At 32.3% G+C, this 56680-nt stretch carries 54 protein-coding genes, 1 pseudogene, 2 riboswitches and 1 other annotated feature (1 of these 58 only partly in view); of the genes and pseudogenes, 17 read left to right on the forward strand and 38 right to left on the reverse strand.

From position 1 onward, the window contains the following. Positions 1-75: riboswitch (TPP riboswitch) on the reverse strand (it extends 35 nt beyond the left edge of the window). A gap of 232 nt (positions 76-307) precedes the next feature. After that, a complete protein-coding gene (gene racE / locus COE53_RS05770; RefSeq protein ID WP_069035215.1) occupies positions 308-1099 on the forward strand; it encodes a glutamate racemase in 792 nt (263 codons plus the stop codon). A 96-nt stretch (positions 1100-1195) separates the two neighbouring features. Here racE and COE53_RS05775 read toward each other — a convergent pair whose 3' ends face one another. Beyond that, entirely contained in the window at positions 1196-1639 is a 444-nt protein-coding gene (locus tag COE53_RS05775; RefSeq protein ID WP_069035216.1) for an RrF2 family transcriptional regulator, read from the reverse strand. A 186-nt stretch (positions 1640-1825) separates the two neighbouring features. On the opposite strand from COE53_RS05775, the gene hmpA reads away from it, so the two are divergent. Beyond that, the gene (gene hmpA / locus COE53_RS05780; RefSeq protein WP_098947557.1) at positions 1826-3070 is read left to right on the forward strand and encodes an NO-inducible flavohemoprotein; all 1245 of its coding nucleotides are present in this window, start codon (positions 1826-1828) and stop codon (positions 3068-3070) included. A gap of 297 nt (positions 3071-3367) precedes the next feature. On the opposite strand, the gene COE53_RS05785 is transcribed toward hmpA, so the two are convergent. The 8 genes from COE53_RS05785 to COE53_RS05820 form a co-directional block, all read right to left on the reverse strand. Then, positions 3368-3874 (reverse strand): GNAT family N-acetyltransferase, encoded by a 507-nt coding sequence (locus COE53_RS05785; RefSeq protein WP_098947558.1) that lies wholly within the window; start codon positions 3872-3874, stop codon positions 3368-3370. 173 nt (positions 3875-4047) lie between these two features. Beyond that, positions 4048-5571, reverse strand: a complete 1524-nt coding sequence (locus tag COE53_RS05790; RefSeq protein WP_180242391.1) for a DUF2339 domain-containing protein — start codon at positions 5569-5571, stop codon at positions 4048-4050. A 248-nt stretch (positions 5572-5819) separates the two neighbouring features. Further along, the gene (gene thrS, locus COE53_RS05795; protein WP_069034545.1) at positions 5820-7736 is read right to left on the reverse strand and encodes a threonine--tRNA ligase; all 1917 of its coding nucleotides are present in this window, start codon (positions 7734-7736) and stop codon (positions 5820-5822) included. A gap of 408 nt (positions 7737-8144) precedes the next feature. Beyond that, positions 8145-8618, reverse strand: coding sequence for an acyl-CoA thioesterase (locus COE53_RS05800; RefSeq protein ID WP_069034546.1), 474 nt, complete (start codon positions 8616-8618; stop codon positions 8145-8147). Between the two features lie 147 nt (positions 8619-8765). Then, the gene (locus tag COE53_RS05805) at positions 8766-9473 is read right to left on the reverse strand and encodes a hypothetical protein (RefSeq protein ID WP_091022793.1); all 708 of its coding nucleotides are present in this window, start codon (positions 9471-9473) and stop codon (positions 8766-8768) included. Between the two features lie 150 nt (positions 9474-9623). Then, positions 9624-10385 carry a succinate dehydrogenase iron-sulfur subunit gene (gene sdhB, locus COE53_RS05810; protein ID WP_056473098.1) on the reverse strand — a complete coding sequence of 254 codons (762 nt, stop codon included), beginning with the start codon at positions 10383-10385 and terminating at the stop codon, positions 9624-9626. A gap of 7 nt (positions 10386-10392) precedes the next feature. Then, entirely contained in the window at positions 10393-12159 is a 1767-nt protein-coding gene (gene sdhA / locus COE53_RS05815; RefSeq protein WP_069034548.1) for a succinate dehydrogenase flavoprotein subunit, read from the reverse strand. A 12-nt stretch (positions 12160-12171) separates the two neighbouring features. After that, entirely contained in the window at positions 12172-12807 is a 636-nt protein-coding gene (locus COE53_RS05820) for a succinate dehydrogenase cytochrome b558 subunit (RefSeq protein ID WP_069034549.1), read from the reverse strand. Between the two features lie 300 nt (positions 12808-13107). Here COE53_RS05820 and COE53_RS05825 point away from each other — a divergent pair, with 300 nt between their 5' ends. Then, the gene (locus COE53_RS05825; protein WP_069034550.1) at positions 13108-13554 is read left to right on the forward strand and encodes a YslB family protein; all 447 of its coding nucleotides are present in this window, start codon (positions 13108-13110) and stop codon (positions 13552-13554) included. Between the two features lie 585 nt (positions 13555-14139). Here the strand turns inward: COE53_RS05825 and COE53_RS05835 are convergent. Both COE53_RS05835 and uvrC read right to left on the reverse strand, forming a co-directional pair. Then, complete coding sequence (locus COE53_RS05835; protein ID WP_098947560.1) at positions 14140-15381, reverse strand: aspartate kinase; 1242 nt, start codon at positions 15379-15381, stop codon at positions 14140-14142. Between the two features lie 105 nt (positions 15382-15486). Continuing rightward, positions 15487-15662: riboswitch (Lysine riboswitch) on the reverse strand. Between the two features lie 74 nt (positions 15663-15736). Further along, positions 15737-17512, reverse strand: a complete 1776-nt coding sequence (gene uvrC / locus COE53_RS05840) for an excinuclease ABC subunit UvrC (protein ID WP_069034553.1) — start codon at positions 17510-17512, stop codon at positions 15737-15739. Positions 17513-17659: 147 nt separating this feature from the next. Here uvrC and COE53_RS05845 point away from each other — a divergent pair, with 147 nt between their 5' ends. Then, positions 17660-18091: a PepSY domain-containing protein gene (locus COE53_RS05845; RefSeq protein WP_069034554.1), complete on the forward strand. Its 432-nt coding sequence runs from the start codon at positions 17660-17662 to the stop codon at positions 18089-18091. A 205-nt stretch (positions 18092-18296) separates the two neighbouring features. On the opposite strand, the gene COE53_RS05850 is transcribed toward COE53_RS05845, so the two are convergent. From COE53_RS05850 to trxA, 3 genes are all read right to left on the reverse strand, one after another. Next, complete coding sequence (locus COE53_RS05850) at positions 18297-19925, reverse strand: MDR family MFS transporter (protein WP_286162539.1); 1629 nt, start codon at positions 19923-19925, stop codon at positions 18297-18299. A gap of 79 nt (positions 19926-20004) precedes the next feature. Then, on the reverse strand, positions 20005-20442 hold the full coding sequence (locus tag COE53_RS05855; RefSeq protein ID WP_069034555.1) for a MarR family winged helix-turn-helix transcriptional regulator: 438 nt from the start codon (positions 20440-20442) through the stop codon (positions 20005-20007). 278 nt (positions 20443-20720) lie between these two features. After that, positions 20721-21038 carry a thioredoxin gene (trxA, locus tag COE53_RS05860; protein WP_056472391.1) on the reverse strand — a complete coding sequence of 106 codons (318 nt, stop codon included), beginning with the start codon at positions 21036-21038 and terminating at the stop codon, positions 20721-20723. Positions 21039-21209: 171 nt separating this feature from the next. Between trxA and COE53_RS05865 the strand changes: the two genes are divergently transcribed. The 3 genes from COE53_RS05865 (at position 21210) to COE53_RS05875 (ending at position 22527) form a co-directional block, all read left to right on the forward strand. After that, positions 21210-21680, forward strand: a complete 471-nt coding sequence (locus tag COE53_RS05865; protein ID WP_069034556.1) for a GNAT family N-acetyltransferase — start codon at positions 21210-21212, stop codon at positions 21678-21680. A gap of 207 nt (positions 21681-21887) precedes the next feature. Continuing rightward, entirely contained in the window at positions 21888-22046 is a 159-nt protein-coding gene (locus tag COE53_RS05870; protein ID WP_069034557.1) for an FbpB family small basic protein, read from the forward strand. A gap of 241 nt (positions 22047-22287) precedes the next feature. After that, positions 22288-22527, forward strand: coding sequence for a hypothetical protein (locus COE53_RS05875; protein WP_084006963.1), 240 nt, complete (start codon positions 22288-22290; stop codon positions 22525-22527). A gap of 164 nt (positions 22528-22691) precedes the next feature. On the opposite strand, the gene COE53_RS05880 is transcribed toward COE53_RS05875, so the two are convergent. The 6 genes from COE53_RS05880 to COE53_RS05905 form a co-directional block, all read right to left on the reverse strand. Then, complete coding sequence (locus COE53_RS05880; RefSeq protein ID WP_069034558.1) at positions 22692-23669, reverse strand: electron transfer flavoprotein subunit alpha/FixB family protein; 978 nt, start codon at positions 23667-23669, stop codon at positions 22692-22694. 67 nt (positions 23670-23736) lie between these two features. Beyond that, positions 23737-24510 (reverse strand): electron transfer flavoprotein subunit beta/FixA family protein, encoded by a 774-nt coding sequence (locus COE53_RS05885; protein WP_069034559.1) that lies wholly within the window; start codon positions 24508-24510, stop codon positions 23737-23739. Positions 24511-24566: 56 nt separating this feature from the next. Beyond that, on the reverse strand, positions 24567-25337 hold the full coding sequence (locus COE53_RS05890; protein ID WP_069034560.1) for an enoyl-CoA hydratase: 771 nt from the start codon (positions 25335-25337) through the stop codon (positions 24567-24569). A 37-nt stretch (positions 25338-25374) separates the two neighbouring features. Next, positions 25375-25962: a fatty acid metabolism transcriptional regulator FadR gene (locus COE53_RS05895; RefSeq protein ID WP_069034561.1), complete on the reverse strand. Its 588-nt coding sequence runs from the start codon at positions 25960-25962 to the stop codon at positions 25375-25377. A gap of 265 nt (positions 25963-26227) precedes the next feature. Then, positions 26228-27934 carry an AMP-binding protein gene (locus tag COE53_RS05900; protein ID WP_069034562.1) on the reverse strand — a complete coding sequence of 569 codons (1707 nt, stop codon included), beginning with the start codon at positions 27932-27934 and terminating at the stop codon, positions 26228-26230. 126 nt (positions 27935-28060) lie between these two features. Continuing rightward, the gene (locus COE53_RS05905) at positions 28061-28870 is read right to left on the reverse strand and encodes a sugar nucleotide-binding protein (protein ID WP_069034563.1); all 810 of its coding nucleotides are present in this window, start codon (positions 28868-28870) and stop codon (positions 28061-28063) included. Positions 28871-29024: 154 nt separating this feature from the next. Between COE53_RS05905 and dat the strand changes: the two genes are divergently transcribed. The 3 genes from dat to COE53_RS05920 all read left to right on the forward strand — a co-directional run bounded on the left by dat (position 29025) and on the right by COE53_RS05920 (position 31379). After that, a complete protein-coding gene (gene dat, locus COE53_RS05910; protein WP_069034564.1) occupies positions 29025-29909 on the forward strand; it encodes a D-amino-acid transaminase in 885 nt (294 codons plus the stop codon). Positions 29910-29972: 63 nt separating this feature from the next. Continuing rightward, entirely contained in the window at positions 29973-30272 is a 300-nt protein-coding gene (locus tag COE53_RS05915; RefSeq protein ID WP_098947561.1) for a hypothetical protein, read from the forward strand. Positions 30273-30545: 273 nt separating this feature from the next. Further along, the gene (locus COE53_RS05920; RefSeq protein WP_069034566.1) at positions 30546-31379 is read left to right on the forward strand and encodes an SGNH/GDSL hydrolase family protein; all 834 of its coding nucleotides are present in this window, start codon (positions 30546-30548) and stop codon (positions 31377-31379) included. 56 nt (positions 31380-31435) lie between these two features. Here the strand turns inward: COE53_RS05920 and COE53_RS05925 are convergent, their stop codons facing one another. The 6 genes from COE53_RS05925 to COE53_RS05950 form a co-directional block, all read right to left on the reverse strand. Further along, positions 31436-32665 (reverse strand): ABC transporter permease, encoded by a 1230-nt coding sequence (locus COE53_RS05925; protein ID WP_069034567.1) that lies wholly within the window; start codon positions 32663-32665, stop codon positions 31436-31438. Further along, positions 32666-33550: an ABC transporter ATP-binding protein gene (locus tag COE53_RS05930; protein WP_069034568.1), complete on the reverse strand. Its 885-nt coding sequence runs from the start codon at positions 33548-33550 to the stop codon at positions 32666-32668. 733 nt (positions 33551-34283) lie between these two features. Further along, positions 34284-34685, reverse strand: a complete 402-nt coding sequence (locus COE53_RS05935; protein ID WP_286162540.1) for a DUF350 domain-containing protein — start codon at positions 34683-34685, stop codon at positions 34284-34286. Positions 34686-34708: 23 nt separating this feature from the next. After that, on the reverse strand, positions 34709-35953 hold the full coding sequence (locus COE53_RS05940) for a glutathionylspermidine synthase family protein (protein WP_069034570.1): 1245 nt from the start codon (positions 35951-35953) through the stop codon (positions 34709-34711). Positions 35954-35955: 2 nt separating this feature from the next. Next, positions 35956-36309, reverse strand: a complete 354-nt coding sequence (locus COE53_RS05945) for a hypothetical protein (protein ID WP_069034571.1) — start codon at positions 36307-36309, stop codon at positions 35956-35958. A gap of 103 nt (positions 36310-36412) precedes the next feature. After that, positions 36413-36928: a hypothetical protein gene (locus COE53_RS05950; protein WP_098947562.1), complete on the reverse strand. Its 516-nt coding sequence runs from the start codon at positions 36926-36928 to the stop codon at positions 36413-36415. Between the two features lie 94 nt (positions 36929-37022). Between COE53_RS05950 and COE53_RS05955 the strand changes: the two genes are divergently transcribed. Then, entirely contained in the window at positions 37023-37463 is a 441-nt protein-coding gene (locus tag COE53_RS05955) for a hypothetical protein (RefSeq protein ID WP_069034573.1), read from the forward strand. A 62-nt stretch (positions 37464-37525) separates the two neighbouring features. Here the strand turns inward: COE53_RS05955 and COE53_RS05960 are convergent, their stop codons facing one another. From COE53_RS05960 to zapA, 6 genes are all read right to left on the reverse strand, one after another. Beyond that, positions 37526-37981: a GNAT family N-acetyltransferase gene (locus COE53_RS05960; RefSeq protein WP_069034574.1), complete on the reverse strand. Its 456-nt coding sequence runs from the start codon at positions 37979-37981 to the stop codon at positions 37526-37528. A 9-nt stretch (positions 37982-37990) separates the two neighbouring features. Further along, the gene (locus COE53_RS05965; protein ID WP_069034575.1) at positions 37991-38860 is read right to left on the reverse strand and encodes an alpha/beta hydrolase; all 870 of its coding nucleotides are present in this window, start codon (positions 38858-38860) and stop codon (positions 37991-37993) included. 229 nt (positions 38861-39089) lie between these two features. Beyond that, complete coding sequence (locus tag COE53_RS05970) at positions 39090-41444, reverse strand: endonuclease MutS2 (protein ID WP_069034576.1); 2355 nt, start codon at positions 41442-41444, stop codon at positions 39090-39092. Positions 41445-41460: 16 nt separating this feature from the next. Next, positions 41461-43185 (reverse strand): DNA polymerase/3'-5' exonuclease PolX, encoded by a 1725-nt coding sequence (gene polX / locus COE53_RS05975; RefSeq protein WP_098947563.1) that lies wholly within the window; start codon positions 43183-43185, stop codon positions 41461-41463. Positions 43186-43234: 49 nt separating this feature from the next. Further along, positions 43235-43762: a CvpA family protein gene (locus tag COE53_RS05980; RefSeq protein ID WP_069034578.1), complete on the reverse strand. Its 528-nt coding sequence runs from the start codon at positions 43760-43762 to the stop codon at positions 43235-43237. Continuing rightward, positions 43755-44045, reverse strand: coding sequence for a cell division protein ZapA (zapA, locus tag COE53_RS05985; RefSeq protein ID WP_069034579.1), 291 nt, complete (start codon positions 44043-44045; stop codon positions 43755-43757). The genes COE53_RS05980 and zapA overlap by 8 nt, the downstream gene beginning before the upstream one ends. Before the next feature lie 97 nt (positions 44046-44142). On the opposite strand from zapA, the gene rnhC reads away from it, so the two are divergent. After that, positions 44143-45075: a ribonuclease HIII gene (rnhC, locus tag COE53_RS05990; RefSeq protein WP_069034580.1), complete on the forward strand. Its 933-nt coding sequence runs from the start codon at positions 44143-44145 to the stop codon at positions 45073-45075. A 34-nt stretch (positions 45076-45109) separates the two neighbouring features. Here rnhC and COE53_RS05995 read toward each other — a convergent pair whose 3' ends face one another. Further along, positions 45110-45382 (reverse strand): hypothetical protein, encoded by a 273-nt coding sequence (locus COE53_RS05995; protein WP_069034581.1) that lies wholly within the window; start codon positions 45380-45382, stop codon positions 45110-45112. Between the two features lie 119 nt (positions 45383-45501). Here COE53_RS05995 and COE53_RS06000 point away from each other — a divergent pair, with 119 nt between their 5' ends. After that, positions 45502-45942 carry a DinB family protein gene (locus COE53_RS06000; protein ID WP_069034582.1) on the forward strand — a complete coding sequence of 147 codons (441 nt, stop codon included), beginning with the start codon at positions 45502-45504 and terminating at the stop codon, positions 45940-45942. A 14-nt stretch (positions 45943-45956) separates the two neighbouring features. Beyond that, entirely contained in the window at positions 45957-46406 is a 450-nt protein-coding gene (locus tag COE53_RS06005; protein WP_069034583.1) for a PH domain-containing protein, read from the forward strand. Between the two features lie 367 nt (positions 46407-46773). Here the strand turns inward: COE53_RS06005 and COE53_RS06010 are convergent, their stop codons facing one another. Beyond that, positions 46774-47388 (reverse strand): PH domain-containing protein, encoded by a 615-nt coding sequence (locus COE53_RS06010; RefSeq protein WP_069034584.1) that lies wholly within the window; start codon positions 47386-47388, stop codon positions 46774-46776. Positions 47389-47701: 313 nt separating this feature from the next. Here COE53_RS06010 and COE53_RS06015 point away from each other — a divergent pair, with 313 nt between their 5' ends. Continuing rightward, positions 47702-49258 carry an ABC-F family ATP-binding cassette domain-containing protein gene (locus tag COE53_RS06015; protein ID WP_069034585.1) on the forward strand — a complete coding sequence of 519 codons (1557 nt, stop codon included), beginning with the start codon at positions 47702-47704 and terminating at the stop codon, positions 49256-49258. A 63-nt stretch (positions 49259-49321) separates the two neighbouring features. Here the strand turns inward: COE53_RS06015 and COE53_RS06020 are convergent, their stop codons facing one another. Both COE53_RS06020 and argS read right to left on the reverse strand, forming a co-directional pair. Further along, positions 49322-49915, reverse strand: a complete 594-nt coding sequence (locus COE53_RS06020) for a nitroreductase family protein (protein ID WP_025569070.1) — start codon at positions 49913-49915, stop codon at positions 49322-49324. 257 nt (positions 49916-50172) lie between these two features. Next, positions 50173-51861 (reverse strand): arginine--tRNA ligase, encoded by a 1689-nt coding sequence (gene argS / locus COE53_RS06025; RefSeq protein WP_025569068.1) that lies wholly within the window; start codon positions 51859-51861, stop codon positions 50173-50175. A 42-nt stretch (positions 51862-51903) separates the two neighbouring features. Further along, positions 51904-52125, reverse strand: a binding site (T-box leader). Between the two features lie 121 nt (positions 52126-52246). On the opposite strand from argS, the gene COE53_RS06030 reads away from it, so the two are divergent. Together COE53_RS06030 and COE53_RS06035 are read left to right on the forward strand one after the other, a co-directional pair. After that, complete coding sequence (locus COE53_RS06030; protein WP_025569067.1) at positions 52247-53332, forward strand: tetratricopeptide repeat-containing glycosyltransferase family 2 protein; 1086 nt, start codon at positions 52247-52249, stop codon at positions 53330-53332. A gap of 151 nt (positions 53333-53483) precedes the next feature. After that, positions 53484-54542, forward strand: coding sequence for a glycosyltransferase (locus COE53_RS06035; RefSeq protein WP_142350396.1), 1059 nt, complete (start codon positions 53484-53486; stop codon positions 54540-54542). Positions 54543-54563: 21 nt separating this feature from the next. On the opposite strand, the gene COE53_RS06040 is transcribed toward COE53_RS06035, so the two are convergent. Together COE53_RS06040 and COE53_RS23855 are read right to left on the reverse strand one after the other, a co-directional pair. Continuing rightward, positions 54564-55940, reverse strand: coding sequence for a glycosyltransferase (locus tag COE53_RS06040; RefSeq protein ID WP_069034588.1), 1377 nt, complete (start codon positions 55938-55940; stop codon positions 54564-54566). Positions 55941-56162: 222 nt separating this feature from the next. Then, positions 56163-56680: pseudogene (locus tag COE53_RS23855) on the reverse strand (collagen-like protein); the annotation flags it as partial.

Genomic DNA, 56680 nt, shown 5'->3' on the forward strand with positions numbered 1-56680 from the left:
CCAGATCAGGTTCTAAGAGTCAACATCTTAAGGATGATATCTCAGCCAGCAACACTGGCTCCTCCACATTTTTCTCATATATAAACTTTTCCTCATTAATATAACAGATAATGATTGAATTTACGAATTATTTTTAACCTGTGTTCAAATGTTTTAATACTCTGTTAATAGGTGCAAATAAAACTATGAAATTTTAACATTTTTAAAAAGAGAATAATAAACAAAAATATCATTTCTTATAGTAAAATCTTAAATGAATAAAGAATATACTACATCAACAAATTATTAAGTAAAATGAGGGGATTTTTTGAATAAACCAATCGGAGTCATTGACTCAGGTGTTGGGGGCTTAACAGTTGCCAAACAAATAATAAGACAATTACCTAAAGAGGACATTTTATACTTAGGTGATACCGCAAGATGTCCATACGGATCACGACCATATACGGAAATCAGAGATTTCACTTGGGAAATGACTAATTTTCTAATGGAGAAAGATATAAAAATGTTAGTCATCGCCTGTAATACAGCAACTTCAGTAGTCTTAAATGAAATGCGTGAAAAACTTCAAATCCCAGTCATTGGAGTTGTCCGCCCAGGTGCTAGAGCAGCAATAAAGTTAACTCAAAATGACCAAATCGGTGTCATAGGAACGAATGCTACTATTAATAGTAAAGCATATCATTCCGCACTAAAACGGATTAATGACAAAGTCATAATTGAAGGGTTGGCGTGCCCAGAGTTTGCTGGAATTGTTGAAAATGGGGACTACAATAAACCTGAAATATTTGAGATAGTTAAACACACTCTTGCACCGCTTATTGATTCAAATATTGATACACTAATACTAGGTTGCACGCATTATCCATTATTAAGTCCAATCATCCAAAAAGTGATGGGACCATCAATCCAACTTATCAGCTCTGGTGATGAAACAGCTTTAGAAGTAAGTGCAATTCTAGATCAACAAAATATATTATCTAACTCTGAAATCACTACACATGAATTTTTTACAACTGGGGATCCAACCATTTTTAGTAAAATAGCTTCATCCTTATTCCAAGAACCAATGGAAAACGTAAAATATATTAAACTATAACGGTCATAGACCACATAAAATGAAGAAAACCAACAAAGTAAGCCTTTGTTGGTTTTTGTGTTTTTAAATTGCGAACGCTCTTCTATTTAATAAAATTTATTCTTTGGCATTACTTGAAAAATAATCTTTAAGCATTGCATTGTTCTTTACAATATCATCTAATGTATATTGATCTAAAACTTGTAAAAATTGTTCTAATGCATTATTAAATATATGTTTTAAAGAACAAACAGGTGTAATAACACAAGTATTACCGTGTTCAAAACATTCTACAATATTAAAGTCTTCTTCAGTTTTACGAATTATTTCACCAATATTTATTTCTGTTGGCAATTTAGCTAAACGGATTCCACCGTTTCTACCACGAACTGTTTCGATGTAACCCATCTTACCTAAATTATAAATTATTTTCATTAAATGATTTTTAGAAATATCGTAAGCTTCAGCAATGTCCTTAATATTAACTAATTTTTCACGTGGCTCAGAGCTTAGAAATATTAGTACACGAAGAGAGTAATCCGAATAAGTTGTTAAACGCATAACTTGTCCTCACTGTTTTATTTAAGATTAATCATAGCATAATTGTGAACTTTTTTTAAATTTTTATGGATTTTTGCGAAAAAATTCACAAAAGATGTATTTTACATATTGCTTTAAGTAAATTCTAGGTCTAAGATAAAGATGTATTTATAATACTACTTTAAAACGTGATTAGGGGGATTTATCATGCTATCTCAAAAAACAATTGATATTATTAAGTCAACAGTTCCAGTCTTAGAAGTAAAGGGTACAGAGATCACTAAAGTATTCTATAAAAATTTATTTACTAATCATCCTGAACTATTAAATGTATTTAATCATACAAATCAACAACAAGGTAGACAACAAACTGCACTTGCAAATACTGTTTTAGCTGCTGCACAGAACATTGATAAACTTGCAACAATTATTCCTGTTGTAAAACAAATTGCGCAAAAGCACCGCAGTCTTCAAGTTAAACCAGAGCACTATCCAATCGTAGGGCAACATTTACTAGGGGCAATTAAAGAAGTACTTGGTGATGCTGCAACTGATGAAATACTAGGTGCTTGGGCAGAAGCATATGGAGTTATTGCACAAGTATTTATCGATATTGAAAAAGAAATGTATGAGGAAGCATCTTCTCAAGAAGGCGGTTGGTCTGAATTTAAAGAGTTTAAAGTCATCGAAAAAGTTGAAGAAAGTGATGTAATAACATCATTCTACTTAGTTCCTAAAGATGGTTCTTCAGTTCCTACTTTCTTGCCTGGCCAATATATTACTGTTCGTTCACAAATTCCAGGTGAAGAATATTTATCAAACAGACAATATAGTTTATCTGATGCATCAGGTAAAAATCACTTTAGAATTTCAGTAAAAAGAGAAGCTGAAGAAAACCAACCACTTGGTAAATTTTCAAACTACCTGCACAATCAAGTAAATGTTGGTGATACATTGGAAATAACTGCACCAGCAGGTGAGTTTACTTTAAATACTGAAATTGATTCAGATGTTGTTTTCTTAAGTGGTGGTGTTGGAATTACACCATTAATCAGTATGGCTAAGTCAATTGCAAGTATTCAACCAAATCGTCAAGTCAGCTTCATAAGCGCTTCAAGAAATGGTAAATTACAAGCATTTGAAAATGAACTAAACCAATTAAAAGAGCAATTAACAAATTACAATTTATCATTTGTTTATGAAAATCCATCTGAGGAAGATGTTCAAAATAACAACTTTAAAAAGCAAGGTTATATTGATGCAGAATGGTTAAATAACAATGTTAAATCAGACAATGCAGATTATTACGTATGTGGACCAGTTCCATTTTTAAAAGCTATTATAACAAGTTTGAAAGAATTGGGTATTAATGATACACAAATTCATTATGAATTCTTCGGACCAGCAATGAGTTTAGATACTGAACCTAAAAGCCCTGTACATCAAGGCTAATACTTAAAAAAGATGCTCAATTTAGAGCATCTTTTTTCATTTCTGTTCTAATAATACAGCCACTTTTTTTAAAATTGTTGGTATTGTAAAGCTACCAAAAATTGCGATTAGGTCACTTGAGTAGTATTTTTTTAGAGTGCCATATACTAAGCTACTTATCATAAGATCGTACAAAAAGAATCGACCAAATTCTCGTTTAGTTATGACCATAAAGATGATAGTTGGATTTCTTGTTGTTAGAATAAGCCCACCTTCTTCTAGAAAAATTGATCATTCTAATAAATGAAAATCGCTAATTTATTTTTTATCTAATATCCAATAATATTTTTCAATTTCTTCTTTTACTTTTATCATGCCAATTTTCTCTAAAACTTTAATAGAGGCATGATTATAAATGGAACAAATAGCAGTTATTCTTGTAACATGATTTTGCTTTAATCCCCACTCACAAAAAGCCCTACCCATTTCAGTTGCATAGCCCTTACCTTGATAACTAGGTGCAATACTATAACCTATTTCCATAATACCAGTTTCGTCAGGGCCACCTTTAAATCCCATGTCCCCAATAATTACTTGATCTTTTTTATGAATAATAATCCCTTCATATTTTTCTTCGTTAGGATGCTTTTGAAAACGAGAGATTTTATAAGGGAAAAGATTTTTATATACGAGAATTGGCCACCCATGAGCGAATCTATAAAATTGATTTTCAAATTCTAACTCTTTATTTCCACTTAAAACAGAAACCATCGCTTCTGCTGTAAAAGTCATTAATAGTAAGTTTTTAGTTTCAGTGATTAGCATTAACTGACTCCTGTATACTAAATTTTATAGTTTTTTTGACTACTGCTTCCCTTAAAAAATATTCTCGAAATTACTAATCCAATCAAACCAAGCAGTATAAATAAACCGGCTCTAACCATCAATGTAATATTTGGTAAATCTATTAATACAAGTTTTCCTAGTGTCAGCAATAATTAACCGATCCCAGTATATGTCCAAACTTTAAACTTCTTAATGTTGCCAAGTATCATAGCTAAAATTGAAAGCAAGATCCAACTTATATTAATTAATAATCGAATCATATTATCAGATTGATCTACAGCAAGTATTTGAACAATTTGTGTTATAAAGGCAATCAATATAACTGTAATTAATAAAGAACTGCTTAATAAGATAAATTGTTTTTCATCTTCATTTTTATATGCCAAAATTGCAATCGTAATGAGTGCTAGAATTAACATTAGCCAATTCATCGTTTCAAAAGACCAAAAAGAATCTATTCCAACTGATAAAATGGATATCCCTACAGGAATAAATGTAAGGGAAGCTATAATTAATTTCAGTAGATCTCGATATCTTAAATAAAATAAATAAGATGATACCGCTTGAATTATTAATACAGTACATAGTAAGTTTTCTGAAACACTATCCAAACAAAGGAATGAAATGGCTAATATAAAATTAGTCGAAAATCCAAAGAAAAAATCCGATTTCTTTTTATAATAAAAGGTAAGGAATAAATATCCTACACATAAAAAGATTAAAATCATTGTTCTAGTCTGATCTTCAAATGCACTAAAGATCCAACCAATTGTTAAAATAAAACTAGTGTGAAGAATTAATACTTGCTTTTTAATAGTAAGCTTAGATTTGATCAATATAGCTAGCAAACTAATATGTTGAACGATAATACTTAGTGCGAAATATTTAATTCCATTCGTATTAAAATTGACTAAAGCAACAATTAAATATGATAAGTGCAATAATATTGCAGACGAAAGATAGATGAATTTATATTTCTTAAATGCTGCATAAAACATAAAGCATAAGTAAATCACTGTTTCATAGACAGAGAAAAATAAATAGTTTGGCGAATTACTTTTGACTAGGAAAGGGACAAAAACGGCTCCTACTATACTTATTAATCCAATAACTTCTGATTTGTATCTATTCATAGAATAAAAACCAATACATACCCAAATAATTAAAAGGGTAAATGCAATCGTTGACCCAACCATGTGATATAAATGATGCATGGCAAATGTAGTTAAAAATAATACGGGTAACACGCCACCAATTAATGATTGGCCAAGTGTTGACCGCTTAGCTTTCATTTGACGATTACCGTACCAGAATAAAGCAATGGCTATAACAAATCCAATTCCTACTTTTGCATACTTGTTTAATACCCCATAATCTGATGCCGCTTTAAATCCCCACATTACGCCAAGAATGAAAATAAATATAAAAAATCTAGGTAACCACTTTTGGAAAATAAGTGCTTCATAATCAATCTTTTCATTTTCAACAGTTACTTTTACCTGTCTACTAACTGTTTTTTGTGGTTTAGCATTAATAACTTTAGTTTGACTTATTTGTTTAATCTCGTTTGAAGTTTCTTTCGTTATTAAGAGAAATTCAATTTGTTTCTTCATTTCTCTGACTTCTTCTTCAAGCTTTTCTACCTTTTTTTGAAGATCTTGACTCTGATTATCCAACTGCATCACCTCTTATCATAACTATGTATTTTATTAAGACTAAATAACTGAAAAGACATCCTTCATATAAGTTCGCTATTTCCTAAGATTTATCCTATAAAAAATTGCTTATGAAGTCTGTTTTTTGCAAATTTCGTCATATTTCCCAGAAAATAAAGGCAATCACTTTCTACTAGAAAACAATCGTTTTTAATTATATCGGTTAAGTAAAAAAAATCCTCTATTATAAAAATAGAGGATTTTTAAAATTAAAATAGAACTTTTTCTAATTTTTGTTGTTTAATCATTTCTAAGAAGCTATCGAATGGTTGAGTACCAATGTCGCCTTCGCCACGTTTACGAATAGCTACAGTATTATTTTCAACCTCTTGGTCACCAACTACTAACATATAAGGTAATTTTTGAAGTTGTGCTTCACGGATTTTATATCCAATTTTTTCGCCACGTAAATCAGCTTCAACACGAATTCCTGCAGCTTTTAATTGATCAGCAAGTTTTTGTGCATATTCATTGTGAACACTTGAAATAGGTAATACTGCTACTTGAACTGGTGCTAACCATAATGGGAATGCTCCAGCAAAATGTTCAGTTAAGATTCCTAAGAAACGGTCAATTGAACCATAAATTGCACGGTGGATAACAACTGGACGTTCTTTTTGGTTATCTTCATTAACATAAGTTAAATCAAATTTCTCAGGCATTTGGAAATCTAATTGAATTGTAGCACATTGCCAGCTACGTTTTAATGCATCTTGAATATGGAAATCGATTTTCGGACCATAGAATGCGCCATCGCCTGGGTTTAATTTAAAGTCTAAGTTCTCAGATTTTAGAACATTTTCTAACGCTTGCTCTGCTGAGTTCCATAACTCTTCTGAACCCATTGAATCTTCTGGACGAGTTGATAATTCTACTTTGTAAGTGAATCCGAATACGCCGTAAATTTCTTTAATTAAGTTAATTACTTCAATGATTTCGCCTTCAATTTGATCTGGACGACAGAAGATATGCGCATCATCTTGAGTAAAAGTACGAACACGCATCATACCATTTAACGCACCAGAATATTCATGACGGTGAACTTGACCATTTTCACACATACGAACCGGCAGATCACGGTATGAATGTAGTTTATTTTTATAAACTAACATATGACCTGGGCAGTTCATCGGTTTTAATGCGAATTTTGTTTCATCAACCTCAGTAAAGTACATGTTTTCATGGTAGTGATGCCAGTGACCTGATTGCTCCCATAATCTTTGATTCATAATGAATGGTGTACGAACTTCTTTATAATCTTTTGAAGTTTGTAATCCGCGCTCATATTGTTCTAATTCATTACGGATAATAGTACCTTTTGGTAAGAAGAATGGCATACCAGGTGCCTCTTCAGAGAACATGAATAATTCAAGCTCTTTACCTAATTTACGGTGATCACGTTTTTTAGCTTCTTCTAATAAGAATAAATGCTCTTCTAATTCCTTCTTACTTGGGAAAGCAGTACCATAAACTCGTTGAAGCATTTTATTATTCGCATCGCCTCTCCAATATGCACCAGCAACTGATAATAATTTAATCGCTTTTACACGGCCAGTTGTAGGAACATGTGGTCCACGGCAAAGGTCTACGAATTCACCTTGAGTATACATTGAAATAACTGCATCTTCTGGTAGATCACGGATTAATTCTAGTTTAAACTCATCATCTAATTCAGTGAAGAATTTAATTGCCTCTTCACGACTAACCTCTGAACGAGTAATCGGTAAGTTTTCTTTAATAATTTTTTCCATTTCTTTTTCAATTTTAGGTAGGTCTTCTACTTTAATTGAAACAGGAAGATCAATATCATAATAGAAACCGTCAGCAGTTACTGGTCCAACCCCAAATGCAGCTTTTTCACCTTTATAAAGACGTTTTACTGCTTGAGCTAAAATATGTGCAGAACTATGACGCATCATTTCTAATCCATCTTGATCATCTTGAGTAATGATTTGAACTTCACAATCTTCAGTAATAGGTGTATTTAAATCCACTAATTTACCATTAATTTTTCCACCAAGCGCTTTTTTCTTTAAGCTAATGGAGATTGAACCCGCGAAATCTTCAACTGTTGTATTTTGTTCCACCTCGCGAATTGATCCATCTGGTAATTTAATTGAAATCATTTAAGTTCACTCCTTTTTCAAATTAATTTTGACAATAAAAAAAGAGCACACTCGTAGGGACGAATGTGCTCGTGGTTCCACCCTAATTTAATGTACACAAAAAATATGTATACAAAATCTCAACGTTTTAACGGTCTACACCGATAGTAGTTACTTGTAAAAAAATTACGTTCCCCACTATAGCTACAAGGTGGTAAGTCATTCAACGTATAGAGAATTCTCGCACCAAATGAATTCCTCTCTTACTATCGTCTTGAACGCTCGTGTCCTTGATCTTTGCTTTTCCTTATTCGTATAAAAGTATTATATAGAATGTCATTGAATTCTTCAAGTACTCATCTTAAGATAAATTTAATTGTTTTATCATTCTATTCAATCTTTATTCAGTATGTGACAACATTACTTGTTTTAAACACTAACGATCGAATTCTTTATTTCATTTAAAAATTTTTCTTTCCAATCTTTTTTCCATTGTTCACTTCGTCCTGTATGACGATTTATATTTACTAAAGAATTTCGTCCAGTAAAGCAAATTTCACTTTGAGGATTAACTCCCATATAGTGTAAATCGATTGATGAATTTCCTACTTTTGCAATTTTTACGTATACATCGATGATCTCATTAAAAAATACTTGTCGTAAGTAATCACATTGTAAATCAGCAACAACTGGAATAAATTCACTATGATTTGCCGTCCATTCTTGCATAAGCCCTAAATATTTTAAATACTCAATTCGTGCTTCTTCAAAATAAACGAATGGAACTGTGTTATTCATATGTCCAAACATGTCCGTTTCACTAAATCGAACTTTAATAGTTATCTTAAATGAAAACTCAGATTGCCACTCCTGTATATTAGATACATAATTCATTTTCCCCATCGAATTTGCCCCCTTACTATCTATATTATATCATTAATTCCTTTAAAGAATGAATATTCATTCAGTTCCAAGGGGGGCAGGATGAAGGAAATAAAGGACTCTTTCTTTACCCTAACCCTATTAAGTCATAACAAACATCCTTAACATTTAATAATTTTGATGAATATAATTTCCATGTTTAAATGTGATTCTTTTGAAATGGTTATTTCGCATCCATGCATCTACACGTTTTTCAAAAAGCTCTCCCCCATATATTGGGTATCTTTCAGAAATAAGATTTTTTTCATTATATATCTTATTTTTAAAATCATTTGTCCTGATTAAATAACATTGATCTGAAAATCCATAACCAATATAAAAGTTTTCATCTTCATCTATTGATTCTTGTTTTGCCTCAAAACTATTTCCATTCCATACTGGATTTGCTACTTTGATTCTTTCATCAGCTTGAAGTTTTAGTATTGATAAATCAATCCAATTAAAAGGCTTTTCTAAAATAGAATCACTTGAAAAATGAAGTAGATACTCAGTCTTACAAAGATAAATACTAACAAGTTCTGAGATTGAATAGTAATAACCACCTTTGAAGCTCTCCTTAGTAACCTCAAAATAATTAAGTGCTTCATTTGAATAATCATCAACTATTACATATGACGATAAGACATCCCTTGCGACAAGTTTGTCTGCATGACGACTGACTTCCCTTACATCTTGTACGTTATTAATATATAAAACTTTTTCTTTAAATTGAAATTGATTAAACTCAATCATTTTTTCGATCCGGTCTGTCTTTAAAAGTATTTCCCAATCTTTTTCGTAGCATTTCGTCTCAAATGTCACTTCAAACTGTTGCATTTAAGTTAACCTCCGTTCGAAAGGGGTAAGACACCGCACATCCCTTTGCTGCCCTTACTATTGATATGATTTAAAAATGGAGTTTATTAGAAGATATTGATTTAAAAATGCAAAAAAAGCATGTCCCGACAGGACATGCTTTTAAGTTTATTAAATTTCGTCGCTTCCAAAGAAGTCTTTGAAAGATTGGATTGTAGTTGCACGGTTTAACGCTGCAATTGAAGTTGTTAAAGGAATACCTTTTGGACAAGATTGTACACAGTTTTGTGAGTTACCACAGTTTGATAGTCCACCGTCACCCATAATTGCATGAAGACGTTCTTCCTTATTCATTTCTCCAGTTGGATGAGCATTAAATAAACGTACTTGTGAAAGCGGTGCAGGCCCAATAAAGTTAGATTTACTATTAACGTTTGGACAAGCTTCTAAACATACACCACAAGTCATACATTTTGATAATTCATAAGCCCATTGACGTTTTCTTTCAGGCATTCTTGGTCCAGGACCCAAGTCATGCGTTCCATCAATTGGAATCCATGCTTTAACGCGTTTTAAAGAATCGAACATGCGGCTACGATCAACTTGTAAGTCACGTACTACTGGGAATGTGCTCATAGGCTCAAGACGAATTGGTTGTTCCAATTTGTCAATAAGCGCAGAACATGATTGTCTTGGTTTACCGTTGATAACCATAGAACACGCTCCACAAACTTCTTCAAGACAGTTCATGTCCCAAGAAATTGCAGTCGTTTCTTTTCCATTTGAATTAACTGGATTTTTACGAATTTCCATTAACGCCGAGATTACGTTCATATTCGGACGATAAGGGACAGTAAATGTTTCTTCATATGGCGCAGTATTTGGTGAATCTTGACGTTTTACAATTACAGTAATTGTCTTTTCAGCAGTCATTGTTCCATTATGCATTTGCTTTGTCCTCCTTTTTCTTAGAATAATCTCGTTTTCTTGGCTCGATTAATGATGTATCAACATCTTCGTAATGGAATAATGGTGAATTTGATTTCTCATCAAATTTAGCCATTGTAGTTTTTAAGAATTCCTCATCATTACGGTCTGGGAATTCAGGTTTATAGTGAGCTCCACGGCTTTCATTACGGTTATATGCACCTAATGTGATAACACGTGATAAGTGAAGCATGTTTTCAAGTTGACGAGTAAATGAAGCACCTTGGTTACTCCATTTAGCTGTATCATTAATATTAATGTTTTGATAACGCTCATAAAGCTCTTGAATTTTTTCATCAGTTTTTAATAAGCGATCATTGAATCGAACTACAGTAACGTTGTCTGTCATCCACTCTCCAAGCTCTTTATGAAGAAGGTATGCATTTTCTTTACCGTCCATTTTATAAATACGATTCATTTTTTCTTTTTCTTCATTTGCATTTGATTCAAATACAGAAGTTGAAACATCATCTGAAGATTTAGCTAAACCATTTACGTATCTTACAGCATTTGGTCCAGCAACCATTCCACCATAAATAGCAGAAAGTAATGAGTTAGCTCCTAAACGGTTAGCTCCGTGCATTGAGTAATCACACTCACCAGCAGCAAATAAACCAGGAATTGTCGTCATTTGGTCATAGTCAACCCATAATCCACCCATTGAATAGTGAACTGCTGGGAATATCTTCATTGGAACTTTTTTCGGATCATCACCTGTAAATTTCTCATAAATCTCGATGATTCCACCAAGTTTTACATCAAGTTCATGTGGATCTTTATGTGAAAGATCTAAATAAACCATGTTTTCACCATTAATACCAAGCTTGTGGTCAACACATACAGAGAAAATCTCACGTGTAGCAATATCCCTTGGTACAAGGTTTCCATATGCAGGATATTTCTCTTCTAAGAAATACCATGGTTTACCGTCTTTATAAGTCCAAACTCGTCCACCTTCACCACGAGCACTTTCACTCATTAAACGGTTTTTATCATCTCCAGGAATTGCAGTTGGATGGATTTGAATAAATTCACCATTTGAATAAACTGCACCTTGACGATATACAGCTGCAGCAGCTGAACCAGTGTTGATAATTGAATTTGTAGTTTTACCAAAGATAATACCAGGGCCACCAGATGCCATAATTACAGCATCTGCAGGGAAACTTACGATTTCCATTGATGTTAAGTTTTGTCCAACGATACCGCGACATACTCCTTCATCATCAACTACAACTCTTAAAAATTCCCAGCCTTCATACTTTTGAACTAGACCTTCAGATTCGTAACGACGAACTTGCTCATCTAATGCATATAATAATTGTTGTCCAGTCGTAGCACCAGCAAATGCTGTACGGTGATGTTGCGTTCCACCGAAACGACGGAAGTCTAATAATCCTTCAGGCGTACGGTTGAACATTACACCCATGCGGTCCATCATATGAATGATGCCAGGTGCTGCTTCTGCCATTGCCTTTACTGGTGGTTGGTTTGCTAAGAAATCTCCACCATAAATCGTATCATCAAAGTGCTCCCAAGGAGAGTCACCTTCACCTTTTGTATTAACCGCACCATTAATTCCACCTTGAGCACATACTGAATGTGATCGCTTTACAGGAACTAATGAGAATAAATCTACTTTTGTGCCAGCTTCAGCGGCTTTAATTGTTGCCATAAGACCAGCTAATCCGCCACCGACGATAATTATTTTACCACTCATGATTCTCTCTCCTTACTTGTACGCTAGTTGTGGATCAATGAATGCAAAGATAGCAGTTAATCCAACGAATGATAATACAACGAAAACACCTAATGTAACATATGTTGAAATACGTTGTGATCTAGGTGTTACAGTAATTCCCCATGATACAAAGAATGACCATAATCCATTAGCAAAGTGGAAAATTGTTGAAATTACACCTACTATATAGAAAACTAACATAAATTTCGATTGGAAAATATCAGCCATCATATTATAATCAACAGTTGCTCCCATTTGAGCAGCAATACGTGTTTGCCACACGTGCCATGTAATAAAAATTAAAGTTATTACACCAGAAATACGTTGGAATAAATATAACCAGTTACGTAAGTATCCATAATTTTTAACATTGCTAGTTCCTGTGAACGCAATGTATAATCCGTAAATTGCATGGTATAAAATTGGTAAGAAAATGACAAAAACCTCTAAAAAATAGCGGAATGGTAAATTCGCCATAAATTCAGCAGCTTTGTTGAACGATTGCGCTCCATTTGTCGCAAAATGATTGACAACTAAGTGCTGTGTTAAAAAGATTCCAACTGGAATAACTCCTAGCAATGAATGAAGTTTTCTAAAGAAAAACTCCCTTCCATTCTTGTTGCTCATGTAAACCCCTGCCCCCTTTAGTTTGTGCACATGAAAATTTAATTCCTCTATTATTCTAAAAAAATAGAATAAATAAGCAATACGCATAAAAAGTCGAAATTTTTATGACATTTATCTACAACCCATTTTACTCCTGATAATATAGCAGGTCAAGAAAACGCGTACATTTTTCTTCACTGAAAAAACTTCTCATTTAGTTTGGTAATCCTTGTAATCTACATATGTCGAATTATTGTTTTTACTATTCAATATTGTATATAATAAAAACATGTTTTTTAGGAAAGGGAGAGTTATCCGACCATGACGAACGGCATTGAAAATTTAAATATTCCAGGAAATATTTCTGGTTTTGGCTATGAGCTAATACGTAACGATCTATTGAATGATTTATTAGGAAAAGAGCAAAATGATATTTTATATTGGGCGGGTAAAATGATTGCCAGAAAATATCCTTTAGCAACCTTTGAAGAAATTATAGAGTTTTTTGATCAAGCTGGTTGGGGTACTCTTACTGTTGAAGAAGAAAAGAAGCAAGAAGTTCATTTAACATTATCTTCAGAATTAATTACATACAGAAATCAACAAAAAAAGAACGTGTCTTACCAATTAGAAGCTGGATTTCTAGCGATGCAAATTGAACAACAAATCGATGTTATAGCTGAAACGTATGAAGAGCAAAGCAAAAGAGGCGACAAAGTAAAGTTCCAAGTAAAATGGGATTTAAAGGATCCAATTACAAGAAGATAACACAAAAAACACCGCAAGGAATTTTGGTCCCTTGTGGTGTTTTCTTTTTTCTTTTGAAATATTTAAATATAAGTTCAAAGACGGGTACAACCATGAGGATTTTCAAACAAATCATTAAGATTAAATTTCTAATTTAATTTAAGGAAAAAGATCAGTTTACTTCCTTACCCCTTCTCTTTCCTTTCCTTACTTTGATCCTGCCTCCTAATTCCCTCAAAATTCTTGTTTCTTTTAACTCCTTTAATAATAGAATTTAACAAGAATAAACAAATAGAAACAAAAAACAAAATGGCGAGTATTAATAGAACGAACTGTAGCACAATTTCTCCATATCCGTAGGCAAGTATGCTATGCCTCATTATTAATACCTCCTTCTTTTATTTACCATTTAGCCGTTCGCCGTACTTATATTAAATTTACAGAATCTTTATATAATTTATTCGCTTAACGAATAAAAAACCCTTTAAAGCGCTATCTCTATACTATACGGCTCGGTATATCTGAACGTGATGAATATTGAAAAAATCAATATTTCAAAGCCTATATATTAAGAATTTGAACGCCTAAAAGGGTTTATTTTAATAGTTAGTTTTCTACTACTACTTCTTCATTAATACGATCTAATTCATATCCTTTATGAAGAGCGTGAACTGCTTCTTGTAATTTTGATTTTGGTACAACTGTTGAAACTTTAATTTCAGAAGTGCTTACCATTTTTACAGGGATTTCACTTTCAGCTAAAAATTTAAACATTTTTGCAGCAACACCTGGATTTGAAACCATTCCACTACCTACAATTGAAACTTTAGCAAGTTCACTTTCAAAATCAAATGAGCGGTAACCTAAAAACTCTTTCTTTGATTCTAGAACCGTTATTGCTTCCATCATATTTTCAGATTTGATCGAGAATGAAAGATTTACTAAGTTATCTGATGTTACGCTTTGGATAATAATATCAACATCAATACCTTCACTTGCTAATAAAGTAAAGATTTTAGGTAATAAATCTACATGGTTATTTAAACCATTTAATGTCATCCTTGTTACATTAGATTCGAATGCGATTCCTCTTACGACTGATTGTTGTTCCATTTGTGTTTCCTCCCCAATAAATGTACCGATTTCATCATGTTGACTTGAACGAACTTGAATAATTAAATTATAATTTTTTGCGAATTCTACTGCTCTTGGATGTAAAACCGCTGCTCCTAAAGCTGCAAGCTCTAGCATTTCATCATAAGAGACATGGCTTAATTTAGATGCATTTGGTTCAACTCTTGGATCCGTAGTATAAACACCTAATACGTCCGTATAAATATCACAACGTTCTGCATTTAAAGCCGCTGCCAATGCAACAGCTGTTGTATCTGAGCCACCACGACCTAATGTCGTAATTTCATTGTTGTCACCTAAACCTTGGAAACCAGCAACAATTACGATATACCCTTCATCTAGTAATTGTTGAATTCGATCAGTATGAATGGTTTCTATACGTGCATTTCCATGGACAGATTCAGTTTGAATTCCAGCTTGCCAACCAGTTAGTGAAATAGCTTTAAAACCTTTTGCCTGGATTGCCATTGCTAGTAAAGAAATCGAAACTTGTTCCCCTGTAGTAAGTAACATATCTAACTCACGTTTACTGTTTTGTGGACTAATTTGAGCTGCTAAACTAACTAGTTCGTCTGTATGATGTCCCATCGCAGATACAACTGTAACTACTTGGTTTCCTTCTTTATATGATTTGGTTACTGTATCAGCAACATGCTGAATTCGTTCAATTGAGCCTACTGAAGTACCACCGAATTTCTGAACAATAATTCCCATTTTTCTCATCCTCACTTTTTACTTAAAAAAGAATACAAAAAAGCGCGTGAAGCAATGTTCACGCGCCTAATTTACAAATAAATAAAATAGACAAATCATCAACATCTCTTCAATAGCTCCCCGCATAATTATTATGCGACAGTACTACATTTCTTAAATGCAGTCCCAACAAAATGAATTGTGGATTCATTTTATTTCGGCAAAACTTCCTTTCAACTGTCCATTACAACGCCACACGTCTATGACAGCATACTTTTAAGTTTTGCACCTCTATTACGAGAGAAAATCATTTAATTTTAACTAAAATATAAATTATTTTGAAAATAGTGTCAAGATAAAAATTTTGGTAACGATCTCACTCTTTATGGAAATGCTGATAAATTTCTTCTGCAACATTTTTTGGCATTTTAGCTGCTATCAACTCATCAATTGATGCCTCTTTTATTTTTTTTACTGAACCAAAATGTTTAAGAAGGGCTTTCTTTCTTGTTCCACCAACACCTGCTATGCCATCTAAAGCAGATTGAACCATTGATTTACTATGAAGCTGACGATAGAATTCAATCGCAAATCTGTGTACCTCGTCTTGAATTCTTTGTAATAAAAAGAACTCTTGGCTTTGTCTTCCAAGTTGGACAATTTGAGGTGGTTGTCCTATTAATAACTCTGAAGTACGGTGCTTTTCATCTTTAACAAGTCCAGCTGTTGGGATGAATAGGCCTAACTCATTTTGGAGTACATCTTCAACTGCAGCTAGATGGCCTTTACCACCATCCACAATTATTAAGTTTGGTAAAGGTAAATTCTCTTTTAATGCTCTCGAGTATCTTCTACGTACTACCTCACGCATTGAATCGTAATCATCAGGTCCTACAACAGTTTTGATTTTATATTTGCGGTAATCTTTTTTTGAAGGTTTTCCGTCTATAAAGACAACCATAGCTGAAACAGGATTTGTTCCTTGAATATTTGAATTATCAAATGCTTCAATTCGATACGGAGTTTCAATATTTAAAATATCTCCTAGTTTTTCTATTGCTTTAACTGTTCTTTCTTCATCACGCTCAATTAATTTAAACTTCTCACCGAGTCCAATTTTGGCATTTTTATTTGCTAATACAACAAGTTCCTTTTTTTGGCCTCTTTTAGGTTGGAATACAGGAATTTTAAGTAAACTTTTTAAAATTTCAGTATCAACTTTATCTGGTACAAAAATTTCTTTTGGTTTTATATTGTGTGGTTTTTCATAAAATTGCCCAATAAATGATAGGAACTCTTCTTCTGGTTCATCGTAAATTGGAAAATATGATACATCTCTTTCAATTAATTTTCCTCTTCGAACAAAGAATACTTGAACACACATCCATCCCTTATCAACCGCATATCCAAATACATCTCGATCAACTAAATCACTACTCATCATTTTCTGCTTTTCCATAGTCGCTTCAATAGATACAATTTGATCTCGATACTCTTTTGCGCGCTCGAAATCTAATTGTTCAGATGCAGCAATCATTTTTGCCTCTAACTCTTTTCGTATTTGGTCTTCCCCACCGTTTAGAAAACGGGCAATTTCATTAACTATTTCCGAATTTTGATGATCAGTTACTTCTTTTACACAAGGCGCAAGACACTGACCAATATGATAATATAGACAAACTTTATCTGGTAATGAAGAACATTTTCTTAATGGGTATAGACGATCTAATAATTTTTTTGTTTCATTAGCGGCAGTAGCATTAGGGAATGGTCCAAAATATTTTCCTTTATCTTTTTTTACATTTCGCGTAATCAATAAGCGAGGATGTTTTTCAGCAGTTATTTTAATAAAGGGGTATGATTTATCATCCTTCAACATGATGTTATATTTCGGATCATATTTCTTAATTAAATTCATCTCAAGAATTAAAGCTTCCATATTAGAAGAAGTAACAATATATTCAAAATCAGTTATCTCTTGAACTAATCGATATGTCTTACCATCATGGGATCCCGTGAAATAAGATCGAACTCTATTTTTTAATACTTTAGCTTTTCCTACGTAAATGATCGTCCCTTGAATATCTTTCATCAAATAGCAACCAGGCTGATCGGGTAGAAGCGCTAATTTTTCTTTTAAGTGATTGTCCATTTCCTCTCACCTCTTTCGTACAATTGTACACTTAATATTATAATCTCCACATATAAAAACTGAAAATACTTTAATGTTATTAAGTAAAAATTAAGTTTTCTATTGTAACTTTAATTTCATCAAGAGAAGAAAAGGAGAAATGTTAAGATGAAAAAAGTAAGAGTTGTTCATTTTTGGATTGGTGTGATTGTTTCGGTTTTCCTATTAATCGAATCTACTACAGGAATTATCCTGTATTTCAATAAAGGTGGCGAAGAAAAAGGAAGATTTTCTATGCAAGGACAGTTTCCATCGGGTGGACAGTTTAATGGAAATCAACAATCTCAAAATAGCGATCAAAACACTGCTCCTCAAAATGGACAAAGTGGCAATAATACTCAAACCCCATTTCAAAATTTTGGAAAAAGACCTGAGCAGTCTGCATTTTCAGTAAAAAGCTTACATACCGGCATAATTGGTTTAATTAGTGGTATCGGTCTTTTTATACTTACTGGAACAGGATTAACTTTATCTTGGATCTTGTGGAGTAATAAACGAAAAATGAAAAAAAGAAAAGAAAAAGTATCAATGGCTATTTAACAAAGGGGGGGGCCAAAAAAGTAAATCTTTTTGGGAACTCTCTTTTTTCTTCATATGGCAATCAGTGGTCAATTGGCATATTTAATTTAAAATAAAAACCATCCAAATTATGTAGTGACCCCAAATGTTAGATACGGCTAACATTTGGAGGTGCACTTCAATTAATTCTGGATGGTTTTCGCTTTTATTTTATCAGCTTCGGAAATTAAGAAGTCGCAGTTTCCACTTCTACTTGTTCTTGCTCATTACCTTCTTTATCTCCAGCTTTTCTATTTGTTAATTTAATTGGTGTTAGGAATAATGTTACGATTGCACCAATTATGATGAATCCTAAACCAACAAAGAATACTTGGTGTAATGAATCCATTAATGATGTTTTAATGATCGGTAACATTCCTTCTAAAATTGGCTTTGGAATTAGCTTTTTAGCATCCGCATTAAATAACATTGTAAATACAGATTGAGGAGTTGTATTAATCATGTCTTTAAATTTGTCTACTAATGGTGCAGCTTGAGCTGGTAATTTATTTAAAAATGGAACTAAATCATGGTTTAAAAGTGTTCCTGACTTACTGTTCATTACAGCACCTAAAACAGTTGCTCCAAAAGTACCACCGATTGAACGGAAGAATTGACTAGAAGATGTTACAATCCCTAATTCCTTCTTATCAAATACTTCTTGAAGAGCTAGTGTAATTGTCGGCATTACTAACCCAATACCTAGACCCATAACTCCCATAAAGATAGTTGCAATTGTTTTACTTGAATTCATATCTAAAGTTGTTAATAAATATAAACCTAATGCAATTACGAACATACCCGTAATAATCTGTGGTTTAATTCCTACTTTAAATACAACCTGACCACCGATAATACTTGCAATAATCATAGTGATCATCATTGGCGTCATAATTGTTCCCGATTGTGTTGCACTTACTCCAACAATACCTTGCATGAAGAATGGTACGAACATAATTGCACCAAACATCGCTATTGTCATAAAGAAACCAATTAAGTTTAATGTTACGAAAGTTCTATTTTTGAATAAATGCATTGGTAGAATTGGCTCTTTAGCTTTATTTTCTGCAATAACGAAACTAATGATTCCAACTACAGCTAATACAAATAAACTAATGATTTGCCATGAATTCCAATCATATTTAACTCCACCTAAACTTAAAGCAAGGAGTAAACTTACAACACCAATAATCATAGTCACCATACCAGCGATATCGAAATTGATTGGTCCAGTATTTTTTCTTCCTTTTAAACCTAATGCAATAAAAATTGTTGCGACAATCCCTACAGGAAGATTAATGTAGAATACCCATTTCCAGTTTAATGAGTCAACAATCCATCCACCAATTTGTGGTCCGATTACTGAAGCTAAACCGTAAATACCACCGAAAACCCCTTGGAATTTCGCACGTTCTTTACCTGTAAATAAATCCCCGATTACAATCATCGCCATCGGCATCATTACGCCGCCACCGATACCTTGAATACCACGGTAAATAATTAATTCAGTCATATTATGGGCAATACCACATAATGCTGAAGCTGCCATAAATATAACTAAACCTGCAATATAAACACTTCTACGACCTAATAAGTCTGCTAATTTACCTGCGATCGGCACTACAGTAGTTGAAGTTAATAAGTATGCTGTTGTAAGCCAAGTCATCATACTTAAACCACCAAGGTCCCCTACAATTTTAGGCATTGCAGTACCAACTATCGTGCCATCTAATGCCGAGAAAAACATTGCAATTATTAGACCAATTAGCAATAGTTTACGATTGCCTTCTTTTTGGACAACTGTATTTGTACTCAAAATATATTTCTCCCTTCTCTCTACCTTATCTTTTTTCTTTTTATAATTACTAATACAAAAAAGTATCTTGTAAAAATTTCTATAAATCTGCTGCAGCATTTGCAAGCTTTTCAGTAATCTTTGCAAATTGTAATAACTCATCGTCAGAAAGGTTAAACAAGAAACCTTCAAAAATTTCTTTTCGATCTTTTATCACTGATTCTAATTTTTTAATACCTTCCTTAGTTAACATAATATTTACAACTCTTCGGTCCTTTTTATCATGTTCTCTATATACAAAGTCATTATGTTCAAGTCGATCAATCATAAATGATACAGCACTTGGTTTTACACCCATCATCTCTGCTATTTCAGATATTTTACAGCTTTCTTTTTTTCGTAAGTACATTAAAACAAAAAATTGAGTAGCTGTTACCCCATGACTATTCATGCTTTCTGTCACTTTTGGTTGCATTTTATGAATAGTACTTTGAAGTGCAATCTGAATCCGTTCAATGTACTCATTTTTGTTAGCCAAGAAAGTTAACCTCCTTTAAAAATTAATCAAAATAAATATTTAATGTCTGTTAAATATTAATGCTTATTAAATATAAAACGTGACAGAAAAATAGTCAATCTTATTTAAATTAGAAATTTTTAACATAACTCTAATTTTTAATATTGATCATTATAATGAAAACATTTACATTGGCTTACGGTATTGGTTTTATAAATATTGTCCTAGCCAGCTTTTTTTATTTAAAAATACAAAAAAAAATGCACTCATATTATGAGTGCATTTCTTACAAATTATAATTAACCAATATGTGGAGTAATTAATTCTTCTAAAGCTTCTTTAGGTTTGAAACCTAAAGTTTTTTCTACTACTTCGCCGTCTTTAAGAACGAATAATGATGGAATGCTCATAACTTCAAATTTAGCTGCTGTTTCTTGGTTTTCATCAACATCAACTTTAACAATTTTAACTTTTTCTCCGTATTCAGAAGCTAATTCTTCTAATACAGGAGCAATCATTTTACAAGGACCACACCAAGTTGCCCAAAAATCAACTAATACTACACCTTCTTTTGTTTCTTCTGCGAACGTTGCGTTTGTTGCATTAACAATTGCCATTTATTTTTTCCTCCTACCTGCGCAAGCTACATAAGTAAAATATGTAGATTGACATAATTTGTTATAATTTTAATGAAAGTATACCATATGAGAATTAGCATTTTCTATTTATTTGCTCAAACTTACTATTTCCAAACAAATAGTTGATATACCAATGAAAGGACTAAAAAAGTGATAACATTTGAAAGAATTACAACAGACTTAATTGAAGTAATTGAAGAAATTACAAATTCAAATCAAAATTACAATAAAATGGAGAATGGTCGTTTAACACGAACAAAAGAAGAACTAATGAAGGAATATTTTTTTTCCTCACATCAAACGGAAACTTATTTTATTAAATTAGATGATACCTATATAGGATTAATTGATTTCTTAGCGCTAAATCCTAAAGATGGTTTCCCATGGCTAGGACTTTTAATGATCCATCATGATTACCATGGATATGGATTTGGAACAAACGCATTTATACTATTTGAAGAACTACTTATAAAAAGAAATATTAACGGTTTACGATTAGGAGTGTTAATTAAAAACCAACAAGCAAAATCTTTTTGGAAATCACAGGGATTTAAATATATAGAAAATAAATCGAATGCAGATGGTATTGAAGTAGAGATTTATGAAAAGATTTATTCATAAAATTTTCATATTTAAATGTTAAATTATTGATTGTCTGCTTCATGAGACTTCTAGATTATCGATTTAGTCCATGAGTAACGATTCAATTCGATACTTTTGTCACAATTTCGTAAAATCTTACTCGAATTAATGCCAGATTTTTATGTTAATATATTGTTGAATATAATAATAATATTCAAAAAATTTAACACGATAGGAGTGGCATTTATGAGAAAACCTTTACGTAAATCGTTTAATCAATTAGTTCATGAGAATAAACAATCTTTATTACGAAACAAAGAAGAAATTGAAAAAATTGAAAGTAAAATTGAAAAGCGCCACGAATTATTATCTGAAAAAAACAAACTAAACAAAGCTATATCATAAATTTTAAGTAATCCTTAAGAGGGATTACTTTTTTTGTGTTGTTCTAAAAAATTTCTTCCTCTCTCTTGAACCTACCTATTTGACAATGTTCAACTTCTCCAATATAAGCAAATACAAGCTGTAAAAAATCACTTCTTTCTTATATATAAAGTGCAATTACTGATTCAACTAAAATAGGCGAACTCTTATAATAATAAGACGTACTATATAGTACATTGGTCTAGAAATTGGAGGTAAAAGTATGCATCATCCATTTTGGAATTTACATCCGCATCATCCCCAACATCCTATGAGAAACGGTGTTCAAGGTCATGTACAAACTGATCATCAATCAATCATGCAAATGTTCATGAATCTTGAAAATCAGATTACAAACCTTGTAAAAGCAATCGAAGCAAATAATGAATTACTTAGACAACTTGAACAAAAACAAAATCAAGTTGTAACAAGTGGCGGTGGATCAGTCATTGTTAGGATGTAAGGACAATGGCTTGTAAACGAATAGAAGAACTATAAAAGAGGTGTCACAAAAGTTAAAGTACTTTTGAACCCCTCTTTTTTAAATTTTTTTGCAAGACGTACACTTGAAAAACACAAAAAACCCACAAGATACTAACTTGTGGGCTATCATTTATAGCTTTTATATTAAGAGTTAACTAATACAGCTTTAAATTCTTCTGTTAATAAAGGTAATACTTCGAATAAGTCACCAACGATACCGTAATCAGCTACTTTGAAGATATTAGCTTCTGGATCTTTGTTAATTGCAACGATTACTTTAGAGTTTGACATACCAGCTAAATGTTGGATAGCTCCTGAAATACCACATGCAATGTATAAATCAGGCGTTACCACTTTACCAGTTTGGCCAATTTGTAAAGAGTAGTCACAATAGTTAGCATCACATGCACCACGAGATGCACCAACAGCAGCACCTAGTACTGAAGCTAATTCTTTTAATGGATTAAAGCCTTCTTCACTCTTAACGCCACGGCCACCAGCAACGACCACTTTCGCTTCTGAAAGGTCTACACCTTCACTCGCTTTACGCACAACATCTTTGACGATTGAACGTAAGTCTTTAATTTCAACCGAAACAGCTGCTACATCACCAGTGCGAGAAGCATCTTTTTCTAATGCTGAAATGTTATTTGGACGGATTGTCGCAAAAATAAATGGATCTACCATAACTTTTTTCTCGAATGCTTTACCTGAGTAAATTGGACGAGTGAAAACAATATTTCCACCAGCTACTTCGATTGCAGTAACATCTGAAATAAGACCACTTTGCATACGAGCAGCAAGTTTAGGAGATAAATCCTTACCTAAAGCTGTATGACCGAATACTAGACCTTCTGGTTTTTCTTGGTCAATAACTGCTAAAAGTGCTTGAGAATATCCATCAGAAGTATAGGATGCTAATTTTTCATCTTCAACAACGATTGCACGATCTGCACCGTATTGAATCATTTCAGCAGCTAATGCACTAACTGATTTACCTACTAATACAGCAACTACTTCTCCGCCCTCAGCAACTGTTTTAGCCGTACTTACTGCCTCAAATGAAACATTACGTAGTGATCCTTCACGAACTTCGCCTAATACTAATACTTTACGTGACATGTTATTTCCCTCCAAAATTTTCTATTACGATATTAATCTATTATTTAAGTTCTAATATTCAATAAAATTAGATTACTTTTGCTTCAGAACGTAGTAATGAAACTAATTCTTTTACTTGGTCTTTTAATTCACCAGTTAAAACTTTGCCCGCTTCTTTCTTAGCAGGTAGGTAAATTTCAATTGTTTTCGTTTTTGCTTGAACTTCATCTTCTTCTAAATCTAGATCATCTAATTCTAATTCATCTAAAGGCTTTTTCTTAGCTTTCATAATACCAGGTAAAGAAGGATATCTTGGTTCATTTAAGCCTTGTTGAGCAGTGATTAATAATGGTAAAGATGTTTCGATGATTTCTGTATCACCCTCTACATCACGTTCGATTGTAGCTGTCGTACCATTAATGTCAATCTTAGTAATTGTTGTCACGTAAGGAATATTTAATAATTCAGCAACGCGTGGACCTACTTGACCAGTACCTCCATCAATTGCAACATTACCTGCTAAAATAATTGAAGGATCTTTATCTTCTAAGTATTTAGCAATAAGTTTTGAAGTTGTATATTGATCAGCATTTGTAACATCATCTTCAACGTTAATTAATACAGCTTTATCAGCACCCATAGCTAGTGCTGTACGAAGTTCTTTTTCACTATCTTCGTTACCAATTGTTATGACAGTCACTTCGCCACCATGAGCGTCACGAATTTGAATCGCTTCTTCAACTGCATACTCATCGTATGGATTTATAATAAATTCAGCGCCATCCTCTTGGATTGCACCATTTGAAATTGTAATTTTCTCTTCAGTGTCAAATGTTCTTTTTAATAGTACATAAATGTTCATTGTTATACCCTCCCAGGAAATGTAACTACATCTATTTTTTTAAAATATTAAACTACTTATTTATTAAACACTGGTTTTCTTTTTTCTAAAAATGCCGAAATACCCTCTTTTGCATTTTCAGTTGTAAAAATTTCTCCAAATAATTTAGACTCTTCTTCCACCGCTTCATGATATGAATTAGTTCTAGTAGAAGATAGTAGTTGTAGAATATATTGAATTGATTGCATACTTTTATTAGCTATTTTAGCCGCTAATGCATTTGCTTCATCTAATAAAGTTTCTTCTGGCACTACAATTGTAGCTAATCCAATTTTCCCAGCTTCAACACCAGAAATTGGTTCAGAAGTCGCAAGCATAACTAACGCTTTATCTTTACCTACATAACGTGGTAATCGTTGTGTCCCAGCAAACCCTGGAATAATTCCTAAGTTTAATTCAGGTAAACCAAGTTTTGCGTTTTCTGCAACAACTCGAATATGACAGCTCATTGCAAATTCAAGTCCGCCACCTAATGCAGCTCCGTGAATTGCTGCGATGATCGGCTTAGAATAATTTTCAACACGATCAAAAACTAGTTGACCTCTTCTTGCAACAGCTGCTGCATCTTCAGCATTTTTGAAAGAAGTAAATTCTTTAATATCTGCACCTGCAGAGAAAAATCTACCTTCTCCATGAACAACTAAAACGCTTACATCATTGTTATTTTCTAATTCATCTAAACGCTTAACTAAATCAGCAAATACAACCGAAGACATTGCATTTGCTGGTGGATTTTGAATTGTTAATAATGCAATACCATCGGATATTTTACATTGAATTAAACTCACAACTATTCCTCCCTATTTTTCAAAATGTACTAGAACGTTAATTTTGGTACCCGCATCCTCTTATTAATAGTTGGTGGACTTTATCGGCTTTAGCTTCTAAATCTTGTTTTTGACCAGTCATTACCCAATGGGTCATCACTTCATCAATCGTGCCGAAGATCATTTGTCTAGCTGTACGAATATCCAATTGTTTGTCGAACAAACCACTATTGATTCCTTCATTTAAAATTGAATCAATGATATGTAGATACTCTTTTAGTACCTCATTTATTCTTAATCTCAGGTCAATATTTGTTTGTCTTACTTCCAATTGCATAACGATTGCCAAATGCGAATCTTTAGACATTTCATAAAAGTGAGTTTTTACCAACATTAATAATTTCGATATCGCGTCCGGTTTACCTTCAATTTTTTGACGAATTTTTTCAGTAAAATTTCCCATCTTCTCTTCAAACAGTGAAATTAAGATGGATTCTTTATTTTTAAAATACAAATAGATTGTTCCGTCAGCTACACCAGCCTGTTTTGCAATTTTAGAAACCTGCGCCTGATGGTAACCATTTTCAGCAATTACAACAACTGCAGCATCAATTATTTGTTTATATTTTGGTTTATCTCTTTTCATTTTTTATTAACCCCTTCTTACAGTGAATGAATAATCATTCATATTCTCATAATACAAATTTATCAGAAAATTGTCAATTGTCCTGTAATATTTTTATGTATAAAGTTTCTTACAAAAGCTTTTACTATTCTTTTTAATCTTTGTACTTATATTTAATTTTATCAGGTTTTTTTCTAATCAATCTTTAAATTTATTTTAGCATAGTATTTTTATAACGGTTCATAAAATAAAGAGGGATGCTTCTGTTATCATCCCCCATATATTATTATATTAAATTTTCATCAGAATCCTCAGGTTTCGTATTCTTTTGTTTTTCTTCTTCTAGTAATGTTCTTCTTAAGATTTTACCAATCATTGTTTTTGGTAATTCATTTCTAAATTCATATATTCTCGGAACCTTATAAGCTGCTAAATATTTTCTGCAAAAATCATCTAGTTCAGCCTCAGTCACTGATTTTCCTTCTTTTAATACAATATAAGCTTTAACTGTTTCTCCACGATATGCATCAGGAATACCAACTATAACTGCTTCTTTAATAGCCTCGTGTTCATATAATACTTCCTCGATATCTCTAGGGTAAACGTTAAACCCTCCTGCATTGATCATATCTTTCTTACGGTCAACGATATAAAAGAAGCCTTCTTCATCCATGTAGCCTAAATCACCTGTATATAACCAGCCATTTTTTAACGTGGTTGCAGTTTCCTCTGGTCGATTCCAATACCCCTTCATTACTTGTGGTCCTGAAACGATTAATTCCCCAATTTCACGATAAGGTAATTCTTCGTCAGTTTCTAGAGATACTATTTTAGCATCTGTACTTGGCCAAGGAACTCCAATGCTGCCCGTCACTCGCTTATCCCATAGGAAATTACTATGTGTAACTGGAGAAGCTTCTGATAAACCATAGCCCTCTACTAATTTTCCACCTGTCACCTTTTCAAATTGATCTTGAACTTCAACAGGTAATGCTGCAGAACCACTTAAGCAAGCATGAATACATGAGATATCATTATTCTTTAAATCAGGATGATTTAATAATGCGATATACATTGTTGGTGCACCAGGGAATAATGTAGGCCGATATTTATTGATTGCTTTAAGCATTTGAGTTGCATCAAATCTCGGAACGATAATCATTTCATACGCACACATGATTGACAAATTCATACATGTCGTCATTCCATATACATGAAAAAATGGTAAGACAGTCAAAATCTTTTCTTGGCCCTTCTTACTTTTATATAACCATTTCTCTGCCATTAACGTATTTGATGCTAAATTTTTATGTGTAAGCATTACACCTTTAGGAAATCCAGTGGTTCCTCCAGTATATTGAAGGATTGCTACATCTTCTATACTACTACTTGAGAGATCCTGTTCAAGCGGTGCGGATATTTGCATAATAAAACTAAATTGATGAATCGAGTGATCATTAGGTATCTCAGGTGCCTTTGGCTGTTTTGAATAAGGATATAACAGCTTTTTAAAAAATGGTAAATAGTCTTTAATCCCAGTAACAAAAATATGTTGAAGATTAGTAGATTTTTTTACTTCGTACACTCTATTAATTAATAAATCTAAACAAATAATAGCTGTTGCACCACTATCATTCATTTGATATTCAAGCTCACGTTCTGTATATAGCGGATTTGTTTGGACGATAATTGCCTCTGCAAAAAGAATCCCATAATAAGCAATCACTGCTTGAGGGCAATTTGGAAGCATAATTGCAACTCGATCACCTTTTTTAATTCCTAAATTCCTTAAAAAATTGGCGAATCTTAAAGACTGAATATAAATTTCATTAAACGTCATCGATTTCCCAAGGAAATTAAGCGCTTTCTTAGCTGGATATTTTGAAGCTGTTTGCTTTAAATATGTTGGTAATAAATTAAACTGTTCGTCTAATGTAGCTGGTATTTGCTCTGGATACTGACTCACCCAAGGCCTTAATCTTGGTTCCTCCATACCATTCACCACCAGTATTTTAAAAGTATGTTCATACTAAAATTAGTATATGTTACAAATTTCAGCTATACAATCAAAATATTAAGAATATTTAATCACCAGTGGATTTTGAATTTGTTTTAGAATTTAATGAACTAATTGATTAATTACTTCATCGCTATCATAGTAAAAATCAGGTGACAAATCGGTGCGATTAGTCAATAATCCAAAATTGTATTCATCATAGTTTTCTAAAGTGAGAGATTTGACTTTCCCCTCATTGGATAAACTTTTTACAAGTTTAAATATAAATGAGTATTGCGAGTCAATATTAGTTGTTGCAAGGTGAAATATCCCTTTTAAATCATTTTCAATAATTCTTCTTACTTGCTTAGCAATTCCTGTATCAATTGCATGATTCAAAAAAATATTATCATATGCTTCAATTTCTTGACCCTTTTCTATTTTATCTTTTATTTCATTTAGTCTTGGTGAATGCTTTCCCCAAACCATTGGCAATCTTAATACAATCCCATTATCGCCAATCTCATTCTTAATTAATTCTTCACATTTTATTTTAAATTGTCCATAATCTGATTCGGCAATAGTAAGATCGTTTTCAGCGTGATGCTTTGAAACTTCTCCATCAAAAACATTTGTTGTAGAACAAAATAAAAATTTCGTTGATGTTGATTTTATTTTTTCTACTATTCTAGAATGCGCCTCAAATTGAACAGTAAAATCACCACGTAAACAAGAAACAATTACATCTGGACAAATACGATCAATCCAGTCCAAAATTTTCTCTGAATCATTAATATCCCACTGTAATTGATGATCATTTTTCAAATCTAATTTTGTTTGATTGAACGTTCCATAAACGTCATAATTAGGAGAAAATTCTTTTATTAAAGCCTTCCCAACTAGTCCACTAGCACCTAAAATTAATAATTTCATTGTCTCTCTCCTTTTTACAAAATATTTAATAAACTTGTGATATATTGAATGTATCATAATAAACAGTGTTTACATAGTTCATAAATTTAAAGTCCAGACTATTTGAAAGCTTTTAATCAAACAGACTTAAATGATAAAAGGGAGTGGAGTTCATATGAAAACAAAGGTTCTTTTAAACAACCGTATTGTCGATTTAAAATCTGCAAATGTAAATATTTTAGATCGAGGTTATCAATTTGGAGATGGCGTTTATGAGGTTATTCGTTTTTTCAATAAGTCATATTTTGAACTCGATGCACATTTAATTCGCTTGAAGGAAAGCTGTGAAAAAATATTAATACCTTTTAAAATGCACCTAAAAAAACTTGAAAGTGATTTAGTTTATTTAATGAATACATGCGATTACGATAATGGATATGTTTATATCCAAATTAGTAGAGGTGTAATGAACCGCAATCATATTTACCAAGACGAAGTTAATTTAAAGCCACAACTAGTTGCTTACACAGTAAGAGAAGATCATAGACCACTACAGCAAATGGAAAAAGGAATAACTGCTTATCTAACGAATGATATTCGATGGCTTCGCTGTGATATAAAAAGTTTAAACTTATTAGGTAGTGTTTTAGTAAAAAATGAGGCTTACGCTAAAGGAGCAAAAGAAGCAATATTGCATAGAGATGGGATCATTACAGAAGGATCAGCAACAAATGTCTTTATCGTAAAAAGCTCTACTCTATTCACTCATCCTGCCAATCACTTAATTCTAAATGGCATTACTCGAAAAGTGGTACTTGAAATTGCAAAAAAAGAAAAACTCGAAGTAAAAGAGATTCCATTCTCAATTGATGAACTTTTAAATGCAGATGAAGCTTTTACAACAGCATCAGTTTCTGATATCCTACCTGTTACTTCAGTTTTAATTGATGAAAAATCCTATTCTATCGGTTTAGGAAAGCGTGGAGAAATAACAAAGAGAATTCAAGATTCATACACTAATTTAATTGATAAAATTCCGCAGGACCAGTCAACTAACTAGCCTACACTAAATTATAAAACCGCATTAAGAAATGTTGGTTTACCTAAGTGAGGAGTGACTGTTTTGGCAATTTTTATAGCCATTTTAATCGCTTTTTTTGGCGCATCTCTTGCTCTCGTTTTCACTATAGGGCAATCTAGAAAACGTAAATTCATCATCTGGGGTATCGCGAATATGGTAGCCATTGGGCCATTTTTGTCATTTGCCATTGGAATTACGTACGCAATTATCAAAGGAGATGGCTGGGCAGGGCTGTTGATGTGGGTATTGTATCCAATCATATTTGTTATTGGTCTCATTCAGTTAATTATAGGGATCTTCTTGAAAAAAAGCTCCGATAAAAATAACGATAAGTACCATTAGTTACCTAAAAGAATAGCCAGTATCTTAGACTAGAATTAAGATACTGGCTTTTGTTGTTTTGGCTAACAATGGAAGTCCAACTTTCTTTAAATAAACAGTTTTAACAATTGATTTAAAGTTTTGTTAAGTTGATTTTATTTGAATAAATGTAATATAGAATAATTTATATATATAAAATGTTACATGCAAAAAAATCCTATACTATTGTAATTTCATTTTTAGTAAATAGGCTTTACATGTTTATGAAGTAAATATGTAAAAAGGGTGATTTCTATGGCTAGATTAACCTCTTTTGTAAAACGCATTTTTAATTCATTAACCAATATAGCTGAGGCAAAAGGAAAAAAAATAACCGGTTACAAATCAAAAAAATGGATTAGTTACGGTGATAGTATCACTTCATCTAACGGATGGCAGCCGGCTGTAGCGAAAAGGTTAGGTTTGACTCATGTAAATAGAGGTATTGGCGGAACAACTATAACTGAAAATGGATCAATTGCCTGGATTGATCAAAATGGAAATTACAAAGGTCAACCACCTAAACCACAGCCAAATGGAACGATAGAAATTTTATCAAGTATGTGTAACAGTCAAAGGATCAATGCTACGATTCCACTTGATACTCAACTTTTAACAATAATGGGTGGAACAAATGACTTTGGTAGAGGTCTTCCTTTAGGAAAAGGATTCCCAACAAATGAACGACCCAATTTAGACGAATCTACATTTATCGGTGCTTTATGTTCAATGATTGAAAAAATACAAACAAGATTACCAAATTGTAGGATTATTCTTATGACGCCTGTACCTAGATACCACAACGGAAAATATGAAGATAAAAATAAAGCCGGTTATTTAACATCTGATTATGCTAGAGCTGTAAAAGATGTAGCTACATTTTACGCATTGCCATGCATCGACCTATACTCTAATGTTGGGTGGAATAGAATGAACGGTGAATATTATTTAATAGATAGTATGCATCCAAATAAAACTAGAGGATATAAACGTGTTTCAGAGATTGTAATTGGAGCGTTAGAAGTTCTACAGCAAGATGTTAAAAGTAGTATAGAAGAAGAGGATACTAATCAACCAACAGAAAATTAGACAAATAAAAAAATAGATCTCAAGTGTCAGCAATTTGACCTATGAGATCTATTTTTTTATTGTCTTTTTAATAATCTAGCTACATCTTTCCACTTTACTTTTTCACTGTAATACATTACCCCATTAACATAAATACGGCTAGCAACACGAGTTAAAATCATAATTGAAACTAGTAAAATTAATATACTAGCACTTATTTCTATAAAACTCATTTCTCCACTTACAAATCTAGAAAATGCTACAAGTGGAGCAAAAAATGGAATATATGAGCTGATTTGAACAAATGTACCAGTAGGATTTACTAATGCATTAATACTAATAAAGAATGCCGCTACAACTAAAATAGTAATAGGCATCAAGACCATTTGAAGCTCTTCTGTTCTTGAAACAACTGATCCAATTGCAGCGTAAAGTAATCCATAAAGTAAATAGCCTAATAAGAAATAAACTACAAATGCAATGATGGTTGTAGTATCTAATGCCTCTAAATCTATTTTCATTCCGAAAAAAGATATCGCATTAGTATTAACCCAGCCTAATAAATTGGCAAAAAGAAATCCTATTCCTAATACAATTAATTGTGCACAAGCTACAAAAAATACCGCAATGACTCTTCCGTATAAAGTCACAACAGGACTTACTTTTGGTAGCAATACCTCCATTACCCTAGAAGACTTCTCAGCAACAATACCCGTTGCAATTGAGTTTCCATAAATTAATAGAAACATATACAATAAGAAACCAAAAAAGTAAGCAATTCCAAATGTAGCCATAGGATTTTTTAGAACATTTTCATTTACTTCTACTTTTTGCAATAACTTTGTTGCAGATTCAGGCGATAGCTTTAAATCTAGGGCAGTTTTATTTAAGTAATTTTGCTGTAAAGTCATATTTACGACTGAAAGCAATTCATTATTTGAAAACTTTTTATACGTATATTGAATGGACGGGACATTGTTCTTTTCGGAAAGAATAAGCAGTCCATCTTTTGAACCATCTTCAACTTGATTTTTTAAATCTTTTTCTTTTGACGCATCACTCTGCTCAATCTTTGCGGATTTAATCGTTTTGTTTAAACTAGCAAGATCTACCGAATAGTTTTTCGAATTATTTATCAATACTATTTTATCTTTATCCTTACTACTCTTTTCTGTACCAGCAAAATATTTTTGTACGCCAAACATTCCAACGACCAATACAAATAAAATAATACTCATAATCATCGTTGCTCTCGCCAAAAGACCTTCACGTAAATGAAATAAAAAGACCGTACTAAACTTTTTCATTTATTTCGCCCTCTCTATAAAGATATCATTTAGTGTAGGCTCTAATAATTGGAACTTCTTAATAGAACCCAAGTCTGACTTAATACGATTTAAAATCGTAAAAGCCTCCTCATCACTTTTTACCTTTACGTAAATTCCTAATTGCTTCTGTTCATAGCTAATATTATTGGAATCTAGTATTTGTTTAATCGATGTTATATCTTCTAAAATTAAATTTCTATACCCATAGTCTTCTTTTAAGCTACTTAAACTACCTTCCGCGACTACATTACCGTTCTTAAGTATACAAACATGCTCACAAAAAGCCTCCACTTGATCCATACGGTGGCTTGATAATATAACCGTTTTCCCTTTCTGAATTTGTTCAGTAATAATTGAAGCCATTAACTCCGCATTAACTGGATCTAGTCCACTAAATGGCTCATCTAAAATAATCAATTCAGGGTTATGTAATAAAGTTACAATTAGTTGAATTTTTTGTTGGTTACCTTTTGAAAGCTCCCCGGCCTTTTTATTTCGATAATGTGGTATTTCTAGACGGTCAAGCCAATATGTTATTGCTATATCAACCTCTTTATTAGACATACCTTCTAATTTCCCGAAATATTTAAGTTGATCAACAACCTTGCTTTTGGTAAATAATCCTCTTTCTTCAGGTAAATACCCTACCTTTACTTTATCAGTTTTAAATGGGCTCCCTTTCCAAGTTATTTCTCCTTTTGTAGGTGTAAGAAGACCTAATAACATTTTAATGGTGGTCGTTTTACCTGCTCCATTTCTACCTAATAAACCTAATACTCTTCCGGTAGGCAAAGTAAATGATAATTCGTTAACGGCAATAGTATCTCCAAAATTTTTAGAAAGCTGTTTTATTTCTAAAGTCAACGCTCTTCCCCCTTTTTTGAAGTTTAAGTAAAAAGATAATTAAATGTAATTCCTATACATTAAGCATACATTTAAAAGAATTTTAATAAAAGGTAAAAATCGTATTTACTTTGCTTGTTTATCCAACTTGCATTCTAAATTGAATTTTAAAAATGAGAATGCCAATCTAGCATTCTCATTTCACGTTGTAGTAAAAAGAAGTTGTCAATTAGATAAGTAATATCATGTTGATTTCCACTACAGGGTGCTCGCTTTCCGCGGGGCGAGATTCTTTAGCCTCCTCGNNTGCGGGGTCTCAGCCTTCCCGCATATCCCACAGGAGTCGATCACCCTTTCATTCCAATCAACTTATTCATCTAAAAAGTTTATCTTTAAAAACTTTAAAATATGCTTTTTGAGGAAGTACAGCCTTATCTTCAATAAAATTAGGAAATCTACAAAATGACCATGAATCATAAAGAAAAAGAATAGACGAATTATAAAAATAGAAGAAATTAAATTAAAAATGTAAACACAAAATTAAATCTTCTCAATTCGTGTTCATAAAAAAAACGGTTTAATCTTTTATCAAAAATCTTACCGATATATAAACATAAATAACTAACACTGCACCAATGAAGATTACAACTTTATCAATAAATCTTATTTAGTTATCTATTTTTAATATTGACTATGCTATATTTCAACACTCTGAAAAAATGAGAATGCCGCTCTAGCATTCTCATTTTTTTCATTAATATGAAATACTACCTGAAATTAATAAACCTACTGTTACACTTAATGTAAACAATAATGCAGCTACTGCAATATTTCCTTCTTCAACCTTTTTAGCAAACGAAATTTTTGCAAATAATACAAATTCTGCAATCCAATATGTAACCATTTGAGCAATAATACCAACTAAGCTCCAAATAATGAAATCACCATAGTTAACTGAATACTTTGCCGCTGACATAATAACAATTGCTAACCCTACTAATTTTCCCGCTAATTTCAGTGCAACGGCAATATTACCATCCTCTAAAATTAATTTTTGTTCACTCATCTTAGTGGTAAAAGTAAAAGCTAAAAATCCAATAAATAAAAGAATAAGTCCCGATCCTAAATACATCAACGTACTAACAATACTATCCATCTATCTTCTCATCCCCTCATTAATTAATTCTTTTCTTCAACGATTCCTACAGGTAAAAAACAACTTTCGTTTCCGGTAATAATATTCCCGGCACGGACACCAATTGCTCCGTATTCTTCTTTAATTAAAAAACTACCTATTAATACATGTAAATCTAGCATTCCATCAGGTGTCATAACCTTTCTCATAGGTAAAGGTGAATATTGTTGAAACACCATAACTTGATCATGATAGTTATTTTGTTTACTTTGTTGACGGTTTTCTCCGTTAACAATCTTAATTGAATCTCCTTCACGGCCAAATGCAGGCTTCTCAACATATGGAAGATTGTTTTCTATAAAGAAATCTGGCTCTAAAAATGTTGGTAGAAAATGCTTTCTAATTACATCATGTTCTTCTTCAGTAAAAACATCTGATTCCTCTATATGTAAATTCCAAATTAATGCTTGAACAGCCTTGGATTGTAGTAAAAATGCAGATAATGGATTGAAAATAATCAATTTACCGTCTTTTACAAGTTCTAATAGTGCCAGGCCAATTTTTGTTCCATCTGAAGATTGATCAAGTTCAAGATGTTCAATTGGATAGGTCTGTCGGTAAAGAATGTGTATTCTTTCCCCTTTAGGTGTATAAAGACCATCGTTTTCAATAATCTGTAAATCTTCTAGCGCTATTAATTGACTCTTACCATTGTATAGGGATTGGATATATTTAGCTGTCTTCCAATCTTCTTCATGATCACCATGAGCTGTAAAAACGATAATTGGTTTATCTAACCCTTTTATGCTTTTATTGACAACATGACTTATGACGTTCGAAAGTTTCATTTCACTTTCAGCGTTAGGGTTCTTCAAGTTAAAATAATCCGTAATGTAACCATTGACATGATGGGTCTCCATAATAAAAGTTGGGGTGTCACTATTGCATTCATAATGTTTCCAACCATCTACTGTACGAACAAGGTCAATTCTTCTAATGATACCTTCACTTTCAATCGTTTTATAACGTAAAAAAGGTACGATTTCCTTTGAATAACCAAGCATATAAAAAATATCATCGGGTAACTGTCTCATTAACCGAGCAGTCTTATCATAGATTTTTCCAATTTGCTCCGTAATTGTATGAATTTCATCAACCTCATTTTCAGTCAATGGATAATGGTCTAATAAAGCATAATATGAATCTTGTAGATCCGCCCAAAAATCTGGAAGTTTTTGATATACTTCTTTCCGTTTTCGTCTATGATTCTGTAAATTCACATTATCCATTATTAACCACCAAATCCTCCAGATGAACCTTTTCCAAAACCACTTTTAGAAGACGAAGTATGCCCTGCATATTTACTAGAAGATTTATAGCTCTTATAAGAACTACTAGCATGAAGTGCAGTTCTTGTTGGATAAAATATTCCGCCATGATAATAACTATGGTAGTAATGACTAGTGCTATCATCACAAACCCAAACACCTTCGTCATCATCAAACTCCCAATCACGACAATCGTCATTTTTTGGTTTGTCTGGTCTATCAGCATTTTGAGAACCACAGCCGGCTAATGTACTTACTGCTAATCCACTCGTTAATGCGATACTAACTTTTTTCATTAATAATGATGTTTTTGACATTGGGATCTCCTTTCAAGAATTAAATTATTCTAATCTATACTAAACTAATCTCTCTCTTAAAGTATATAGAATTTAGCTTTAGCATCTCTCGTTAACTATTAAACTAACCTCCAAATCCTCCAGATACTCCACTACCAAAACCACTTTTTTTAGCTGAGGAATTTGTTCCTTTAATAATGCCAGAGGATTTGTATTCATTAAAATCATTGTTGCTATATAACATACTTTTTGTTGCAAAGAATGAGCCTAAAAAAAAGAAATTCCGATAAAATGAGCTTGAATTATCATCACAAATCCAAATATTATCTTCATAGTCAAATTCCCAATCACTACAGTTTTCATCATCAGGCATTTCAGAATCCGTATATGCAAATTCTGTTTCCTCACTATCAGTATAGTCAGTCTCATCTAAACTATCTTCAGTCGTCGTCTCCTCATCAACCTCATTTACTTGGTTTGTATTTTCATAGACCGGTTGACTTGTTTCATAATAATCTTGAGAATTATCGGTTGTCTCAATCGACTCTGGTTCAGATCCACACCCGGTTAAAGAACTGATTACAATACCACTTGTTAAGGCAACACTCACTTTTTTCATTAATTTTGATGTTTTTGACATTGTATTCTCCTAGTTCAATATATAAATACATACATTTCTATCCTAAACTGTGTTATATACTAATGTATATACAATTATTAAAGGAGTTTGAACAATGTTTAATACAGACAACATCTTTGTTCTTGAATATCGATTACTTGATGGAGAATTTACACGACCTATTTACCATTTTCCATTTTTATCAAAGGTCCAAATCTTTACAAGAAGATATTGCGATTACTTTATTTTAAATGGTTTCGTTTACGAGAATAGGGGCTCTTATATCGAGGAAGATCGGTATGTAATTGAAGTAATTGAATCGGATATGGAAAATACTCCTTTTTACCATCTAAACAGACCTTTAGGCATTGAAATTAGAGATGTCGATACTTTTGATGAAATTCATTTCTATGAGAGCGGAGATGAATTGGATCTACTTTCTTGGCTTCAATCAACTTATATAACAATAAATCATCAAATTTACGAACAAACTTCAAATGAAGTTGATCAAGACCGTAATACTTACGTGATGTATGTCAAACTTTATAATGAATAAAAAATAGCTACCTAAGTCTTCTTAGGTAGCTTCAGTCTGATAATCATATATTAGTACTTTGTCTATAAATTTTGTTCTAGCTTGATTAAATCCTTACACTGTATACCATTTTCCCAAATTTCTTCATCATAATTATCAATAAAGAAATTGTGAAAAACAGTACTGATTTGAAATCCGCAATTTTTATATAATGTTAATTGGTATGTACTTGAGTTTCCTGTACAAATCGAAATTTTCGAATAACCAAGTTTTTTAGATTCATTTATTCCAAAGTGAATTAAATTTTTCCCAAATCCTTGTCCTTGGAAGGTCGGATCAATTGCAATATTTTTAATTTCAACCTCTTCACTTGAATTCTCCATTAATACTAATACACCTACAAGTAAATTTTGGTCTAGTACTTCATAAATATTACTCTTTTGAATATATTTATCTACCATTTCTTTTGATGGGTCAGCTAGTAACAATAGATTCCAATGATCTTTCGTTAGAAATTGAATTTTATTAATATGATTCATTGATACTCCTTACTTTTTTAATCTTGCCTTTAAATAATTTATCGTATCATTGGTAGATTTTTGTACCGAAAGATTTGTAAATCCATGGTTTCCATTTTTAAGTGCAATCAACGTAACCATTTTTGGATTTTTTTTAGCAAATCTCTTAGATTGACTGAACGGAACAAGCTTATCTCCTGTACCATGTACGATAAAGATTGGCACTTTTGTCTTTTGTACATATTGAATAGGACTCATTCGATTATACTCATCTGTCATTTGATCAACAGTACTATTCATATATTTATCTACGATTTCCGAACTTCTTGAAGAAGGAGACTGATTCATCGTCGTTAAGTCTGAAATTGGATACCAAGCAATAATATATTTTATTTTGTTTTGAATATCGGGCTGAAGACCAGTTAATAAGGCTAAGTGTCCACCAGCAGAAGCACCAGCGATCCCAATTTGATTTCGATCAATTCCTAATTCTGTTGAATTTGTGTAAATAAAGTCGATTGCTGTTTTCACGTCACGAACTGGAAAGTTATATGAATAATTTTCTTTTGAATAAAGTGTGTAGTCTATACTAATTGCTGTATAACCATCTTTTACTATTTCATTAAAAATCGTACTCCAACGTTTATTTAACGCTTTACTTCCATATCTCCAAGAACCACCATGAACAAATATCAACGTTGGTGATGGACCATGTGAATTTTTAGATCGGTATATATCAAAGGTTTGTGGAACTTGGGCAGGATTTGTGTAACGTACATCTCTTTGCACAATAATATCTTTACTTACATCATTTATCTTCTTTTGGTGTTTATGTTGAAAACCATTAAATCCAACAAAGACAATAACAAAGATGACTAATGCTAAAATGATTTTCTTCAAGCCAATTCACCTTTCTAATAAAAAAGAGACTAACTCAGGTTATGTCTTCTAAGTTCATTTTTATGTAAGATTTTGAACGTCCACATAAATTAATAGAAATACATTAATGATGCTAGTCTCAATTACTTTATTTAATAACTGTTACATACAAAATTCCCCAAATTAAAAATACTGCACAAACCGTAAATAATATTTTTGCCAACTTTTCCATCTTAGAACCCCTATTACCTTATTTTAAATCGACAACAGTAACACCTATTCCGCCCTCGGAGGCTGCTCCATATCGATATGATTTAACTGATCTGTGTTTTTTCAAGTATTCTTGTACCCCTTGTCTCAATGCGCCAGTTCCTTTTCCATGAATGATATTAATTCGAGGATAACCTGCTAATAATGCATCATCGATATATTTTTCAACACGAATTAGCGCATCTTCATATCTTTCACCTCTAAGATCTAGCTCAAGATTAACATGAAAATCTTTACCTTTTACAGAAGTGACAGTTCGTTCTTTTACTTCTTTAGGAGAACTAATATATTCGATGTCTTTTTCTTTAACTTTCATCTTAATAATACCGAGCTGAACTTGCCATTCACCTTCACTAACTTGATCAAGCAGTGTCCCTTTTTGATTAAAGCTAATCACTTTTACTTCGTCACCTTCACGAAGCTTTCTTTGTTTCTTCGGAGCTGCCTGAGGAATTGTTTTCTTTGGAGCATAAGGAATTGCCCCTTCCAAACGAGTTCTTGCCTCAATTAATTCATGATCTTTAATAGAAGCTAATTGGCTATTCTTTAACGACCTTAGCTCTTTAATAATTTCCTCAGCTTCTTGTTGTGCTACTCTGACACGCTTTTTCGCTTCTTCCTGCGCGCCACGATATAATTCATCACGGTGCTCATAAAATTCCATCATTTGCTTTTGTAAGTCTTTGAATACACGCTCTGATTCTTTACGGAAATCTTCTGCTTCTTTCCATTCTGTTTCTGCACCTTTTCTACTCGTTTCTAAAGATGCAATCATATTTTCAACTTCATTACTTTCTTCACTTACATGATTTCTTGCTTTTTCAATTACACGATTTGAAAGTCCAAGTCTTCTAGAAATCTCAAATGCATTACTTCTACCTGGAACACCAATTAATAGTCGATAAGTCGGACTTAATGTTTCTACATCAAATTCAACACTTGCATTCATAACGTGCTCTCGATTGTAACTATATGCTTTTAGTTCAGGATAATGCGTTGTTGCTACTACTCTAGCACCGTATTCACTTACCTCATCTAATATTGAGATTGCTAAAGCTGCACCTTCCTGTGGGTCAGTTCCAGCCCCTAATTCATCAAATAATACAAGACTACTATGATTCACATGTTTTAAAATATCTACAATATTCACCATATGCGAAGAGAATGTACTTAAGCTCTGTTCGATTGATTGTTCATCACCAATATCGGCGAAAATTTGCTCAAACACACAAATTTCTGAACCGTCTAGTGCCGGAATTTGTAGACCAGATTGTGCCATTAAAACACAAATACCAATCGTTTTTAAAGTAACTGTCTTACCACCCGTATTTGGACCAGTAATAACAATCGTAGTAAAATCCTTACCTAATTCTATATCATTAGCTACTACTATATCCCTTGGAATTAGAGGATGACGTGCTTTTTTTAATTTAAAATATCGATCATTATTTAAAATTGGTTTACTCGCCTTAATTGAATGCGAATAATTAGCTTTGGCAAATAAGAAATCCATTTCTGCTAAAATTTCAACATTTTGCAATAAATCTGCTGAAGCCTCAGCTACTTGCCCTGTTAATGCCATTAAAATTTTCTCAATTTCTTGCTCTTCTTTAACTTTAGCTTCTTGTAAACTATTGTTTAATGTCACGACAGCCTGTGGCTCAATAAATAAGGTTTGTCCAGAAGAAGATTGATCATGCACAATACCACCATAAACATGTCGATATTCTTGTTTTACTGGAATAACAAAACGATCATTACGAATCGTTACGATTGAATCTGATAACATTTTTTGTGCATTTGCACCTCTAGTTAGACTCTCTAATTTTTCACGAATTCGAGCTTCGGCTGTTCGAACTTGTCCACGAATTGTTCGAAGTGTCACACTAGCGTCATCTAAAACTTCTCCATTATCACCAATGGCAGCTTTTATATTTTTATCTAATTCTAATAAAGGAATGATTTGCTCACTTAATGATTCTAAGTATGGAATTTCTACTTCACTCTCAATTAAGCCCTCAATAAATCGAATCATTTGACGCCCAGCATATGTAACACCCGAAATCGCAATTAGCTCAGAAGGAGATAGCATTCCACCAATATCTGCCCTTTTTACTTGCATTCTTATATCCGATAATCCGCCTAGAGGTACATTTCCTCGTAGACGAATAACTTTCACAGCTTCGTCGGTTGATTCATGTAGTTCTACAACTTCATCATAACTAGTACTTGGTAAAAGGTTTTTTATCCGTTCCTTACCTAGTGAAGATGAAGCGTGTTTAAGTAATTGTTCTTTTATTTTATCGTACTCTAAAACTCTTAACGTACGTTTCATATGCCCCGTAACCTCCTTACACTCGATTACGTTTCCTTTCAATCAAGCTTAAAAGTTCGTGTAATTCAAATGTATTTACAATATTTTCTCTTTTTAACCAAGCCTTCTTGGCCGCACTAACCCCGACAGTCATATGCTCTAGCATATCAATGTTATGTGCATCCGTATTAATAGATAGCATCACACCAGCTTCCTGTGCCATCATTAACATTTCTTTATTTAAATCTAAACGATTTGGATTTGCATTTAATTCTAAAATTGTACCTGTTTCTTTTGCTACAGAAATTAATTCTTCAGCATTTACTTTGTACCCAGCTCTTCTACCTATTTTGCGTCCTGTTGGATGCCCAATCATGCTAACATAAGGGTTTCTCATTGCATTTTTTAAACGCATCATGATTGTCTCTTCATCTTGACTAAAGCTAGAATGAATTGATGCAATAACAAAATCAAGTGAACGTAAAACATCATCTTCGTAATCTAACGATCCATCAGGTAAAATATCCATTTCTACCCCATGCAGAATTGTGAAATCAGTGTATTTTTCATTAACACGCTGAATTTCTTCTTTTTGTTTCCATAAGCGCTCAGGAGTTAAACCGTTCGCAACCTTTAAATATTGTGAATGGTCTGTGATGACAATATATTTATACCCCTTCGCACGACATGCATCTGCCATTTCTTCGATTGAATAGCCACCATCACTCCATGTAGAGTGCATATGTAAATCAGATTTCATATCTTCTAAACGAATTAATGGGTAATCGTTTGTAAAAGTTGAAACTTCCTTTCCATCCTCTCGAATTTCAGGTGGAAAACAAGGTAAATTAAAGTGAGCATAAAAATCTTCTTCATTATCAAATGTTAGAACTTCTCCAGTATTAACATTCTCAACACCATACTCACTAATTTTTTCCTCACGTTCTTTAGCCAATTGACGCATAGCTACATTATGATCCTTAGAACCTGTAAAATGATGCAGCGTTGTCGCAAACTCCTTAGGTTGAATAATTCGGAAGTCAACTGAAATCTCATATTCAACACCTTTTAAAACAAGAGAAACTTTTGTATCACCTTGTGCAATTATTCGAACGATTTCCGGCATCGAAAGTAATTGTTCTTTAATGCTTTCCGGTTTATTTGATGCAACAATAAAGTCTAAATCTTTAACTGTTTCACGTACTCTTCGTAAGCTGCCTGCTCTTGAATACTTTTCAACATCGTTCATTTCTGCTAAATAAGCTTCAATTTTATCAGCAATTGGTAATACATCTGCAAGCGGCAAGCGTTCTGGCTGCTTACCAAACTCCTCAATTGATTCTAAAATATTTTGCTCTGTCTTTTTTCCGAATCCAGCTAGCCCTTGTAGCTTACCATTTAAGCATGCTTCTTTTAATTGCTCCATGCTTTCAATTTGTAATGTTTGATAAAGCTTAGCTACTTTTTTCCCACCTAATCCTGGTAGTCTGAGTAAAGGAAGTAAAGTTTTAGGCAATGATTCTTGTAGTTCTTCCAATACCGTACTTTTACCAGTTTCAATATATTCTAAAATTACTGCAGAAGTCCCTTTTCCGATTCCTTTTATAGCAGTAAAGTCGTCGATTTGCTCAAGACTTCTTTCATCAGTTTCTAATGCATTTGCCGCTTTACGAAATGCTGATATTTTAAAAGCATTCTCACCTTTTAGTTCTAAATAAGTAGCAATTTGTTCTAACAGTTTAATTAACTCTTTTTTGTGCATTTTAAGTCACCTACTTAACATAGAAATTGTTTTTTCACTAAAAATTCGATTAAAGTATCTCAGAACTAGAAATTCCGTTCCATAATTCCATTAATTGATTTGATATAAATGGTGTATGTTGAACCATAAAATACGCAATATTTGATTTATGTAATAAAACATGTAGCGTATCTATTGGTACGATTAAAGCGATAAAAAGCGCCAAAACCGCAAATAAATAAACCTCTATAAAACCAAAAATACCACCTAAGAAGGAGTTCATCTGCTTTAAAACAGGTAATTGGAAAACTCCATTTAATAATGAACCAATAAATGAAATAACTAGCCTTGTCCCAATAAATAGTAAAGCAAAGGCAATAATTTCATAGACAAACTGATCTGCGTTTACGACTTGACCACCGCTTATATGAATTGGAAATATTTTTTTAAGCGAAGTAGCGGTCTGCTCATAATAATGATAAGCTAGGTATATGGATAGTAAAAAACCTAGTAATCGTACAAGGCTGCTAATAAATCCTCTTCTCCAACCTGTCAAAATTCCTAAACTAAAAATAATAAGTATAATTAAATCAATCATTCTCGTTCTGCTCACTTTTCGTTTGTTTTTCTAATAATTTTTCGAGCATTTCAGCTCTTTCTTTTAATTTTACATAATCACTTACAATATTTATTGCTGTTAATACAGCTAATTTATTAGTATCTAATAATGGATTCTTTTTATTTATTTCTTTCATTTTATCATCTACAATTGAGGCAACATGGCGAATATGATCTGTTGACTCGTCACCAGTAATTGCATAATGTTGCCCATAAATAGTTACATTTAGTTTTTGTTTCGATGAAGAATTGGACAACTTCATACCTCCATTCAGCTATAAACATTCTAACCTTAACTATAACATGAAATTCAATACAATCAAAAGTATTGGAAAATATCCATTTATAAAGGAGAAATTTATGTCAAACACTGTATTAACAGTTTCTGAGGATACTCTCTTAAAGATGAAAGCACACTACCAAAGTAGCCTTCAATCAAAAGTACCACAAGGTGGAGTATTTATGGCCAAACCAAGTGGCTGTACAATCACTGCATATAAATCTGGTAAAGTAATGTTTCAAGGCTCAAATTGTGATGCTGAAGTAAGTAAATGGCAAGGTAAATCGGCTAGCCAAACTACTAAAAAGGTAAACCCAACAAATACGAAATCAACTTTACCAAAAAACTTTTCAAGTCTTGCAGTAATAGGTAGTGATGAGGTTGGTACAGGCGACTACTTTGGACCGATGACTGTAGTAGCTTCTTTTGTAGAACCAAGTCAATTCGAATTATTAAAAGAATTAGGCGTAAAAGATTCGAAAGAACTAACTGACGAGGCCATATGCAGCATAGCAAAAAAAATTGTTCATGTCGTTACCTACAGCCTCTTAGTACTACACAATGAGAAATACAATGCTATGCAAGAAAAAGGCTATAATATGAATAAACTAAAGGCTCTTTTACATAACCAAGCAATTCGAAATACTATTTCAAAATTGGAAGATAAAAAATATGACGCAATTTTAATTGATCAATTTACTCCTCCAAATCTGTACTACGGATATTTAAAAGGAACAAAAGAAGTTATTCGTGATAAAGTTCAATTCGCTACAAAAGCAGAAGGTTTGCATCTCTCAGTTGCAGTTTCTTCGATCTTAGCCCGCTATGCTTTCTTACAACAAATGGATCAATTAAGTGAAAAAGCTGGCATGACCTTACCAAAAGGTGCTGGAGCAAAAGTTGACCAAGCCGCTGCAAAACTAATTAAATCAAAAGGTTTTGAAGCTTTACGAAGTTTAACAAAATTACACTTTGCAAATACCGAAAAGGCATTAAAGATTGCTAAAAAGTGAATTAAAAAAGCTTTATTCTAAATGGAAAATTCATTTAGAATAAAGCATCCACTATAAATACAATGAAACCTAATAGGCTAGCAACTTGTTTTTGTTTTTTATATCGAAGCATCGGTTTAGATAATAAAAATAAACAAATCAGAAATCCGAAAGGGATCGGTAACCAAAATAACCTAAATGGTAAAGAAGCTAGTACATAATAACCGATCATTTGAAACCCAAGATTACTAACATCCCGCTTAATGGCATCTTTATAGACTGCTAACACTCCAATTAACAATCCGACATAAAGTAAAAAGATTAACATCAGGCCACCTCCAAGATTGTCCTATTAATAACCTATTCACTTATGGCTTGTCTAAAGACTCATAAAGAAAAATGTTTAAACATATTCATATCATGTAGAAACGAAGGAGGAATATTTAGATGAATAATTTAATAAACGAATTTAGTAGTCTAATCCAATCCGTTCCAAAAATCATCAGAGCTTTATCGAATACGGATTATAAGCCAAGTCCTACAAAATGGTCTAAAAAAGAAATCCTCGGACATCTTTGCGATTCTGCTACTATGAATCATAAAAGATTTATAGATAGATTGTCCTCTAAAGATGAACTAGTTTTGGAGCTTTATAAACAAAACTCATGGGTAGAATTAAATGATTATCAAAATAGCTATACAATTGAAGAAATTCTTACGTTATGGACTGCCTTAAATTCACGTTTCATGATTGTGCTCGCAAACATTTCGGAAGAACAATGGAAACTACAATATACTAGTCAAAACGAAGAATCTGTTACACTGAGTTGGTTATTTACTGACTACATTGACCATATGAAACACCACTTAAATCAAATATTAGGATAGGATCAAGGTGTGCCATGAAATTTAAAGTGAAGAAAAACCCTCTATTAGTCGTCCTAATTCTGAGCTTAATTCCCATCATTATTTCAGTACCCATCATCAGCATAATTGAAGCTGATCGTACAGGAATCATATTAAGTTTAGTAGTTTTTGTCTTTTTATTACCAATATTGATTGTTCTAGCTTGGGCATTATTCAACACATACCATGAATTAACAGAAACCGAATTCAAATCAAAATTTGGATTTATAACAATTATCATTCCATATAATGAAATTAGAACAGTTAGTTTCTCGAATAATCCAATTTCATCACCTGCCTGGACCTTTAAACGCTTAAAAATCGAATACAAAAAGTACGGATTTGCCTTACTTTCACTTCCTGAAAATGAAGAAAACTTTTTACAAGAAATAAAAAAACGATGCCCAGATGCTACTATTTTAAACCGTCAAAGAGCAGAAGTTTAATTTTAAACTTTAATCAAAGAAAACTCACAAGGTAAGGTATATGTTCCTTGTGAGTTTTCTTTTTATATTCTTGATTTGGTAAACTGATTACTCCAAAAATAATAGGAGATTTCACTAATGAAACCTTTATGAGTTACTAAATTTCAGCTTTTTCCATTTTTACTTACTCATGAACCCTTTATGAGGTACTATATCTCAGCTTTTTGCTTTTTTACTTACTCATGAACCACTTATGAGTTACTATATTTCATCTTTTGTTTTTTTACTTTTCATGAATCCTTTATTCGTATTTCTCTAATTTAAGACATTCACCAGCACAAAAAAAGTCTCATAAGCACTTTGACTTACGAGACCTTTCTTTACCTTATTAGTTATTAATATACCTCTCAAATACAGATCCGAAATCTTTAACTTTGTATTGTTCTCTTGACTTCATTAACCATTCAAAAGCAGCTTCATTAATTTCTTTAAAACTGTTCACTAAATTATTTTCATTTGAAGTTACTCGGCCTAATGTTGAAGAAGCAATTTCGATGCTTTCTTTTGCATATCCTAGTGCTTTTTCGTTTTCATGACTAATTTCAGCAATCATTAGTAAAGCTTTATACAGATCCTTAACTTGTTCAATATGTTTTTTATGAACATCAATCGAAAACTCTCTACCGCCAATATTGAACTTAATTTCAACATCTAAATCAATTGTACCAGCTGTTTCAAGTAAAACATGTGTGATTTTATGTGTGTGATAATTATAACGATGAAGTGTACGCTTCTTACTGATTGCACTTGTACCATCTAAATGAATTAAGGCTTTATTCGTAAAGCAATACTCATCTGATTTTGATTTAATTAAGAAATAAATTTTTTCATTATCTTCATGCATTACATAATCGTCAGAATCAACTTTGTCATAATTTTTCGGTTCAATAACACTACCTACATCACTTAAACCAAGCATATCTGCAGCAACTTTACCAAACATTAAACTTCCTCCTCTGAATAGTAGGTATGGCTAATTGTATATTTATACGCCTTTTAAACCCACTTTTTGACTATTACACTTCTGAATTATACATTAAATACAAAAATATGGGGATAGGAATAGTAGGGGGATATGGATTTTTTTTCCTTTTTTAAAAGGTCCCCTCGCTTCTAACTCGCCCCCCATACGTTATAACTTAATTTACTGTTGAACACATACCCTGTTGCAGACTATAATTAGATGGTGACTGTTTAAATTACGTTCTTTCATAAAGAACATTATTATATGAAAAATAAAGAAAAGGTGTCGATCTATGAGTATTTTAACTGTAAAAAACTTAAGCCATGGATTCGGTGATCGTGCAATTTTTAATGATGTATCATTCCGTCTATTAAAAGGTGAACATATCGGTCTTATTGGTGCAAATGGTGAAGGTAAATCAACTTTCATGAATATCGTTACTGGAAAATTACAGCCTGATGAAGGTAAGGTTGAATGGTCTAAAAAAGTACGTGTAGGTTATTTAGATCAGCATGCTGTATTGCAGCCAGGTATGTCAATTCGTGACGTATTAAAAAGTGCTTTCCAATATATGTTTGATATGGAAAATGAAATTAATGATTTATATGTAAAAATGGCTGAAGCAACTCCGGAAGAAATGGAGAAAATGCTTGAAGATGTAGGTGTTCTTCAAGATACTTTAACAAATAATGATTTCTATATTATTGATGCTAAAGTTGAAGAAATTGGTCGTGGTTTAGGTTTAGAAGATATCGGACTTGATCGTGATGTAACAGAACTTTCTGGTGGTCAACGTTCAAAGGTTCTTCTATCAAAACTTCTTTTAGAAAAACCAGATATCTTATTACTCGATGAGCCTACTAACTATTTAGATGAGCAACATATTGAATGGTTAAAGCGCTATTTACAAGAGTATGAAAATGCATTTATTTTAATTTCACATGATATTCCTTTTTTAAATAGTGTTATTAACTTGATTTATCATATGGAAAACCAAGAATTAAATCGTTATGTTGGTGATTATGATAATTTCAAAGGAATTCATGAAATGAAAAAATCACAATTAGAATCAGCATATAAACGTCAACAACAAGAAATCTCTGAACTAAAAGATTTCGTTGCTCGTAATAAAGCTCGTGTTTCTACTCGTAATATGGCTATGTCTCGCCAAAAGAAACTTGATAAAATGGATGTAATTGAGCTTGCACGTGAAAAGCCAAAACCAGAATTCAACTTCAAACCTGCTCGTACTTCAGGTAAATTAATTTTTGAAGCAAAAGATTTAGTGATTGGTTACGATGAGCCTCTATCAAAACCGTTAAATCTACGTATGGAACGTGGACAGAAAATTGCTTTAGTTGGTGCGAACGGTATCGGTAAAACGACGTTAATGCGTAGTTTACTTGGTGATATTAAACCAATTTCTGGTGAAGTTGAGCGCGGTGAATTCCTTCACATTGGATACTTCGAACAAGAAGTAAAAAGTGATAATAATAAAACATGTATCGATGAAGTTTGGGATGAATTCCCATCATTTACACAATATGAAGTTCGTTCTGCACTTGCAAAATGTGGTTTAACGACTAAGCATATTGAGAGTAAAGTTGCAGTTTTAAGTGGTGGAGAAAAGGCGAAAGTTCGTTTATGTAAGTTAATTAATCAAGAAACAAACTTACTTGTACTCGATGAGCCTACTAACCATTTAGATGTAGATGCTAAAGAAGAACTAAAACGCGCACTAAAAGAGTACAAAGGAAGTCTTTTAATTATCTGTCACGAACCTGAATTCTACCAAGGATTAGTTACAGATGTATGGAATGGCGAAAACTGGACTACTAAGGTGTTTTAATTAATATAAAAAAGAGAGACGAAAAAATTGTTTTCGTTCTCTCTTTTTTGTTTTTCAAACCTTTTAAAGTGAAATATTTTGACTAAGCTTTGATGTCCATTCACTTGGATGTTTTCTTTTCTTTGTTCCTTTTGGGATTGAATTGATATAACCGATATGAAGAGCCCCTAAAATTTTTCGATTCTCGGGAATACCCATCTCTTTGTAAAATTGTTTATCAAAAATATAAGGATTTGTTCGCCATACCATTCCAATATTTTTTTCCCAAGCTGCTAATTGTAAATTTTGAACAAATGCACAGGTTGCTCCAATCGCTTCTAGATTTTTCTTTTCATTTTCTGAGTGGTCTGCCGTAATAATTAAATGCATTGGTGTGTCGATGATATATGTTTTAAAGAATTCAGTTGATTTTTTAATTTTCTCAACTGTATATGTTTCAGTTAATTCCATTCTTTCATAGCTATCTACAATTTTTGAAGCATAATATTCTTTTTCTTTTTCTTCTGATACCATAATAAATTGCCAAGGCTCTTCTTTGCTGTGGAAGGGAGCATAAGATGCTGCTTCAAGTAGCTCCATTAAATCATCCATATTAATTGAATCCCTTTTTGTATCTCTAATCGTTCTTCTATTTTTAATAAAATTTAATATCGACATTGAACGTTTCCCCTTATTCTCTAAATATCTTAAATTCATTATAAATGTAAATGATAATCATTTTCAATAAAACTTTTAAATTTTAATTGTTTTCTTAGACCATGTTAATCCTTTATGATTTGGATACATTGTTAATCGTAATCCTTACATAATTATTTATATGTACTAAAAATTAGAAAGACTGTGTTTTGTGTACTACGATCAAATCAAAAAGAAAACAGGTATTGAAGATAAAAATTTCTTCAATACCTGTTACTTTACATTTCTTTTGGAGCACGTATTCCTAATAATCTTAGTCCTTCTTCTAAAACAATTGAAACGACTTTAATTAATGCTAATCTACTCTCTAATTGGTCATCATTTGTTAGAATATGAGTATTTCCATAATATTTATTGAAGCTTTGTGCCAAATCTATTGTATATTTAGCAATGACAGATGGTTCAAATTGCGCAAAACTACGTGTAACTTTATTTGGGAACTCAAGTATATGTTTTATAATGTCCCAACTATATGAATCATCCAGTCCATCTTGTTTATTTAAATCCTGTGATGAAGCTTTATCTAAAATTGAATTTGTTCTCGCTATTGAGTATTGTACATATGGCCCTGTTTCACCTTCAAATTTTAGCATTTGGTCTAGTGAAAATTCGATGTTATTCATACGATCATTTTTTAAATCTTGGAAAATAATTGCACCGACTCCAACCATTTTTGCAACTTCTTCTTTATTTTTTAGTGTAGGATTTTTTTCTGCAATATTCTGACTAGCTAAGCTAATTGCTTCCTCAATTACTTCTTCTAAAAGAACAATTTTCCCTTTTCGCGTTGACATTTTTTTACCGTTTTGTAGGATTAAACCGAATGGAACATGTACCATTTCATTCGCCCATTCATAACCCATTTTCTTCAAAACTGTAAATACTTGATCAAAATGCAATGCCTGTTCTCCACCTACAACATACACCGCCTTATCAAAATCGTATGTTTCTTTACGATAAAGTGCAGCAGCTAGATCTCTTGTAGCATACAGCGTAGCTCCATCAGATTTTCTAATTAAGCATGGTGGTAATTCCTTTTCAGTTAATTCAACAACATCAGCACCCTCAGATTCCACTAAAAGGTTTTTTTGCTCTAGAAGTTCAATAACGCGGTCCATTTTATCATTGTAAAATGCTTCTCCGTTAAAGCTATCAAAGTTTACACCTAATAAATCATAAACTAACATGAATTCTTTAAGGGACTCATCACGGAACCACTTCCATAAATGTAAAGCTTCTTCATTTTTTTCCTCTAATTGCTTAAACCAGCTTCTAGCTTCTTCCTCAAGTTGAGGCTCTTTTTCAACTTCTTCATGAAATTTAACATATAATTTTAAAAGTTCTTTGATTGGATTTTCTTTTACTGCATCTTGATTACCCCAAAGTTTATAAGCAACAATTAATTTCCCAAACTGTGTTCCCCAGTCTCCAAGGTGATTAATTTTTATTGATTTATACCCATTTTTTTCAGCTATTTTAGCAATTGAATTTCCAATCATTGTTGAACGCAAGTGACCCATCGAAAATGGCTTTGCAATATTTGGTGAGGAACAATCAATCGCAACCGTTTTGTCTTCACCAATTACTTGATTTCCATATTCCTTCCCTTGACCAAGAACTAATTCAATTACTTGCTTACTTACTAGCTTTTTATTCAAAAAGCAGTTTACGTACGGGCCGTTCGCTTCTACTTTTTTAATTAAATCATGATTAATCTGTAGTGCAATTTCCTTTGCAATTATAACTGGAGATTTTTTTAATGCTTTTGCTAATTGGAAACAAGGAAATGCTAAATCACCTTGATCTGCATAATTCGGTTTTTCAATAAGTGAGTTAATTTCAGTTAAAGTTAGTGACCCATTTAAAGCTTTTTCAATTTGTTCACTATACATATTTACATAATTCATTAGGATCAATCCTCTCCAAAATATAAAAAACCCGTCTCTATCATAAGAGACGGGTTTAACTAATCCGCGGTACCACTCTAATTGTTCAAATATATTGAACCAGCTTTAAAATTTGTTAACGAGGTCTTCCCCGGCAAAGTCCTACTATTATTTCAGACTGCTTCTCCGAAGTGCGCTTCATCATATTCGCTCTGTTAGGCTTCCACCATCCCCAACTCTCTACAAGATTCAAAATAAGATTACTCTCTTCATCTAAAAATTTTCAATATTCATTTTTTCCATTTAATCATATCTAATGTAGAAATTCAAGATTAAATATTTTTTGAACTTTATGAATGACACCATTTGTTGACAACCTTAATAACATAAAATTGAGGTGGAATTCATGAAAAAAAACCCAATAACTTTAAGTCTTTGTATGATTGTTAAAAACGAAGAAGCTGTACTTTCCAGATGTTTATCATCTGTATCTAATATAGTAGACGAAATTGTCATTATTGATACTGGTTCTACAGACAAAACAAAAGAAATAGCTAAAAAGTTTACAAATTCAATATATGATTTTACTTGGATCAATGATTTCTCGGCAGCAAGAAATTTTGCTTTTTCTAAGGCAACGAAGGACTATATTATGTGGCTAGATGCTGATGATATTATCACTGACGAAAATGCGAAAAAATTACTTAAATTAAAAAAGTCATTATCTAAAAATGTCGACGCGGTCGGAATGAAATATCATCTAGCTTTTGATGAAAATGGTAATCCGAGCTTTAGTTCTGTACGTAATCGAATCGTTAAGCGAGAAAGAAACTTTAAATGGATTGGTTTCGTACATGAATATTTAGAAGTTTACGGCGAAATTATTCAATCGGATGCTGCAATTATCCATCAAAAAGACAAAGAGTTTTCTGATCGCAATTTAAAGATTTATGAAAATGCGATTTCTTCAGGTAATGAATTAAGTCCGCGTGACAAATACTATTATGCAAATGAATGCGTAGATCATCAGTTATACGAAAAGGCAATTGAATGGTATAAATTGTTTCTTGATGAAGGAAAAGGCTGGTACGAAGATAATATTCAAGCATGTGGTAAAATGGCAGACTGCTATTTAAATCTAAACGAATTGGAAAACGCGATAAGTAGTTGTCTAAGATCTTTTTCATATGATGGTCCACGTGGAGAAAACTGCTGTCGTTTAGGATTTGTATATCTTCACAAAGGTGATTTTACACGTGCTATTTCATGGTATAAACTTGCCACACTTGTTGATGTTCCTACAAGTAGTCCTTTTATTAATCAAGCATGTTACACTTGGTTACCTAATCTACAGCTATGTCTTTGCTATAGTCGATTAGGCGATCAACTTACTGCTAGAAAATATAATGATATAGCAGCAAGCTATGTTCCGAATAACCCTTCTGTTCTTCACAACAAAGAGTATTTCCGCTCATATTTTAAAGATCAATAACTTACCCTTACTATCTACTAACTTTATATTTCCTATCCTATCTGTTTAGTAACTATAATAGATGATTTGGAAACTACTAATTAAGTATATCAACACTAAATTATTATCAATCATTTAATACAAAATTAAAATTATAGAAAAGGGTGATAGCTTGATCACAGTCAGTTTATGCATGGTTGTACAAAATAATGAAGCCACAATTGAAAGATGTTTAAGTTCAGTTAGTAGCTTAGTTGATGAAATTATCATCGTTGATATGAATTCCCACGATCGAACGATTGAGCTAGTAAGACAGTTTACAGACCAAATACATGTTTTTGATGGTGTGGATGAAATAAATGCATTAAATTTTTCAAAATCATTGGCAACAAAAGACTTTATACTTTTACTAAACCATAGTGAAGTTTTACTAGAAAATGATCGTTTAACATTTTCTAATCTAAAACAATCAATAAACAATGAAGTTTATAATGTAGCTGTCGATTATCAAATCGGTTGGAATGTAAAAAGTAAACAAATAATTAATAGATTATTTAAAAGATTAAGTCCAAAAAGTCATTCCCCGAATATGAAAAATGAGCAAACCTCTAAATCATTTTCTACTAATCTTGTTATTACAGATCTTCCTTTTACACAAAATACAAAAGAAAATATTCAAATATATGAACAAATGCTAACTAACAACCTCAAGCTTTCAACAATGGATTTGTTTTATTATGCGAAAGAATTAAGCTCAGATCATCAACACGATCAATCAATAAAGTATTTTTTAAAATTTTTGAGATTAGATCAGCCTTTTGAAGAACTTAATATTCTTGCTTGTCATTATATTGCTAATTGTTATAACGAGTTTAATCTAAGAGACTTAGAAACTACTTGGTTATTAAGAGCTCTTAAATATGGCAATACCCATCCAGAAACATGTTGTAGATTGGCTTATACTTTTTTTGAGAAAAATAATTTCAATTCGGCTATTTATTGGTATAAAGAAGCAATCTTAAATAAGGTGAACAATCGTTTAATTCTTCTCAACCCATCATGTACTACATGGCTACCACATTTACAGCTAGCTGTCTGCTATGACAGAATAGGTGAATTGCACCTTGCAAATGAGCACAATGAATTAGCCTATCATTTTTACCCAACACACCCAAGCATTCTTTCAAATAGAGAATATTTTTCAAATAGATTAAATAACGAAGGCAGCTGAGGACTCTCAACTGCCTTTTAATCATTTTTTTCTTATTAACAAGAGCATATTATATATTTCAAGATTTGAAGTTAGTTGTTCAAGATTTATTCCAAAACTATGAGCTAAATGAACTACTTCTTCAAAAAACAACTTAATATTTAAATCTACATTTATTTTTTCATTCTTTTTCGTCGTCACTTCAAATTGGTCAGTTGGAAATAGCGTATTAATTGTTTGAGGCGTGAAAAATCTAATATTTTCTTTTTTCAATATTCCCGCGTGTAAATAATTCCATTGGCCTTGTAATAATTGAAAGAGAACTTCACCATGGGAAACATTTGGAACTCTACAAATAATTGACCCAGATGGTTTTAATAGATTGGTAATTTCTTTTACAAAACTCCAAGGATCTACAAGCTGGTTGACAATATTATCAATTATGATTAAATCAAAAAACGCCTCGGGGTAACTGTGGGAAACTTCTCCAATTCCAATTTTATCAATCCTCTTGTAAAATTGTGATGCAATAGAGGATAATTCTGAATCACTTTCTGTTCCATATAATTCACATTTATATAGATTTTTAATTTCTAGACCTGTTGCTCCAGCTAAGCAACCAACTTCTAATACATTATTTATGTTACCTGGTACCATCTCAATAATTTCCGTCTTCGGATACCCAATATCTATTAATTTGTTTCCCCACTTCTCGATATACTTCATTCTATTTTCAATATATAGGTGATTTATGTTAATATCACTATTTCCATTGAATGTCATGTGCCCATAATGATGAACAAATGAATCTAATGCAATATGCAATTCATATCCTTCTAAAATAGTCCTTAAACAAATATCATCATCTTCAAATGACCCTAGTTTAAACCTTTCATCAAATCCTACTAATCGATCAATTAATTCGCGTCTAACTAATAAACAAAATCCTACTAATCTTAATACTTGCTTTGACATTCCTTTTACACTTGCACAATATCTTAATGAAAAATCATTAATTTCTTGATCATTTTGATAATCAACATTAATTCGCTGTAATCCACTTACATAATTACTTACAGGTCCAACCATGCCAATTTTATCATTACTATATAAAAGAGTAAGCATTGCATCTAACCAATTTTCTGTAACGATTGTATCATTATTTAAAAATAACAAGTTATCACCTGTAGCGACTTCAATTCCTTGATTACAACCTTTAGCAAACCCCATATTTATCTCATTAAAGATTGTAATAAAGGAAGGATATTTTTTTAAGTAATCTCTTGTGCCATCAGTCGAGCCATTATCAATAACAATAATTTCTACTTCATCTTCCTTTGTATATTTAGCAAGACTTTCAAAGCATTTTTTCGATACCTCGAGCTGATTATAAGTCAAAATAATAATACTAGTTTTCAATTTAATAAACACCTTCTTAAAATCTCACTGCATCAGCAAGTATGATTTTTTCAATCTAAACCAATCATTTATTAATTAACACATACATTAATTAACATATTCAAAGATAGAATATTTGGTTAGTATTAATTCAACAACTATAAACAAAAAAATCCTCGCTAACAATAGTTAACGAGGACGGTCATCACCTTAGGATAGATTACTAATCTCTAAAAGTGATTGTTAAACAATACGATGAACTGACCAGTTGATACCTGCTGTATTGTTTCCACCTAAAGTAAGCGGTACAGTTAATCCGTCAGCCTCGTAGAAGAGTCCAATCACATCTCCAGCAGTCAATTCTAAGTCTCCAGTAATCGTTACAGTTCCATCACCTAAAATTGCTCGCAGATTTAGTACTAGTGCAACATTTACATCTAAAATTGGTACTAGTCCACTTAATAAATCATCAGTCGTTGGTGATGTTCTGCGGATTACAAATGAAGGATTTATACCTGCTCCGAGTGATACAGTTAAAGTTGCTGTCGTAGAGTAGCTAATTGTAGCTTCAAAAGTATATCGTCCTGTTGCTGGAACAGTGAAATTACCTGTTGTTGGATCAAAAGTAGTTGCATTGAAGAATGGACTTGCAACACTCCATCCAGTTAACTGAGTACTAGCAGCAGTACCAACGGTTGGAATAAACGCAGAGAAACCTGTAGAAAGTACGTTTGGTCCTGTTGGACCTGTCGCTCCGTCTG

It is taken from the genome of Bacillus sp. AFS029533 (assembly GCF_002585125.1).
Taxonomy (GTDB): domain Bacteria; phylum Bacillota; class Bacilli; order Bacillales; family Bacillaceae_G; genus Gottfriedia; species Gottfriedia luciferensis_B.

Coding starts and splice junctions, on each gene's coding strand:
- trxA (WP_056472391.1), bottom strand. CDS start 21,038: ATGGCAATTGTTAATGCAACAAACGCAACGTTCGCAGAAGAAACAAAA.
- COE53_RS06020 (WP_025569070.1), bottom strand. CDS start 49,915: ATGTCGATATTAAATTTTATTAAAAATAGAAGAACGATTAGAGATACA.
- rnhC (WP_069034580.1), top strand. CDS start 44,143: ATGTCAAACACTGTATTAACAGTTTCTGAGGATACTCTCTTAAAGATG.
- COE53_RS05825 (WP_069034550.1), top strand. CDS start 13,108: ATGACGAACGGCATTGAAAATTTAAATATTCCAGGAAATATTTCTGGT.
- zapA (WP_069034579.1), bottom strand. CDS start 44,045: ATGAAGTTGTCCAATTCTTCATCGAAACAAAAACTAAATGTAACTATT.
- uvrC (WP_069034553.1), bottom strand. CDS start 17,512: ATGGACAATCACTTAAAAGAAAAATTAGCGCTTCTACCCGATCAGCCT.
- COE53_RS05940 (WP_069034570.1), bottom strand. CDS start 35,953: ATGGATAATGTGAATTTACAGAATCATAGACGAAAACGGAAAGAAGTA.
- COE53_RS05935 (WP_286162540.1), bottom strand. CDS start 34,685: ATGGATAGTATTGTTAGTACGTTGATGTATTTAGGATCGGGACTTATT.
- COE53_RS05970 (WP_069034576.1), bottom strand. CDS start 41,444: ATGAAACGTACGTTAAGAGTTTTAGAGTACGATAAAATAAAAGAACAA.
- COE53_RS06000 (WP_069034582.1), top strand. CDS start 45,502: ATGAATAATTTAATAAACGAATTTAGTAGTCTAATCCAATCCGTTCCA.
- COE53_RS06015 (WP_069034585.1), top strand. CDS start 47,702: ATGAGTATTTTAACTGTAAAAAACTTAAGCCATGGATTCGGTGATCGT.
- COE53_RS05955 (WP_069034573.1), top strand. CDS start 37,023: ATGTTTAATACAGACAACATCTTTGTTCTTGAATATCGATTACTTGAT.
- COE53_RS05820 (WP_069034549.1), bottom strand. CDS start 12,807: ATGAGCAACAAGAATGGAAGGGAGTTTTTCTTTAGAAAACTTCATTCA.
- COE53_RS05950 (WP_098947562.1), bottom strand. CDS start 36,928: ATGTCAAAAACATCAAAATTAATGAAAAAAGTGAGTGTTGCCTTAACA.
- COE53_RS05895 (WP_069034561.1), bottom strand. CDS start 25,962: ATGAAAAGAGATAAACCAAAATATAAACAAATAATTGATGCTGCAGTT.
- COE53_RS05885 (WP_069034559.1), bottom strand. CDS start 24,510: ATGAACATTTATGTACTATTAAAAAGAACATTTGACACTGAAGAGAAA.
- COE53_RS05880 (WP_069034558.1), bottom strand. CDS start 23,669: ATGTCACGTAAAGTATTAGTATTAGGCGAAGTTCGTGAAGGATCACTA.
- COE53_RS05945 (WP_069034571.1), bottom strand. CDS start 36,309: ATGTCAAAAACATCATTATTAATGAAAAAAGTTAGTATCGCATTAACG.
- COE53_RS05870 (WP_069034557.1), top strand. CDS start 21,888: ATGAGAAAACCTTTACGTAAATCGTTTAATCAATTAGTTCATGAGAAT.
- COE53_RS05785 (WP_098947558.1), bottom strand. CDS start 3,874: ATGCTAATCACTGAAACTAAAAACTTACTATTAATGACTTTTACAGCA.
- COE53_RS05980 (WP_069034578.1), bottom strand. CDS start 43,762: ATGATTGATTTAATTATACTTATTATTTTTAGTTTAGGAATTTTGACA.
- argS (WP_025569068.1), bottom strand. CDS start 51,861: ATGAATTATGTAAATATGTATAGTGAACAAATTGAAAAAGCTTTAAAT.
- thrS (WP_069034545.1), bottom strand. CDS start 7,736: ATGATTTCAATTAAATTACCAGATGGATCAATTCGCGAGGTGGAACAA.
- COE53_RS05800 (WP_069034546.1), bottom strand. CDS start 8,618: ATGGGGAAAATGAATTATGTATCTAATATACAGGAGTGGCAATCTGAG.
- dat (WP_069034564.1), top strand. CDS start 29,025: ATGAAAACAAAGGTTCTTTTAAACAACCGTATTGTCGATTTAAAATCT.
- polX (WP_098947563.1), bottom strand. CDS start 43,185: ATGCACAAAAAAGAGTTAATTAAACTGTTAGAACAAATTGCTACTTAT.
- COE53_RS05775 (WP_069035216.1), bottom strand. CDS start 1,639: ATGCGTTTAACAACTTATTCGGATTACTCTCTTCGTGTACTAATATTT.
- COE53_RS05875 (WP_084006963.1), top strand. CDS start 22,288: ATGCATCATCCATTTTGGAATTTACATCCGCATCATCCCCAACATCCT.
- COE53_RS05995 (WP_069034581.1), bottom strand. CDS start 45,382: ATGTTAATCTTTTTACTTTATGTCGGATTGTTAATTGGAGTGTTAGCA.
- COE53_RS05925 (WP_069034567.1), bottom strand. CDS start 32,665: ATGAAAAAGTTTAGTACGGTCTTTTTATTTCATTTACGTGAAGGTCTT.
- COE53_RS05900 (WP_069034562.1), bottom strand. CDS start 27,934: ATGGAGGAACCAAGATTAAGGCCTTGGGTGAGTCAGTATCCAGAGCAA.
- COE53_RS06005 (WP_069034583.1), top strand. CDS start 45,957: ATGAAATTTAAAGTGAAGAAAAACCCTCTATTAGTCGTCCTAATTCTG.
- hmpA (WP_098947557.1), top strand. CDS start 1,826: ATGCTATCTCAAAAAACAATTGATATTATTAAGTCAACAGTTCCAGTC.
- COE53_RS05905 (WP_069034563.1), bottom strand. CDS start 28,870: ATGAAATTATTAATTTTAGGTGCTAGTGGACTAGTTGGGAAGGCTTTA.
- COE53_RS06010 (WP_069034584.1), bottom strand. CDS start 47,388: ATGTTTGGTAAAGTTGCTGCAGATATGCTTGGTTTAAGTGATGTAGGT.
- COE53_RS05920 (WP_069034566.1), top strand. CDS start 30,546: ATGGCTAGATTAACCTCTTTTGTAAAACGCATTTTTAATTCATTAACC.
- COE53_RS05805 (WP_091022793.1), bottom strand. CDS start 9,473: ATGCAACAGTTTGAAGTGACATTTGAGACGAAATGCTACGAAAAAGAT.
- COE53_RS05960 (WP_069034574.1), bottom strand. CDS start 37,981: ATGAATCATATTAATAAAATTCAATTTCTAACGAAAGATCATTGGAAT.
- COE53_RS06030 (WP_025569067.1), top strand. CDS start 52,247: ATGAAAAAAAACCCAATAACTTTAAGTCTTTGTATGATTGTTAAAAAC.
- COE53_RS05835 (WP_098947560.1), bottom strand. CDS start 15,381: ATGGGAATTATTGTTCAGAAATTCGGTGGTACTTCAGTAGGCTCAATT.
- COE53_RS05845 (WP_069034554.1), top strand. CDS start 17,660: ATGAAAAAAGTAAGAGTTGTTCATTTTTGGATTGGTGTGATTGTTTCG.
- sdhB (WP_056473098.1), bottom strand. CDS start 10,385: ATGACTGCTGAAAAGACAATTACTGTAATTGTAAAACGTCAAGATTCA.
- sdhA (WP_069034548.1), bottom strand. CDS start 12,159: ATGAGTGGTAAAATAATTATCGTCGGTGGCGGATTAGCTGGTCTTATG.